Origin of the sequence: uncultured Mobiluncus sp. (assembly GCF_902488535.1) — a bacterium.
Lineage (GTDB): Bacteria > Actinomycetota > Actinomycetes > Actinomycetales > Actinomycetaceae > Mobiluncus.
On record NZ_CABTWO010000011.1, the window covers coordinates 1 to 57,671 of the forward strand.

The 57,671-nt window shown below is 58.2% G+C and carries 54 protein-coding genes (1 of these 54 running past the window's edge); 17 read left to right on the forward strand and 37 right to left on the reverse strand.

Annotated features, from left to right (window positions below):
* Positions 1–126: 126 nt before the first annotated feature.
* The 6 genes from RDL66_RS05075 to coaD are packed head-to-tail and all read right to left on the reverse strand — an operon-like array spanning position 127 to position 4,470.
* A complete protein-coding gene (locus tag RDL66_RS05075; protein ID WP_308535662.1) occupies positions 127–789 on the reverse strand; it encodes a response regulator transcription factor in 663 nt (220 codons plus the stop codon).
* Between the two features lie 12 nt (positions 790–801).
* Entirely contained in the window at positions 802–1,764 is a 963-nt protein-coding gene (gene mutM, locus RDL66_RS05080) for a bifunctional DNA-formamidopyrimidine glycosylase/DNA-(apurinic or apyrimidinic site) lyase (protein WP_308535664.1), read from the reverse strand.
* Entirely contained in the window at positions 1,757–2,521 is a 765-nt protein-coding gene (gene rnc / locus RDL66_RS05085; protein WP_308535665.1) for a ribonuclease III, read from the reverse strand. Before rnc ends, mutM begins: the two co-directional genes overlap by 8 nt.
* A complete protein-coding gene (locus tag RDL66_RS05090; protein WP_308535667.1) occupies positions 2,518–3,159 on the reverse strand; it encodes a YceD family protein in 642 nt (213 codons plus the stop codon). Before RDL66_RS05090 ends, rnc begins: the two co-directional genes overlap by 4 nt.
* Positions 3,152–3,919, reverse strand: coding sequence for a hypothetical protein (locus tag RDL66_RS05095; RefSeq protein ID WP_308535668.1), 768 nt, complete (start codon positions 3,917–3,919; stop codon positions 3,152–3,154). The genes RDL66_RS05090 and RDL66_RS05095 overlap by 8 nt, the downstream gene beginning before the upstream one ends.
* Before the next feature lie 8 nt (positions 3,920–3,927).
* Complete coding sequence (gene coaD, locus RDL66_RS05100) at positions 3,928–4,470, reverse strand: pantetheine-phosphate adenylyltransferase (RefSeq protein WP_308535670.1); 543 nt, start codon at positions 4,468–4,470, stop codon at positions 3,928–3,930.
* Positions 4,471–4,508: 38 nt separating this feature from the next.
* Here coaD and rsmD point away from each other — a divergent pair, with 38 nt between their 5' ends.
* Positions 4,509–5,069: a 16S rRNA (guanine(966)-N(2))-methyltransferase RsmD gene (gene rsmD / locus RDL66_RS05105; RefSeq protein ID WP_308535672.1), complete on the forward strand. Its 561-nt coding sequence runs from the start codon at positions 4,509–4,511 to the stop codon at positions 5,067–5,069.
* Here rsmD and RDL66_RS05110 read toward each other — a convergent pair.
* The 4 genes from RDL66_RS05110 to aspA all read right to left on the reverse strand — a co-directional run bounded on the left by RDL66_RS05110 (position 5,041) and on the right by aspA (position 13,293).
* Entirely contained in the window at positions 5,041–7,476 is a 2,436-nt protein-coding gene (locus RDL66_RS05110; protein WP_308535673.1) for a tellurium resistance protein TerC, read from the reverse strand. The two genes, rsmD and RDL66_RS05110, sit on opposite strands and share 29 nt — an antisense overlap.
* Before the next feature lie 42 nt (positions 7,477–7,518).
* The gene (locus RDL66_RS05115; protein WP_308535675.1) at positions 7,519–9,969 is read right to left on the reverse strand and encodes an ATP-dependent DNA helicase RecG; all 2,451 of its coding nucleotides are present in this window, start codon (positions 9,967–9,969) and stop codon (positions 7,519–7,521) included.
* An 87-nt stretch (positions 9,970–10,056) separates the two neighbouring features.
* Positions 10,057–11,676: a hypothetical protein gene (locus RDL66_RS05120; RefSeq protein WP_308535676.1), complete on the reverse strand. Its 1,620-nt coding sequence runs from the start codon at positions 11,674–11,676 to the stop codon at positions 10,057–10,059.
* 171 nt (positions 11,677–11,847) lie between these two features.
* Positions 11,848–13,293, reverse strand: a complete 1,446-nt coding sequence (gene aspA / locus RDL66_RS05125; protein ID WP_308535677.1) for an aspartate ammonia-lyase — start codon at positions 13,291–13,293, stop codon at positions 11,848–11,850.
* A 269-nt stretch (positions 13,294–13,562) separates the two neighbouring features.
* Here aspA and rpmB point away from each other — a divergent pair, with 269 nt between their 5' ends.
* From rpmB to tpx, 5 genes are all read left to right on the forward strand, one after another.
* Positions 13,563–13,760, forward strand: a complete 198-nt coding sequence (rpmB, locus tag RDL66_RS05130; protein ID WP_036324183.1) for a 50S ribosomal protein L28 — start codon at positions 13,563–13,565, stop codon at positions 13,758–13,760.
* A gap of 456 nt (positions 13,761–14,216) precedes the next feature.
* Complete coding sequence (locus RDL66_RS05135) at positions 14,217–15,515, forward strand: hypothetical protein (protein ID WP_308535680.1); 1,299 nt, start codon at positions 14,217–14,219, stop codon at positions 15,513–15,515.
* Positions 15,516–15,758: 243 nt separating this feature from the next.
* Complete coding sequence (locus RDL66_RS05140; RefSeq protein WP_308535681.1) at positions 15,759–17,246, forward strand: inorganic phosphate transporter; 1,488 nt, start codon at positions 15,759–15,761, stop codon at positions 17,244–17,246.
* Positions 17,247–17,264: 18 nt separating this feature from the next.
* A complete protein-coding gene (locus RDL66_RS05145) occupies positions 17,265–17,552 on the forward strand; it encodes a hypothetical protein (RefSeq protein WP_297721712.1) in 288 nt (95 codons plus the stop codon).
* A gap of 266 nt (positions 17,553–17,818) precedes the next feature.
* Positions 17,819–18,316: a thiol peroxidase gene (gene tpx / locus RDL66_RS05150; RefSeq protein ID WP_308535682.1), complete on the forward strand. Its 498-nt coding sequence runs from the start codon at positions 17,819–17,821 to the stop codon at positions 18,314–18,316.
* 48 nt (positions 18,317–18,364) lie between these two features.
* Here tpx and RDL66_RS05155 read toward each other — a convergent pair whose 3' ends face one another.
* From RDL66_RS05155 to infC, 4 genes are read right to left on the reverse strand one after another with little or no spacing between them, the layout of a single operon-like run.
* The gene (locus RDL66_RS05155) at positions 18,365–19,189 is read right to left on the reverse strand and encodes an RNA methyltransferase (RefSeq protein WP_308535684.1); all 825 of its coding nucleotides are present in this window, start codon (positions 19,187–19,189) and stop codon (positions 18,365–18,367) included.
* A gap of 28 nt (positions 19,190–19,217) precedes the next feature.
* Positions 19,218–19,601 carry a 50S ribosomal protein L20 gene (gene rplT, locus RDL66_RS05160; protein WP_282921720.1) on the reverse strand — a complete coding sequence of 128 codons (384 nt, stop codon included), beginning with the start codon at positions 19,599–19,601 and terminating at the stop codon, positions 19,218–19,220.
* Between the two features lie 19 nt (positions 19,602–19,620).
* The gene (gene rpmI, locus RDL66_RS05165; protein ID WP_004006656.1) at positions 19,621–19,815 is read right to left on the reverse strand and encodes a 50S ribosomal protein L35; all 195 of its coding nucleotides are present in this window, start codon (positions 19,813–19,815) and stop codon (positions 19,621–19,623) included.
* Between the two features lies 1 nt (position 19,816).
* Positions 19,817–20,884 carry a translation initiation factor IF-3 gene (gene infC / locus RDL66_RS05170; protein ID WP_308535756.1) on the reverse strand — a complete coding sequence of 356 codons (1,068 nt, stop codon included), beginning with the start codon at positions 20,882–20,884 and terminating at the stop codon, positions 19,817–19,819.
* A 424-nt stretch (positions 20,885–21,308) separates the two neighbouring features.
* Between infC and RDL66_RS05175 the strand changes: the two genes are divergently transcribed.
* A complete protein-coding gene (locus RDL66_RS05175) occupies positions 21,309–24,011 on the forward strand; it encodes a sodium-translocating pyrophosphatase (protein ID WP_308535687.1) in 2,703 nt (900 codons plus the stop codon).
* A 2-nt stretch (positions 24,012–24,013) separates the two neighbouring features.
* Positions 24,014–25,078: a glycosyltransferase family 1 protein gene (locus RDL66_RS05180; RefSeq protein WP_308535689.1), complete on the forward strand. Its 1,065-nt coding sequence runs from the start codon at positions 24,014–24,016 to the stop codon at positions 25,076–25,078.
* Positions 25,079–25,197: 119 nt separating this feature from the next.
* On the opposite strand, the gene RDL66_RS05185 is transcribed toward RDL66_RS05180, so the two are convergent.
* The 14 genes from RDL66_RS05185 to ftsZ all read right to left on the reverse strand — a co-directional run bounded on the left by RDL66_RS05185 (position 25,198) and on the right by ftsZ (position 40,051).
* A complete protein-coding gene (locus RDL66_RS05185; protein ID WP_308535691.1) occupies positions 25,198–25,917 on the reverse strand; it encodes a glycerophosphodiester phosphodiesterase in 720 nt (239 codons plus the stop codon).
* Between the two features lie 36 nt (positions 25,918–25,953).
* A complete protein-coding gene (locus RDL66_RS05190; RefSeq protein ID WP_308535693.1) occupies positions 25,954–26,688 on the reverse strand; it encodes a HisA/HisF-related TIM barrel protein in 735 nt (244 codons plus the stop codon).
* A 37-nt stretch (positions 26,689–26,725) separates the two neighbouring features.
* Positions 26,726–27,379 carry an imidazole glycerol phosphate synthase subunit HisH gene (hisH, locus tag RDL66_RS05195; RefSeq protein WP_308535694.1) on the reverse strand — a complete coding sequence of 218 codons (654 nt, stop codon included), beginning with the start codon at positions 27,377–27,379 and terminating at the stop codon, positions 26,726–26,728.
* Entirely contained in the window at positions 27,376–28,161 is a 786-nt protein-coding gene (locus RDL66_RS05200) for a hypothetical protein (RefSeq protein ID WP_308535695.1), read from the reverse strand. Before RDL66_RS05200 ends, hisH begins: the two co-directional genes overlap by 4 nt.
* 18 nt (positions 28,162–28,179) lie before the next feature.
* On the reverse strand, positions 28,180–28,794 hold the full coding sequence (gene hisB, locus RDL66_RS05205) for an imidazoleglycerol-phosphate dehydratase HisB (protein WP_308535697.1): 615 nt from the start codon (positions 28,792–28,794) through the stop codon (positions 28,180–28,182).
* Positions 28,791–29,930 (reverse strand): histidinol-phosphate transaminase, encoded by a 1,140-nt coding sequence (locus RDL66_RS05210; protein WP_308535699.1) that lies wholly within the window; start codon positions 29,928–29,930, stop codon positions 28,791–28,793. The genes hisB and RDL66_RS05210 overlap by 4 nt, the downstream gene beginning before the upstream one ends.
* A complete protein-coding gene (gene hisD, locus RDL66_RS05215; protein WP_308535700.1) occupies positions 29,931–31,262 on the reverse strand; it encodes a histidinol dehydrogenase in 1,332 nt (443 codons plus the stop codon).
* Between the two features lie 123 nt (positions 31,263–31,385).
* Positions 31,386–35,060 (reverse strand): DNA polymerase III subunit alpha, encoded by a 3,675-nt coding sequence (gene dnaE, locus RDL66_RS05220; RefSeq protein WP_308535702.1) that lies wholly within the window; start codon positions 35,058–35,060, stop codon positions 31,386–31,388.
* 86 nt (positions 35,061–35,146) lie between these two features.
* A complete protein-coding gene (locus tag RDL66_RS05225) occupies positions 35,147–36,061 on the reverse strand; it encodes an RluA family pseudouridine synthase (RefSeq protein ID WP_308535704.1) in 915 nt (304 codons plus the stop codon).
* A complete protein-coding gene (locus tag RDL66_RS05230; protein ID WP_308535705.1) occupies positions 36,058–36,573 on the reverse strand; it encodes a signal peptidase II in 516 nt (171 codons plus the stop codon). Before RDL66_RS05230 ends, RDL66_RS05225 begins: the two co-directional genes overlap by 4 nt.
* 82 nt (positions 36,574–36,655) lie before the next feature.
* The gene (locus RDL66_RS05235; RefSeq protein ID WP_297721672.1) at positions 36,656–37,321 is read right to left on the reverse strand and encodes a DivIVA domain-containing protein; all 666 of its coding nucleotides are present in this window, start codon (positions 37,319–37,321) and stop codon (positions 36,656–36,658) included.
* A 130-nt stretch (positions 37,322–37,451) separates the two neighbouring features.
* The gene (locus RDL66_RS05240) at positions 37,452–37,751 is read right to left on the reverse strand and encodes a YggT family protein (protein WP_308535758.1); all 300 of its coding nucleotides are present in this window, start codon (positions 37,749–37,751) and stop codon (positions 37,452–37,454) included.
* 103 nt (positions 37,752–37,854) lie between these two features.
* Positions 37,855–38,319, reverse strand: a complete 465-nt coding sequence (locus RDL66_RS05245) for a cell division protein SepF (RefSeq protein WP_299294339.1) — start codon at positions 38,317–38,319, stop codon at positions 37,855–37,857.
* Positions 38,320–38,539: 220 nt separating this feature from the next.
* Positions 38,540–40,051: a cell division protein FtsZ gene (gene ftsZ / locus RDL66_RS05250; protein WP_308535760.1), complete on the reverse strand. Its 1,512-nt coding sequence runs from the start codon at positions 40,049–40,051 to the stop codon at positions 38,540–38,542.
* Positions 40,052–40,265: 214 nt separating this feature from the next.
* On the opposite strand from ftsZ, the gene RDL66_RS05255 reads away from it, so the two are divergent.
* The 3 genes from RDL66_RS05255 to RDL66_RS05265 all read left to right on the forward strand — a co-directional run bounded on the left by RDL66_RS05255 (position 40,266) and on the right by RDL66_RS05265 (position 42,627).
* Positions 40,266–41,093 (forward strand): transporter substrate-binding domain-containing protein, encoded by an 828-nt coding sequence (locus RDL66_RS05255; RefSeq protein WP_308535708.1) that lies wholly within the window; start codon positions 40,266–40,268, stop codon positions 41,091–41,093.
* Between the two features lie 87 nt (positions 41,094–41,180).
* Entirely contained in the window at positions 41,181–41,834 is a 654-nt protein-coding gene (locus tag RDL66_RS05260; RefSeq protein WP_308535710.1) for an amino acid ABC transporter permease, read from the forward strand.
* Positions 41,835–41,859: 25 nt separating this feature from the next.
* Entirely contained in the window at positions 41,860–42,627 is a 768-nt protein-coding gene (locus tag RDL66_RS05265) for an amino acid ABC transporter ATP-binding protein (protein WP_308535712.1), read from the forward strand.
* Positions 42,628–42,655: 28 nt separating this feature from the next.
* Here the strand turns inward: RDL66_RS05265 and RDL66_RS05270 are convergent, their stop codons facing one another.
* The gene (locus RDL66_RS05270) at positions 42,656–44,080 is read right to left on the reverse strand and encodes a hypothetical protein (protein ID WP_308535714.1); all 1,425 of its coding nucleotides are present in this window, start codon (positions 44,078–44,080) and stop codon (positions 42,656–42,658) included.
* A 101-nt stretch (positions 44,081–44,181) separates the two neighbouring features.
* On the opposite strand from RDL66_RS05270, the gene RDL66_RS05275 reads away from it, so the two are divergent.
* The 4 genes from RDL66_RS05275 to RDL66_RS05290 all read left to right on the forward strand — a co-directional run bounded on the left by RDL66_RS05275 (position 44,182) and on the right by RDL66_RS05290 (position 49,322).
* Positions 44,182–45,924: a hypothetical protein gene (locus tag RDL66_RS05275; protein ID WP_308535761.1), complete on the forward strand. Its 1,743-nt coding sequence runs from the start codon at positions 44,182–44,184 to the stop codon at positions 45,922–45,924.
* 9 nt (positions 45,925–45,933) lie between these two features.
* Positions 45,934–47,481 carry a hypothetical protein gene (locus tag RDL66_RS05280; protein WP_308535716.1) on the forward strand — a complete coding sequence of 516 codons (1,548 nt, stop codon included), beginning with the start codon at positions 45,934–45,936 and terminating at the stop codon, positions 47,479–47,481.
* A gap of 11 nt (positions 47,482–47,492) precedes the next feature.
* Positions 47,493–48,782: an exopolyphosphatase gene (locus tag RDL66_RS05285; protein WP_308535717.1), complete on the forward strand. Its 1,290-nt coding sequence runs from the start codon at positions 47,493–47,495 to the stop codon at positions 48,780–48,782.
* 129 nt (positions 48,783–48,911) lie between these two features.
* Entirely contained in the window at positions 48,912–49,322 is a 411-nt protein-coding gene (locus RDL66_RS05290) for a hypothetical protein (protein WP_308535719.1), read from the forward strand.
* 61 nt (positions 49,323–49,383) lie between these two features.
* Here RDL66_RS05290 and RDL66_RS05295 read toward each other — a convergent pair whose 3' ends face one another.
* Positions 49,384–50,106: a PspA/IM30 family protein gene (locus RDL66_RS05295; protein ID WP_308535721.1), complete on the reverse strand. Its 723-nt coding sequence runs from the start codon at positions 50,104–50,106 to the stop codon at positions 49,384–49,386.
* 191 nt (positions 50,107–50,297) lie between these two features.
* On the opposite strand from RDL66_RS05295, the gene RDL66_RS05300 reads away from it, so the two are divergent.
* Together RDL66_RS05300 and RDL66_RS05305 are read left to right on the forward strand one after the other, a co-directional pair.
* Complete coding sequence (locus tag RDL66_RS05300) at positions 50,298–51,908, forward strand: ABC-F family ATP-binding cassette domain-containing protein (protein ID WP_297721641.1); 1,611 nt, start codon at positions 50,298–50,300, stop codon at positions 51,906–51,908.
* 64 nt (positions 51,909–51,972) lie between these two features.
* Positions 51,973–52,740: a hypothetical protein gene (locus tag RDL66_RS05305; RefSeq protein ID WP_308535723.1), complete on the forward strand. Its 768-nt coding sequence runs from the start codon at positions 51,973–51,975 to the stop codon at positions 52,738–52,740.
* Between the two features lie 54 nt (positions 52,741–52,794).
* Here RDL66_RS05305 and RDL66_RS05310 read toward each other — a convergent pair whose 3' ends face one another.
* From RDL66_RS05310 to RDL66_RS05340, 7 genes are all read right to left on the reverse strand, one after another.
* A complete protein-coding gene (locus tag RDL66_RS05310; RefSeq protein ID WP_308535725.1) occupies positions 52,795–53,907 on the reverse strand; it encodes an NADH:flavin oxidoreductase/NADH oxidase in 1,113 nt (370 codons plus the stop codon).
* Between the two features lie 139 nt (positions 53,908–54,046).
* A complete protein-coding gene (locus tag RDL66_RS05315; RefSeq protein ID WP_308535726.1) occupies positions 54,047–54,523 on the reverse strand; it encodes a metal-sulfur cluster assembly factor in 477 nt (158 codons plus the stop codon).
* Positions 54,516–55,070 (reverse strand): Fe-S cluster assembly sulfur transfer protein SufU, encoded by a 555-nt coding sequence (gene sufU / locus RDL66_RS05320; RefSeq protein ID WP_308535727.1) that lies wholly within the window; start codon positions 55,068–55,070, stop codon positions 54,516–54,518. The genes RDL66_RS05315 and sufU overlap by 8 nt, the downstream gene beginning before the upstream one ends.
* 19 nt (positions 55,071–55,089) lie before the next feature.
* A complete protein-coding gene (locus RDL66_RS05325; RefSeq protein WP_308535729.1) occupies positions 55,090–56,394 on the reverse strand; it encodes a SufS family cysteine desulfurase in 1,305 nt (434 codons plus the stop codon).
* Positions 56,395–56,427: 33 nt separating this feature from the next.
* Positions 56,428–57,192 carry a Fe-S cluster assembly ATPase SufC gene (sufC, locus tag RDL66_RS05330; protein ID WP_308535731.1) on the reverse strand — a complete coding sequence of 255 codons (765 nt, stop codon included), beginning with the start codon at positions 57,190–57,192 and terminating at the stop codon, positions 56,428–56,430.
* Between the two features lie 66 nt (positions 57,193–57,258).
* Positions 57,259–57,570, reverse strand: a complete 312-nt coding sequence (locus RDL66_RS05335) for a Rieske 2Fe-2S domain-containing protein (RefSeq protein ID WP_308535733.1) — start codon at positions 57,568–57,570, stop codon at positions 57,259–57,261.
* Positions 57,567–57,671 carry the end of a SufD family Fe-S cluster assembly protein gene (locus RDL66_RS05340; RefSeq protein ID WP_308535734.1) on the reverse strand. The gene runs 1,065 nt beyond the window's last position, so only the last 105 of its 1,170 coding nucleotides appear in the window; its start codon lies off the right edge, out of view; it ends in the stop codon at positions 57,567–57,569. The genes RDL66_RS05335 and RDL66_RS05340 overlap by 4 nt, the downstream gene beginning before the upstream one ends.

Sequence of the window (57,671 nt, forward strand, 5' to 3'; positions counted from 1 at the left end):
CGCGCCACGATTCACCTGGGGATGATGCGCATCGGTAAACGCCCCGACGGCACCAGCGGAACCCTTTTGACGTGGTGTATTCCGCTTAGTTAATTTCGGGATTTTGCTGCCGGTTGCCTGCCGGGCTCACAGTTCCGGACGCGGAGAGTTCTTGCGCCACTCGGCGGAACGCTGGGATGCGACCCACGCCGCCACTTGGGTGCGCCGCTGCAGCCCCATTTTCGACAGCAGTGCCGTAATGTGGTTTTTCACGGTTTTTTCGGCCACGCCTAGGGCATCCCCAATTTCCCGGTTAGATAGGCCATCGCCGATTAATCCCAGGATTTTCTTTTCAGTAGGGGTCAAGTGTTCGGTAGGGTCGCTGCGGTTTGCGCTGGTGCGGGTCACGGTACGCTCATCGAGCAGGGTCCTCCCCGCCGCCACGGCCTTGATGACGTTCGTAATTTCCACCCCGGCGACGGTTTTCAACAGATAAGCCGCCGCCCCCACTTCCAGGGATTCCGCCAGCGCCTCATCATCGTCAAAGGAGGTCAGCACCACCATGCGGGCGTTTGGCGTCATTACTCGTAGCTGACGAATCAAATCGATGCCGGTGCCGTCGGGCAGCTGCAAGTCCACCAAAACCACGTTCGGGTTGGCCAACTCGGCCCTCGACAGGGCTTCGGCAACCGAACCGGCTTCGGCGACGACTCGCAAGTCCGCTGCTCTATCGACAAGCTCGGCGATTCCACGGCGAACAATCTCGTGGTCGTCAACAATCATGACACGAATCTCCGACTGCTCAGTCATCTTTGGTCCTTCCTAACGCTTTCGCTGGCAACGTGGGCAAAACACGCTGGAGCGGCCGTCAATAATCATCTTATCGAGCCGGGTCCCGCAGCAGCGGCAACTTAGACCGCCACGACCGTAAACCTGCAACTCTTTCGCGAATTCACCCGGGTTACCCCAAGAATTCACGTACAGGCGGTCAAATGAAGTACCGCCGAAATCTAAAGCGTGCTCCATCACCTCCGCCACGGCACTCAGTAATTTCCGTAGTTTCCTCTCACTGAGTGACCGGCCGGGGGCAGCGGGATGTATCCGGGCAGCAAACAAGCCCTCATCTGCATAAATATTGCCGATACCGGAGACAATGCTCTGATCTAATAGCTTGGTTTTTATCGCTCTGGCGCTACAGCTGGTTTTTTCCACGAATTTCGTCGTGTCGCGGCATGAGTCCAGCACATCGCGGGCAATATGTTCCACGCCCTGCGGCAGCAGCGGCTCCAGTGCCCCCATCCCTCCGGGCGCACCGTCCGCTGTGGGCCGCAGCGGTCTGAGTTCGACGTGTCCAAAGGTGCGTTGGTCGCAAAACACCAGGTCTTTCCCGTTGTCGAGGGTGAAACGAAGGCGCTCATGGGCGAAGGGACGAGCCTCCCCGAGGCTTTGTCGATCTGGCGGTGGCGGGGCTGAACCGGCACGGTGCAGAGCCGCATCTCCGGATTCGACGCGCAGCTGGCCCGACATGCCCAGGTGCATCACGAGGGCAAGCGAGCCTTCTGCACTTGTGACATCCCCCGCTAGGGGAAACCACAAAAACTTTCCGCGCCGGACTGCTGCGCTCAGACGCATTCCCTCCAGTCCCGCACGTAACGCGGCGATTCCCCCCTGCTGATTGCGCAAGGTACGCTCATGGGTCGGGTCGCTGATGCTCAGGACCCGCGCTCCCACCACGGTTTGTTCCAGATTCCGGCGAATCGTTTCCACTTCGGGAAGCTCAGGCATCAGCCACCTGATCCCCGAAACGGTCTTGTAGCGCCTCGAAAGCAGCCTCGGCAGCGCTGTGTTCGGCGGATTTCTTGGAAGTGCCTTGACCTTCACCCAGGACCTCACCATCCAACCGGATTTCTGCCCTGAACACGCGGGCATGATCCGGCCCACTGCCCTGCACCACATATTCCGGTTCGCCCAGCGAGTTGGCGGCCGCAAACTCGCTGAGATGGGTCTTCCAGTCCATGCCGACCGCCCGGCGCGGCGCGTTGCGCAAGTGTCGCCTCAGGTGACGCTCTATGGTGACCCGTGTCGATTCCAGGCCTGACGTGAGGTAGGACGCGCCGATGAGGGCCTCTAACGTGTCGGACAGAATGGAGTCCTTTTCCCGGCCGCCCTGACGGTCCTCGCCGATTCCCAGCAGGATGTAATCGCCCAGGTGCAGCCGTCTCGCGACTTCTGCCAGCGGGGTTTGGCTGACGGTGGCGGCGCGCATTGGGGCCAACTCACCCTCGGGAACATCGGGAAAGTTACGGAACAGGTACTCGGTGACCACGATTTGTAACACCGCGTCCCCCAGGAATTCCAGCCTTTCATTCGTGCCAGTCGAGCCGGTCTTCCCGTGTTCGTGGGCAAAAGACCGGTGCGTCATCGCGACCACCAAGAGTTCCTTATCGACCGGTTGTCCCCAGTCCGCAAGTAAACGTTCCAAGGTAGCTTTGGGCTGGCCCGGTTCGCCGGTGTCGTCTGTGTTTTGTGGGGATTGGTTCACGAGGCGTCGTCCCCTCCGGCTTCCTGGGCGCGCAGCTCATTGGCTAAATCCCCCAACGCGGCCCAACGCGGGTCCAAGACTTCGTGATGATGCTCGGGGGGCAAATCCGCAAACTTTTCCCCACAATCCGGGCACAATCCCTGGCAGTCGGGCCGGCACAGCGGCAAAGTCTCCATGCCCAGCACCAGGGCGTCTCGTAGCACCGGCTCGAGGTCGACCTCGTCCTCGGCGCTCACCTCGAGGATGTCCTCCCATTCTTCGTCCCCTTCCTGGCGGGCCGCTTCGCGCGCGCCGGGATAGAAAAACATCTGGGTTTCGTTGACTTCTACCGTCCCTGGAACCGGGTCTAAACAGCGCGAACATTGAGCATCAGTCGGTACCGTGCCCCGCAAGGTGACCAAAATCCCCTCGTGCAAGGACTGCAAACTGACCTCGAAACGGCCTTCGGACTCCCGCGGAGTTACGACCCCGTTTGTCCAGGTGTCAGGCAACGGCAACAGGTAATCGTGCAGTTCGAGTGTCTTTCCGGGATTACCCGGCAGGGAGGTTAAGCCGATGAGATAGTCAGATCCAGCCTCCCGGTTGTCTGACCGAGCAGATTTCTTTCCGGCACCATGCGCTTTGGCATTGCTAGTCATGTTTGGCCTCCGGGTTTTCCGACTCCGGCTGGGGCAAATCGTCGGGGTTAAACCGGGCACGTTCGCTCAAGACTCGCCGCCCTGCCGCAGACTGTTCCTTTAGCTTGTCCAAGGTTCCTTCCAGCTCTGTTAGCTTTTCCTCGCAATAGCGGTCGGCTCCCGCAGCCAGGTCGGTCGCCTGACGGGTCGCAGTTTCAATAATCATCTCGGCACGTTCCTTGGCCATGACGACGATGCGTTCTTGGTTGACCAGTTCGTCGGCTCGGGCGTGGGCGTCGGCTTGGATACGTTCAGAAGTGGAATTGGCTTGTGCCAAGGCTGTCTCAGCCTCCTCTTGGGCGCGGGCGATGACCGCATTGGCTCCGGCCACAATCTGGTTCGCGATGCGGATATCAGTCGGCATCGCCTCGCGCGCTGATTCCAGCAGGGAAAGAGCTTGGGCCTTATTGACCAGCACGGACGAGCTCATCGGCAGGGAGCGAGCCTGCGAGATTAACGCTTCCATCTGGGCTAATACATCCATCAGCTCCGAGCCTTTGTAATCCTGAGCGTTCAGCGCAGCCACCATTTGCTCTGAAGTTAGGGCTTCGGGTTCCACAAACTCCGCTTCGCCGGTGTCGCTCGGCTCTGTTGAGTCAGAATTCGAACCGGTGGTCTCAGAGTTGTCCTGCCCGACATCGGATTCATCTGAGCTGTCCTCAGCAGTGGTAGGCAAATCCGCCGATTCCATTATTTGGTCTTCCCTGTTTTCCTCGCTCATTTTTCTCCCTAGCTGTTGTACTTGTCGAAACGGGCTGCTATGACATTATTATCCCGGTTTGGGGGTCTGACTTGGTACGCCTCATACAGAGCCTGCGCGGTGTCGGCACAGACCATCGAATAGACATCGGCTCCGTAACTGGCAACTTCCTTAACCATAGAACTTGAGACGTGAATCAACGCCGGTTTGCAGCCCACAAACACAGTCGGCGGAGCCCCAATCTGGCGATTCATCTGACTCATCGGATTTTCGTAATCAAAGTCCTGGGAAGTGCGCAGCCCTTTCGCAATGACGTCAATATGATGTTCTTTACAGAAATCAGCTAACAATCCATCCACAATTTCCACGTTGACGCGGGTATCGAGTTTCGCTTCCCGGATAGTGGTCTGGGCCAGTTCGATACGTTTCGGTAGCGAAAGCAGCGGGGTTTTCTTTGAATTCTGGGCAATTCCAATCACCACGACGTCGGCAAAGGTCAAGCATTGGCGCACCATATCGAGGTGCCCATAGGTGAATGGGTCAAAAGTTCCGGGGCAAAGCGCTTGAGTCACGTATCCAGATTACCGGCAATTCGGCTAGGCTGTCGTATGTGACACGAATTGTTGCTGGCGAAAAAGGGGGCTTGCGCCTGAATGTGCCGAAGTCGGGGACCCGTCCCACTTCGGAGCGGGTGCGCGAAGCGATGTTCTCTCACCTGCTTTGTTCGGGGTTCCCACAAGGTGCCATGGTTTTGGATTTGTTCGCTGGCTCAGGAGCCCTCGGTTTGGAGGCGCTATCCCGCGGCGGGTCTAGCGCGGTGTTTGTAGATGCCGCCGGGTCGGCAGCAAAAGTGTTGCGTGCGAACATAGATGCCCTGCACTACTGGGACCGCGCCCGTGTCCTGGTGAAAGACGCCGCCAAGTTTGTTTCCGAACTAAAACACGCGGATTGCTTTGACCTGATTTTCTTAGACCCCCCCTACGCTTTGGCGCCTTATGTGCTATCAGAGATTCTGGCAGGTCTGACCGCACACCTCAGCCCGGAGGGCGTCATGGTTATAGAGACGTCGAAAAAGTTTCCCGCTCCTGAGATTCCTTCGGGGCTGCAAGCCTACGCCGCTAAGAGCTACGGCGATACCCTGGTCACTTATTTGCAACAGGCTCAGGACTGAGGTTGAGTTGGGCGGCATGCTGCGCGATGAAGGCACCAAGGGCTGGCAGAACCAGATAGATAGCTTCTTTCACAATCATTACCCCGGAATCGTTGATGGGTACCGCCACCGCCATGCCCAGCAAAATACCTAAAGCCACCACGCGCAGGGCAGGCAGGTCGGTGAGCTGATCCCAGGAGGACGCCCATCGCGGCCAGGACACCTGGCGACGTTTCACAATCACCAAAGCCGCCACTAGCGCCGCTACTACCAGCACCAAAAGTATGACGACCCCAAGGTTGTTCACAAAGGAACGCAGCACGTCACGGACTTTCCCGGCAATCAACTCCTGACTTTCGCTGCTGCCCAGATTGGACCAAAAGTTCCCGATATGACTGTCTGAACCGCGGGAGAACCAGCCGATAGTCCCCATCACCGCCAGTGTGAGCACTACCCAAGCACCGGCGTGCCACCAGCGCGGGCGCACTCCTGACGCCATTAGGGCGACAATGCCGAAAGCCAAGATAATTCCCGGAGGACCCCCAAAATCCGCACCCCAACGGGGCAAAGCATCGGCCAAGAGAACAGCGGCACCGAGCCCCGCGGTAATCCATGCGGCCCGGCGCTGGCCCCAGAAACGTTGCAAAACCGGCAGCAAAGCCAGCAAAGCCCCGGCAATGAGGATGATGTAGGTGCGGTTAGAGATACCGTAGTAACGCCGCGAACTGAGCACCAAGGAACCCATGAATCCGTTGCGTTGATGGGCTGAACCCAAGATGATGTCCAAGGCCAAAATGAAACATGAAATCCCCGCCAGGATGGCCACCGCGTGAGAGCTGCGCCATAGGGAAGCCACCAAAACCGCCGCGATTACCGCGGTCAAGGCTAGAGCGACCCTGATTGCTCCGACCTCCGAGTCAACCACAGGCAAATTCCACCACGGAATCCAGTTCAGAATCAGCGCCGCGGGTAGCATCGCAAAAGCGATGAGGCCCAGGAGTCGTACCACCCACCAACTGTTCGCCAAACGCCGAGAGCCTCGCGACGCGAAAGCCCAGATTAGCAGCGCCCCGATAGCCAGGTATGAAAACAGGTGAAAGACCTGATACCACGGCGAGTTGGCGCGCAGGGCGGAGGTAGCGTGACGTTGCTGCTCGGTGATCAGAGAACAGGCCTCGGCGACGCTAGCGACCGGGGTAACGCTTAGTTCCGGAAGGGTGATATTCGCCGGAGGGACGAGTTTCGGGTTCAGGTAGGTGCGCGCATTAAGAACTAAACCGCGCACGTCGGCAATGGTGGCTAAACCGGCGGCACGTGTCGTGGAAGTGTAGAGCACGCCCGTGATGCCAGCAATTTCATCCCCGGAAGCTGCGGCCGGTTTACCACCCGTCAGCGCTAACCCCGGAGTCTGGGCCGCCAACAGCTGCAGGGACCGAGCCCCTTCAAAATCACCCAACGAAGCGATAATCACCGGCCGAGGGTGCGCCGCCCCCTGATTAGCGCTCAAAATTGCGGACAGTTGCTGTAGGGACAGGGTCTTTGCCGTGTCGTAGGTGTTCTGGTTCAGCACGGCGGTGTCAACCGTATCCAAATCCACCACAACATCGCTGGGTGCAGCGGCGAGAAGGTCTTGCCACGCGGATTCGAGAACCATCCGGTTCTGCAGAGTCTTGCCCAACGGTGAGGCAGGCTGTTGCGCTTTGGCATCGAGGGCGGCTCTGGCGCCAGCCCCGGTTCGCTCGTTATAGAGGGAATCAAGTGCAGAAGGGTTAATCCGCGCCATTTCAGGGATAACCGGCAGCGGCTGCCAATGGGCGACCTGACCGCGCCGATTCGCCAACGGTATTCCCGCATTCCGTCCTACCGCCCACGCGTCTGGAGCGAAAATCCCGTGAGCGGGCCAGGTAATATTTTCGGTACGGCCCTTGAACTGAGCGTAGGTGACGGCTGCGGCTTTGGGCAAGGGCGCGGCGGCAGGACCAACCTGAAACGGAGTTTTCGCGGTCGTACCGTTACTCTTCACCAGCTTCATTCCCAAGCACGGTGCCCCCACAGTTTTAGCCAGTCGGCGCCCTTCTTCGTCAGCAACATCGCCACTGGCACGCAGCTGCATCCACCCTTCGGTGGGGCAGGTATAAATCCGAAACGACCGCGTACTCAGCGCCGAAAACGTAAACGGAACCAGCATTTCCCCCAGCTGATTGCCCTGTAAATCGAGGTCGCTGGGCTTCAGGCCGCTCATCCCCAAGAACAGCACGCCGGGAGCATCGGGGGAAGGCGCTGGGGTCTTCGCGTCCTGCGTCCACAGTCCGGTGGGAGCAAGCGGCTCGCGGGCAGCGACAGGTATCGCGCTGGCCTGAGGAAGTGCCACCAGCGTCACTGTCAGCATCGCGATAAATGCTCCTAGACGCCGCCACCATGAATACACAGGTGGAATTTTACCAAGTTTAAACACACCTACCGTACTCCCCTAGGACTTCGTGAGATTCTGGGCTCCTTCCCCCAGGTCAAACACCAGCCGAGCCAGCTCCGGATGTTCGCTGAGCTGGGGATCTTTCGCCACCACCGCGGCCGCTGCAGCTTTCGCGGCCGTGATGACTTCCACGTCGCTGACTAGGGAAAGCACCTTTAGCCGGGAGCGGCGGCCCGACTGGCTTTGCCCCAGCACATCGCCCTCTCGCCGGATACTCAAATCGGCCTCAGCCAGCGCGAATCCGTCCCGGCTCGCCGCAAAAGCCAGCAGACGCGCTAGAGCCGGAGACAACGTCCCGTCCCCAGCTTGTGCCATCAAATCCGCCAGGTTTTCCGACACAGGCGGGAAATCCAGGGGGGCTATGGCGAGGCAAACGCCGGGGCGGGAACCGCGCCCAATCCGCCCCCGCAGCTGGTGCAGCTGCGAAATTCCGTAACGGTCGGCATCTAAAATAATCATCATGGAGGCTTCGGGCACGTCCATGCCGACTTCCACAACCGTGGTGGACACCAGCAGCGGGGTGCGGCCCGCGGCAAAGTCCGCCACGGCCTGTTGCTTGGCTCCGGAATCCAGGTTGGAGTGTGCCACTCCGATAGGAATATCCCTAAATACGGGCAGAGCAGCCAGTTGCGCCGCGGTCTGGGTGACGGTGTGCAGGACACGGCCGGGCTCTAACTCTTCGAGTTCTCCAAACCCCGCTAAATCGTCGCCCCAGCTGGTTTGTGCCGCAGTTTTTCGCGTTTTCCGCCCGGGTTCCGGCGGATTTTGAGTATCAGTGGAGGCGGCGGGGTCCTGTTCGGAGTCATCCGGCGCTATCTTGGGGCAAAGCACATAAACTCGCCCTCCCCGTTCGATTTCTTCCGCGGCTCGGCTCCAGGCGCGCGTGACCCACCGCACATTTGCCTCGTTGACCAAGAACGTCTGAACCTCGGCACGTCCCGCGGGGAGCTGGCGCAGTACGGAAACATCCAGGTCCCCAAACACGGTCATGGCGACGGTTCGCGGTATCGGGGTAGCTGTCATCGTCAAGAAATGCGGGGCTCGCTCCCCCTTCGCCAGCAGAGCGCCGCGCTGTTCCACCCCAAAACGGTGCTGTTCGTCGACTACAACCAGAGCGAGGCGAGAAAATTGCAACGACTGGGTCAGTAGAGCCTGTGTCCCCACCACCAGCATCGGCTCACCGGCCGCACCCCGCTCGGCAATTTCTCGTTTCTCCGGGGCGGGCGTCGACCCGGTCAGTAAACGCAGCGGGACACAATCCGTGCCGGGCTGTGACCCCGATAGCTCACCCAGAGGATCCGCCAGCGACCCCAGCAGCCGATTCAGGGTCTGAAAATGCTGGTGCGCGAGGACTTCGGTGGGAGCCATGAAAGCCGCTTGAAAACCGTTTTGTACCGCGGCGACACACGCCAAAGCCGACACCACGGTCTTGCCCGACCCGACTTCCCCCTGCAACAGCCGATTCATCGGGACTTCGCGGGCAATGTCCCCGGCGATTTCGTCCCAAACTTGGCGCTGTCCGGCAGTGAGCTGGAAAGGCAGCCCCGCCACGACTCGTGAAACCAAATCGCCAGGCTCCCCGCGCTCCCCCGAATCCGACGGGGAAACGTCCCCCGAAACCGGCAAGGGCCAGGCCGGATGTGATTGGATCTGGTTGCGGGCTTTCGCTAGAGCTGCCCCCAGCGTGAATGCCTCACGAAACCGCAGATAATCCGCCGCAGCCTGGTATTGGGCATCGGTTTCCGGGTGGTGCAAGCCGAGCAAAGCTGTGTAGGCATCAGGTAGGTTCCTCTCGCGGCGCAGCGAGTCGGGTACGGCTTCGGGAATCTCCGCGGGATTTAGCATCAGCAGCTGAGAGTCAATGATTTTCCCGATTTTCCACGAGGGCAGACCCGCGGTGGCGTGATAGAGCGGCTGGGGCCGGGTCGAGAGCGTTTTCACAACTTCCGGGTCATAATCGGCCAGCACCCGGTATTCCGGATGCGCCAGGAAGGCCTCGTTGGCTCGGCTGCCCGGCTTGCCCGAAAGCCGCCCGGCAAAAACCGCTAAAGTCCCTTTTTCCAGGCGATTTGCGTGCATATTCAAGGCATTTGGATGCTTCGCAAAGAAACGCACGGTCAGGCAGTTGGCTCTCCGACCCCACAAGTCCGGACGGAAGCCCCCCTGGTCGGGGGCGCCCGTTTCCAGCTGGTCCTGCAGGGTTACCGTGAGCATGGCTTTGTCGTGGCGGCGGGTCCAGCCCAAGTGAGAATCCATCACCACTGCAAACACTGTGACGTCCGTGCCGGGGGTCAGCGAGTCAAACCGGGTTAGTTCCCCCCATCGATAGGTTCGTCGCGGCGGGTACCACAGCAGGTCACCCAAGGTCAGTACCCCCAGGTGAGCGAACTTGGAGACGACGGATTTCGCCTTCACTATCCGTTCCAGAGGGGTCTGCAAGTTCACCATGGTTTCACCTTATCAGGGAGCCTGTCGGTGAAAATTCGGAAGATTGGGGTAACTCGAATGTTACCGCAGACAAATCCACGCCTGACTTCAAAAGCGAACTCCGATACAGGTGGGGCCGGGTTGTCCTCCGTAGTAGGCGACCAGCTCTATATCGGCATAGTTCGACAAAGCAAGCTGCAGATTCATGCGGTCCGTGGTGACGTTTTCGGAACTGATGACCGCGTGGAGTTCTCGGTTTGGCCCCACGTCATTGGCAAGGTCGCGAATCTGCGTGTCCAGGTCGTGGTCAGACAGGGTTTCAACCCGGATACTGGCTTTCAACTCTCGGCAAGCGGTTTCCAAATCGCGCAGCTGCTCCGCACCTGAACCACGAAACCGTTTTCCCTGCAGAGATTGCACCAGCCACGCAGCGCTCAGTTCGTCTTCGGTATCCGCCACTATTACAGGAGCATCCGAAAATTCGGTATCACCCAAGGAATCGCGCATTGTCAGAGCCAGTTCACGCGATTTGGGGGTGGCGGGAATGATGAGAGCAGCACGGCCTTTCGGGACGGCACGCCAAGCCCAACAAATCTGTTCGGGATTTTCCGTAGCTAAGAGAACCGTGGCTCCCGCTCTGGCATAGGTCTCTACCAGTGCCGGCGCGGCACTGAGGACCAGCAAGCCCGGAGTCACCAGCGGAGCCTGGCGGGCAGCAAAGTCAGACAAAACCACCACGTTGTCAAAATCTGCAGTGAGTCTAGTTAGGGGGTCTTCGTCGCCTTCAAAAGGCTCGGGACGTAAGCCGAGATGATGAATCAGTACAGCTCCGTGCGGGTATGGCAGGGCTGCCAGAGGCGAGGGCGTGTGTACGTGAGCCACGAAACGTCCCACTCCGATCTCATCTAAAATCTTGCAAACCAGCACTTCGGAGCTGGCCGCTCGCAGGCTTTCCCACAGTTTTTCGGTGGGCATATCCAAGGCTTCAAAATGGAAAGTGGCGGCAAATTCACCGCCCGGCACCGTGTGCCGCAGACTTTCCGCAACGATACGCGACCGATCAGCCCAATCGCTCAACATGGCTTGCACCGTGGAAACATTTGTGAGGGCATCGCCTTCGGCTGCGGCGGCCAAATCTGCCAAGGCCGCGAAAATCAAACACGCCCCTGCCAAACCGGCATCCCCCACCCCGCCGTGAGCGTCAGCGGAATCAATGGTGGCTTCCTGCGCGCAAACCAAAGCCGTGTCCACGACTTGAGACAACGTCAACAGTTCCAGTTCCGAAAGCTGTTCGGAAACGGTAGAAATCAATCGAGACAACCCGAATTCACAGGTATCTGAGCCGTTGACTTCCTGAAACGCCCTATCCATGGCATCGATGGACATCAGTAAATCGGCCGGACGCACCACCGGCACATCCCCCCAAGCCTCGGCACAGGCGGCAAAACCGGAAGCGAGGAAAATTCCGACCGAACCATAGGGAAATTTCGCGATTTCCCGGCTCAGCGCCGCCATAAATTCGGCGGGACGTAGGGAAAGGGGCAGGGTCTGAGCCGCACGCGTAGCTGCCGCCCAAGAGTTCGCCAAATTGGCTCCAGTATTAAAATTCGGCACCGGAAAAGTATTGAGGTCGTCCAGCAAATCCCGCGCCTGATTCAGGACTTCCCCCGTGCGCACGCACCATTCTCGAAGGTCTTTAGTCTCCAGCTTTTGTCGCGCGGTATCCAAACTTGTTTCCTCCCTGCTTTCCTCCCAAGTTACCTGTCACCAACCGGTTTTCCCGGTTCCCATTCCGGTAGGGACGGTTTTGCGTCTGGCTACCAGAAATGTTGGTCCCACTGCCGCTACCCGAAGCGACAATGGGACCAACCGAACTTGGGAATTATCCTCACCACGGAATCAACTCTGGGGCAGACCCCGTTCATCGTCGCCCCAAACCTTGCCGGTGTAGTGGGGACTCATGAGGGACTCTACGCTGAGGACTTCGTCGACTTCCGCAGCGCTCATCAAGCCTTTTTCAATGACCAGCTCCTTGACGGATTTGCCCGTCTTGGCGGCTTCCTTACCGATCAAGTCACCGTTGTGGTGACCAATGATGTCATTGAGGTAGGTGACGATACCAATGGAGTTATGCACGTAAGCCTCGCAGACTTCGCGGTTGGCGGTGATACCGTCGATGCACTTGGTACGCAAAGTGTTAATAGCGTTGGTAAGCAGCTCAATGGATTCAAACATGCACTGAGCTGCGGCTGGTTCCATCACGTTCAGCTGCAGCTGACCAGCGGCGGCAGCGTGGGTGAGGGCGACATCGTTGCCCATGACCTTGAAACAAACCTGGTCAACGACCTCGGGAATGACCGGGTTGACTTTGGCGGGCATAATCGAGGAACCCGGCTGCATTTCGGGAAGATTAATTTCGTGCAAGCCGCAGCGCGGTCCCGAGGAAAGCAAACGCAGGTCGTCACAAATTTTCGACAGCTTGGATGCCAGCCGTTTCAGCACCGCGTGGACTGCCAGGTAGGCGCCATTATCCGAAGTGGCCTCCAACAGGTTCGTCGCCGGAACAATGTCGTAGCCGGTCACCTCAGCCAGCTTCTGGCACGCGACTTTCGGATAGCCCTCCGGTGTGTTCACGCCGGTGCCAATAGCGGTCGCTCCCAAGTTCATTTCCAGCAGCAAAGCCCCGGCGACACTCAGGCGCGTCAGTTCCTCGGCGATGTTGACCGAAAAACCGTTGAATTCCTGGCCCAACGTCATGGGGACAGCATCCTGCAGCTGGGTGCGGCCCATCTTAAGAATGTCTTTGAATTCTTCACCTTTGCGAGCAAAAGCGTCGGACAGCTCCTGCACCGCTCGTTCGACTTCTTGGAGCAGGGTGTACACCGCCACGCGAAAACCGGTGGGGTAGGCATCGTTTGTCGATTGGCTCTTGTTCACGTGGTCGTTGGGGTTGATGATGTCGTAGCGGCCTTTTTCGTAGCCCAACAGTTCCAAAGCCAGGTTCGCCACGACTTCGTTAGCGTTCATATTCACCGAGGTGCCCGCCCCGCCTTGGAACACGTCCACGGGGAACTGATCCATGGCTCGGCCCTTCTCTAGTACTTCGTCACAGCCCGCCACAATGGCACGAGCGATGTCGTGGGGAAGCACGTGCAGTTCTTCATTGGCCAGTGCCACCGCTTTCTTAACCTGTACCATGGCTCTGACAAATTCGGGAACGTCTTGGATTTTCTTGCCCGATATATGGAAATTCTCGATTGCCCGCAGGGTTTGCACCCCGTAGTAAGCATCCTCAGGAATTTCACGTTTCCCCAGCAGGTCCTCTTCGATACGCCCAGCCATCATCGCTCCTATCTGTTCCCCGGAAAAAGGATTTGTACACCGTTTTGCCAGAACAACGGCGTCCCGGCAGTCCTATTCTAATCTGCGGGTTCAGCGTCGTGTTTCCGAACGACCGACGTCTTAGGTACACGTGACGAAAGTGTTTTCAAAACAGGGGTTCGATTTGAGAATCGGTCCGGTTTGCCTTATCATAGTGAGGTTGCTCGTTGAGAGCTGCGGGTTCAAAGCCCGTGAACGACTTTGAAGAATTACAGGAAATCAGAGGTAAGAACATGGCTGCGGTATGCGATGTATGTGGAAAAGGTCCCGGTTTCGGGATGAGTGTGTCTCACTCTCACCGGCGTAACAAGCGTCGTTTCAACCCGAACATTCAGCGGGTTCGCGCCATCGTCGAAGGTACTCCCCGGCATTTGAACGTGTGCACCAAGTGCATCAAGTCCAATCGCGTGGTGCGCAACACGGGTCGCTAAACCCAATTCACTTCTTGAATGCCGCGTCAAGGTTTTCCTTGGCGCGGCATTCTTTTTCTCGCATCGTCAGTAAAAACCCGTTTCGGACCGTAGCCCTGAATGATAAATTCTTGTAAATAAATTATGTGTTCTCATACAGTTGTATTCACCTCCTAAAGTGCCTTAAAACTTGGTAAGTCAGCAGGTCAATAAGTATTTTGTGGCCATTTAAGACAATTAGACTCCCCCGCGTTGATTTTTCGCAAAAATCAGATTTTCACCTCGCTCAGACCGCGAATTTTCCGCATTATTTAGCGGTTTACTCGCTCCATCCCGAACATTTAACAGGGAAATTTCTCTGAATTTTTCCTGAGCGTTGCCTGATGATAATCTCTCCGTAAGCTGGGTGCGCGGCGGCAGGGCTTCTCTGACTCTGAACATTCAGTGGTGAATATAGCTACTAAGTATGGAGAAAACATGAAAGCAAAACACATTCTCGCCTCTGTGGCGGGCGCAGCATTATTGGGCGGTGCCTTCTTAGTTCCGGCTCAGGCCGACACTTTCCAGGACTTCACTCCGGAAACAGTTCAGAATAACGACAAGCTACCCGTGGTCAACACCTACCGGGCAAACAACTACCTCAAGGCGAACATTTTGAACGCCTACCCGGTGTGCAACGCCGGCGAGGATCTGCGTACCGTCATCTACAAAGTCTCGACCAACTTCGAGCCTAAAGGTACGATTTCCACCACCAACCGCACCAACGCTTCGGTACCGCTGACCCAGACTCTGTCAAAGACCGAGTCAATTAGCTTCACTTACCACAGTGACCTGAACGCAGGCGTCAGCGCCACCGCTTCGACAAACACACCCGCAGGTCAGGGCCCCAACGCTTCCATCACCGCTTCACTGGCCAAGACTATCGGCTACTCCATCTCGTACTCCCTGTCCTACACCGCTGGTCAACAGATTGGCCCTTACCAGGTTCCTGCCGGCAACACTGGTGAAGCCACCTACGGCTTCCGTACCATCACCATGACCGGCACTCAGCAGGCATGCAAGCCTAACGGGACTTGGGGCCATGCTTTCGCCTGGACCTCCAAAGCCCCGGTTAAGAACGAAGTTGTCGTCAAGATGTACGCCACGCCGGACGGCGCTCTGGGCGGCAACGGCGACACCAACGCTTCTCAGGACGCGGGATACCCCCAACCCACCGAAAAGTTCGTGGCCTCCACCGAGCTGAAGCCCGTTGATCCGGACGCCGTAAACGACGGCAAGCTCGACTTGGCTCCCTTCCTCACGGTTTCAACCGCTAAGGCTGCCGGTTACGCCGGTACTGTAGCTCTGCGTGTCAAGAACGTGGGTACCGAAAACTACTATGGCGAGTTCCCGACGGTGTCTTTCTTGGTGAAGGTTCACCAGGTTTCCGGCCCGCAGGGCGTTGATCGTCGCATCACCACCGGCCGGTTCAAGGGTTCTACCGTTGAGGATTTGGGCTTCGATCGCGCCTCCTCCACGCGCACCTTCCGCGTCACGATGTCTAACCTGATCAAGCCCCAGCAGGAGATGCTGCTCGCTAACTTCAACTTCGGCGACGGCTACATCGGCAGCGCGAATGGCAAGCACAAGCGCTTGCAGAACTGGATTGAGGTTTCTCAGCTGGGTCGCCTGGCGAAAGATGTTTCCATCAGCAATGACCGGTACCTGGATTCCCGCACCTTGGGTGTCACCCTGACTGATGGCCGCAAAGCCAAAGCAAATCTGGGCGTTTTTTAAGCCTGCCTGTATGTAAAAATTTGCTTAGAAAATAATCTTTTTTGGGGGGGTTCGCCACGGCGAGCCTCCCCAAAAGATTTTTAACAGAAATCCCGCCCAGAATTTACACACATTTAACATCCGTGCAATGTTCAGTTAACAGTCAAAAGGTAGAGTTTCTCTGGTTGCCGGGCGCGGGCCGCAGGCCTAATACGACGGCTTGAGCCTCCGACAGTCACACTCACAATCCTAAGGATGCTAATTTTGGAAATAACTGCCACTATTGTGCTTGCAATCGTCATCATCACGGCGCTATCTTTCGATTTCACCAACGGCTTCCACGACACCGCCAACGCTATGGCCACTTCTATCTCGACCGGTGCCCTAAAGCCTTTTCAGGCGGTGGCGATTTCTGCCGGTTTGAACATGGTCGGGGCGTTCCTCTCCGTGAACGTCGCCGCTACGGTCGCCAGCGGCATCGTTGATTTGAGTTCCTATGACCTCACCAACCAAGCCGAGGGTATCAACCTGTTGATGGTGGTGTTTTGCGCCCTGATAGGAGCCATTATCTGGAACCTGTTTACGTGGCTGCTGGGGTTGCCTTCCAGTTCCTCTCACGCTCTGTTCGGCGGCATGATTGGCGCGGCTTTCGCGGCGATGGGTGCCGGGGGCGTGGAATGGGGCTCTATCTTAGGCAAAATTGTGATTCCTGCCGTGGCTTCGCCCCTGATTGCAGCCGGCGTGTCCGCCACCGCGACCGCCCTGGTCTACTGGATTACGAACACGATTCCGAAAGAGCGGAAAGCCTCCCACTTCCGTCACGGCCAAGTCATCACCGCTTGCCTGGTCTCACTGGCGCACGGCGCGGGCGATGCCCAAAAGACTATGGGCGTGATTTTCCTGGCTCTCATCGCGACCGGTAACGCAACCGCGGAGGATCGTATCCCCGTCCTGGTCATCTTGGCGTGCGCCGTAGCTATTGCGGCAGGGACGCTCTCCGGCGGCTGGCGGGTTATCCGCACTTTGGGTAAGGGTCTGGTCGACCTGGAGCCTCCCCAGGGCATGGCTGCAGAAGCGACCTCCGCGGCTATCATTCTGACCTCGGCTGCTGGGGGGATGGCTTTGTCCACTACCCACGTGACCACCGGTGCTATCTTAGGCACCGGATTGGGCAAGAAGGGCGCCACCGTGCGCTGGGGGGTCGCCATGCGTATGGCCTCCGCTTGGGTCATTACCCTGCCCTGCGCCGGTGTAGTCGGCTATGCGACCTGGTGGATTGCCGCTTTGGCGGGTCGAGCACATCCTATCGCCGGCGCGCTGATTGACTTGGCTATTCTGTTGTTTATGGTAGCTCTCATCGTGCTGCGTTCGCGCAAGAATTCCGTGAGTGCCAAGAACGTAAACGAAGAGTGGGATCCGAACGCCGAGTCGATTGATTCTTCGCTGCAAACCGCGGCAAATCGCGAGGTCGACGCGAATCTGCGTGAGGACATCGACGAAATCATGCAACAGGGCCTGGATAAAGCCGCCGAAGCCGCCCTAGTGACCTCGCAGTTGCGAGCCGACAGAATAGTCGAGCTGAGACGTCAGCGCGATGACCTGATTGAGCAACTGCGCGAACTCGATCGCGAACTCGAGGAAGTGCTCTTTTCAGATGAGCATCTGAAGGGCGAACGTAGTGTTCCCGTCGCGGCCGGCGCTGGCGCGAGTAAAACGGTTGCCGCCACTGCTTCGGAATCGCCGGATAAGTAACCTCGGAAAGGACGAAAAATGACTGTCGATATGGCTTGGGCAATCGTTCGAGTGGCCGCTTTGGCCCTCATTTTTGGAGCCGGGATTCCCATGCTCTATGCCCTGGGAATGCGCGCTCATGCCGGGGACCCCATTCGAGATGAAACCGGTGAAATCATTGCCGACACCGAGCCGACGCCGCAGATGCGAGCGCTGGGCTGGGCTGTCTACGGTTCTCTGGTGGTCATCATTGTGGCTGCTATCGTCTGGGTGGCAAAAGACTCCATAGAGTTCTACACTGGATGGGCACCCTTTGGGGCGAAGTAAATACTTTCTGAAAAATTCGACACCAGTTGCCTCGGTTTCCTGCCGAGGCAACTACCTTTTTAGACTCCAGTCGGGGACTGCTGGCTAATGCCTGTATTTTGTGGGTGTTTTGCCGGGCGTGTCGGGAGCGGGAGGTTAGAAATCGGGGATGAAACCGGGGTTGGTGGTTATATAGGCCAGCAACCCCGATTTAATCGCCAATTTCGATCGCTTAGTCTCACTACGGTTTCAACCTGACCGGGAAAAGACGCTGTTAGGATGGGGATATGGCTACAACTCACTTGCAAGGTAATTCCGTAAATACTGTTGGTTCGCTGCCCGCGGTCGGCTCCCCCGCCCCGGACTTCGTGACCGTGAAACAGGATCTGTCCGAAGCGAAACTGTCAGATTTCCGCGGCAAGACTGTGCTCCTCAACATTTTCCCCTCCATTGATACGGGGGTTTGTGCCGCCTCAGTGCGGCGTTTCAACGCCGAAGCTGCCCAGCTCGACGGGGTGGAAGTCGTCTGTGTTTCGCGCGACCTGCCTTTCGCTTTGGGACGTTTTTGCGCCGCAGAAGGCATTGACCACGTCACCACCACTTCGGCGTTCCGTTCCAGTTTTGGCCAGGATTACGGTGTCCAGTTAGCCGACTCCCCCATGGCCGGGTTGTTCGCTCGTTCCATCGTGATTATTGATCCGAACGGTGTGGTGAAATACACCCAGCTGGTCGACGAAATCACCACGGATCCTGACTTTGAATCTGCCCTAAAAGCACTGGGCTAGACTCCCCTTTTTTTGTTGCGTTTCAGCGGCGACCGGGAAAACCACCGGCTACAGCCGCTGCGCCGCCGCGCTCATCCACAGGCACAAGGTTGCCGCGGACGTCACGTTTAGGGACTCGGCACGGCCAAACATGGGAATAGACACCAACACATCGCACCAGGATTCTTCGGTTGGGTCCAGTCCGTGCGCTTCATTGCCCATCACCCAAGCGACTTTCTTGTCGCTCCAGGTCGCGGCCGTAACCGGGGTCAGCATGACGTCGCCGGATAGGGACGTGCCCACAATGGTCCACCCTTCGGCTCGCAGCGCCCCCACTACTGCCTCTAAATCCTGAAAGCGGGGGGTGGGAACATGAAACACGCTGCCCACCGAAGCGCGAATGACTTTCGGACTGGTCGCGTCAGCACAGTCTTGCCCCATAAACACCGTCGACGCCCCACAAGCGTCAGCCAGTCGAATCAGCGTCCCCGCGTTGCCCGGGTCTTGAGTGGCGGGCAAAATCAAAGCCAGCGTCCCCTCTGGCGAGGCCGGCACAGACGGAAAAGCCTCGAAACGCGCCACCGCAATCCACCCTTGTGCGGCCTCACTCAAAGCCTTCTCGACCTGGGGGGAAATCACATGAACGTGCAGCCCCCCTGCGGATGCGGTTGACTGCGCGAGACTCAGCAGCTCCGAGCGGGCCTCGGCTCCCACCTCGGTCACAAATAAATCTGTGACCGCCTGGGGGGCGCTGCGCAACACCTCAGTAACCGCTTGGGGACCTTCCACCCGGGTGAGACCTGAACGTAGGCGTGCGGAACGCCGCGAAAGCCCCGCTACCTTCCGGATGCGTTCGCTTCCGGGGTTGTCGAGGATTTCGCGGCGTTGAACCATAAAATTTTCGATTGCTAAACGCTGGGCTTTAGGCAGCCGCGGGAGCGTTCACATCTTTGGGCAGAGCAGCCTGAGCAGCCTTAACCAATTCGTTGAAAGCCGCAATGTCGCTAACTGCCAGTTCCGCCAGCATCCGACGATCGACCTCAATACCCGCCAAACGCAGACCCTGCATGAAGCGGTTGTAGGTCATGCCCTGGGCGCGGCAAGCCGCATTGATACGGGTAATCCACAGCCGACGGAAGTCGCCCTTGCGCGCCTTGCGGTCGCGGTAGTTATACACAAAACTGTGGGTGACCTGTTCCTTAGCCTTACGGTACAGGCGAGAACGCTGGCCGCGGTAGCCCTCGGCCCGTTCCAGAGTGGTGCGGCGTTTCTTGTGAGCGTTTACTGCGCGCTTGACACGTGCCATGATTGATCTCCTTTTTCCTTTACTTACCCAACAGTTTCTTCATGCGTTTCACGTCAGCGGGAGCCACGACCTGGTCTTGGCTGAGGCGACGAGTGCGCCGAGACGACTTGTGTTCCAGCAGGTGGCGCTTGTTAGTCTGTTCGCGCATCAGCTTGCCAGAGCCAGTAACACGAATCCGCTTTTTAGTCCCAGAATGGGTTTTATTCTTTGGCATATTATTTCTCCTCTTTCTTAAGCGGGGCCTTCTTGGTGGCCGGTTTATCGGTTTTGCCCGCGGTTGTCTTGGGGGCAGCTTTCTTAGTGGTGCCAGTTGTTCTCCGAGCAGGAGCCTTGGCACTGGTGGCAGCAGGCTTGTCGGCCGCCGTGGTAGATTTCGCAGCCGTCTTTGTGGCGGTCTTTGTAGCGGTCTTTGCAGTTGTTTTCCGAGCCGGTGCCTTTCGCGTGGCCGGTTTTGCATCAGCTTCCGGGCTATGGTCGGTATCAGCCGCAGGTTTCGCCGCTGGTGCCGGGGTTTTCGACGCGGTTGCGCTGTCGGGTTTCTTTCGTGCCGGCGATTTGGCGGCCGGCTTCGCGGCGGGAGGCTCAGGAGCCTTCGGGGCCGCGGCGGCCAGGTTGCCCGAACCGAGCTGGTCGAAAGTCAACGGCTTTAAGACCGGGGCGTTCGCCTGCTGAGCCACACGTTGTTGGTTGCGCAAAGCCCGTTCCGCCTTGGCGTCACGCTTCGCTTGACGTTCATCCTCGCGGCGCTTGCGCTGTTGGCTCATGGCGTCAGTCTTTTTCTTAACCGGGCCAATCACCATAGTCATGGAACGGCCGTCCTGCCGGGGAGCAGACTCAACGACACCGTCATCAGCGATATCCTCAGCCAAGCGTTCCAAAAGTTTGGTACCCATTTCGGGGCGGCTCTGTTCCCGTCCCCGGAACTTAATCATGATTTTGACTTTGTCGCCGCCATCAAGGAAACGCAGGATGTGGCCTTTCTTCACTTCATAGTCGTGGTCATCAATCTTAAGCCCCAAGCGGATTTCTTTCAGTTGGGTACTGGCCTGATTCCGGCGCTGATCGCGAGCCTTTTGCGCGGCTTCGTACTTGTATTTGCCGTAATCCATCAGTTTGCACACCGGAGGATGCGCTTCAGGGGCGACTTCCACCAGGTCCAGACCGGCGTCATCGGCCAAGGCGATAGCCTTTAGGGTGGCCACCACTCCGATTTGTTCGCCGTTGACACCAACCAGGCGCACTTCTGGCACCCGAATTTGGTCATTAATCCTTACGTCAGTAATGAGGACTCCTTGCTTGTAACCACGCCGCGAACCGAAACATACACAAAGTTATCCCGCGTCTGTGGCATAAAAAGCACAGTCGAGCGCTTTAGACCGTAACCCAAGACGTGCTTCTTCATAGGAAACTGCACCGGGTGGAGGTGGGAAAACTTTCCGCTTGCTTCGGCATACAGCCGAACAGAGTAGATTCTAGCCTATCCGCGGGATTTTCGCACATTTCGTGTTTCCAAAGCATCTCGAAACCAAAGCAGCAACGGGACCACCCAAGGGTCGCCTAAAAAAACTACGAACACGACCGGGCTTGTGACTGCCCATTTGAGATTGTCCGGTGTAACCCAAGCTAACGCTCTGAATCCCCAAAAATCCCGGAAATGCCGCCTAAAATTACAGGTAAGGTAACGACCTAGGGAAACGAGGCTGACCGATGATTCCTGACCTAAAGGCTCTGGCTGCAAGCTTCGCGGGGGCACTCCCGCAGACTAGCGCGAGACAGGGAGACGGACCCGGCGGCGGCGAGGCAAACCTGATACTTCCCGATTTGTCCCTCGCCAACATACACGGCATAGCTGGTACCAGCTTGCTGATTTTCGGTATGCTTGTGTGCCTCGCCGGTCTGGTGTTTGGCATAGTGACGTTCTTTAAACTCCGCAGCCTGCCGGTACATCAATCCATGCTGGACGTCGCCGAACTCATTTACTCCACCTGCAAAGCCTACTTGGTGAAACAAGGGAAGTTCCTGTTGCTGCTGTGGGCTTTCATCACGGTCATCATCCTGGTCTATTACAAAGTGCTGGTGGGTTTTAGCTGGGGCAAAGTCGGGATTGTCGTGTTGTTCAGCTTGCTGGGGATGGGCGGTTCGTTTGCCGTGGCCTGGTTCGGGATTCGGGTCAACACTTTCGCTAACGCCCGGGCGGCTTTTGCCTCGCTGCGCGGCAAGCCCTACCCCGTCCACCAGATTCCACTGCAGGCCGGGATGTCCATCGGAACCGTGCTGATTTCCCTCGAACTGTTCATGATGCTGGTGATTCTGGTGTTCCTGCCCGCTGACGTGGCCGGTTCGTGTTTCATCGGTTTTGCTATCGGGGAGTCACTAGGGGCGTCCGCGCTGCGTATCGCCGGGGGTATCTTTACCAAGATTGCCGATATCGGTGCGGACCTCATGAAGATCGTGTTCAAAATCGATGAGGACGATCCGCGTAACCCCGGCGTTATCGCCGACTGCACCGGGGACAATGCCGGAGATTCGGTGGGTCCTTCCGCTGACGGTTTTGAAACCTACGGCGTCACCGGCGTGGCTCTGGTGACTTACGTCATTCTGGCAGTGCCAGACCCCTCCATGCAAGCACTGCTGCTGGTGTGGATCTTTACGGTACGCGCGGCAATGATTCTCGGTGCGGCACTGGCCTACGCCATCAACGCCATGTGGGTCAAGGGGCGTTACGGGGACGCGAAACGCATGAACTTTGAAGCCCCGCTGACGACGCTGGTCTGGCTGACTTCGATTCTGTGCATCGTGCTGATTTTCCTGGTGACTTTCTTTGTAGTGGGTGAACAAGGCAACCACCTGTGGCTGAAACTGGCGACCATCGTGACCTGCGGGACCCTCGCGGGAGCTCTGATTCCCGAACTGGTGAAAGTATTTACCTCCACCAAAGCGCGTTTCGTGCGGGAAACCGTGAAATCCTCTCGTGAAGGCGGTGCCTCGCTGAACATTTTGTCCGGCATGGTTGCCGGTAACATGTCCGGATACTGGCTGGGAATTACGATTGTGGGTCTGATGGGAATCGCCTTCCTGATTTCCCTGCTGATACCGGAATCTCTGATGGCTGCTCCGGCAGTATTCGCCTTTGGCCTGGTAGCTTTCGGTTTCTTAGGAATGGGTCCGGTGACTATCGCCGTTGACTCCTACGGTCCGGTCACCGACAATGCCCAATCCGTCTACGAGCTTTCGCGTATCGAATCGGTCGAGAACATCGAAGCCGAGCTGATGGCTGACTACACCATTAAGCCCGCTTGGGACACCGCAAAACTCATGCTGGAGGACAATGACGGGGCCGGCAATACGTTCAAAGCCACGGCAAAGCCGGTTCTCATCGGCACCGCCGTGGTGGGTGCCACCACCATGATTTTCTCTATCATTATGACGCTTACGAATCGTTTACAGGACGCACAAGCGGTGGGCAACCTTTCACTGCTTCACGCTCCGTTCCTGCTGGGATTGATTACCGGGGGCGCCGTCATTTACTGGTTCTCCGGAGCCTCCATTCAGGCCGTAACAACCGGGGCCAACCGCGCTGTGGCCTTCATCAAAGACAATATCCGCCTCGATGCCAGCAGCGAACGAGCCTCCGAAAAGGACAGCCGCGCGGTCGTCGAGATTTGCACGCAGTACGCCCAGCAGGGGATGTTGCTGATCTTCCTGGCGGTGTTCTTTGCCACGCTGTCTTTCGCTTTCGTCGAGCCGTTCTTTTTCATCGGCTACCTGATTTCTATCGCTATTTTTGGCCTGTACCAGGCCATATTCATGGCTAACGCCGGCGGGGCTTGGGACAACGCGAAGAAAGTCGTAGAAGTCGATTTGCACATGAAAGGCACCGAACTGCACGACGCGACCATCGTCGGGGACACTGTCGGCGACCCGTTCAAAGACACGTCCTCGGTGGCCCTGAATCCGATAATCAAATTCACCACCTTGTTCGGCCTGTTGGCTGTGGAATTGGCGGTGAGCTTGACGAACCAGGGTCAGGCACGCTTGGTACACATCCTGGCCGGGGTCTTTTTCGTGGCTTCAGCCTACTTCGTGTGGTGCAGTTTCTATCAGATGCGTATCCGCGGTGCCTCTCGTGACGCCATGCACGACCACGAACCTCCGGTAGACACGGCTTTGAACGGAATCCCCAGTGTGAAAGACCGAGTCACCCGGCCGGCAATAAAGATTGCGCCGCGACCCGGCGGTATCGAAGCCCCCATTGACGCAGCCGCGCTAGACGAGATTCTCGACTCTTCACCGACGGATGTAGGCACCGACCTTCTGAACCAAGTTCCCGACCTAGAACTCACGGAAGAACCATCGCAAAGCAATCCTCCGCAGCCGCCCGACCTGACTGCGGAACGGAAAGGGGAATAACCATGAAACTGGCAATCAAGTGGGACAATGCCAAAGTTGACGAAACCGGTCGAGTGGCTGGCCACTCCGCCGGCGACACCCTGGTGCGACGGATTTTGCGCAACTTCCCCGACTCCATCCTGATTGGCGGCCCCGCCCGCCGCGCCGAAAACTTCAGCGTGGCTCCCATTGAGATGCTCGACCCGAATGACACGGCGGTCATCAACATGGACGTCATCGACTCGCCGCGATTGTGGCAAAAAATGCATAACGCCGGGGCGGAAAAACCGCACATCATGAACTTCATGTGGTGGTCGCCTCGGGAAATGACGACCGTGGAGGGCATCGCCTCAATGGCCCTGTCCTGTGCCCTGTTCCCCACTTTTGCCAACTCGGAACGCACCGCTATGGAAGTCAGAGAGATAGCCGAGAAATGGACCGTGAAACCGCTGCATGAACAGATGCAGCTGGGGTGGGTGAATTTGGGGTTCCGCCTGGCTCACGTCCGGCCGCGAGTCGAGACAGAAGTCCCAGTCGTGCTCTACCCCTCGATTTACCTTTCGGCAAAGAAGCGCCCGGATATTTTCTTGGACGTGGTCAACTGGGTACACCGCCAGATTCCGCTGCGGGTCGAAATGCGTTTGCATGAAACCCACCTGGTCAGCGAAGCCGCCATGAAGTTTTCCCATCGCGACTGGATTTGGGTGGGGCCCTTGACCGCCACGCGCCAATCCTACTGGGAGGCTCTGGCGCATACGACCGCTTTCCTGGCGACCACCGAGGAAGAATCCTACGGCATCGAGTACGTGGAAGCCTTGGGAGCGGGAGTCATCGGCGTCTTTCCTGACCTCGAATGGGCTCACGCCCTGGTGCCGGCGGACTACCCATTTTTCTACCGGTCGGTGGAAGAAGCCAAGAATATGCTGTGGCAGGTTCTGGTTAAACCCGAGGATGCTCGGAAAAAGATGGACGCGGCAGCCGGCGGTTCGATTCAGACATGGATTGGCGAACACCACTCGGACGATGTCTTTGATGAGGCCCTGATTCAACACGTCGTGGACTGGCTGGGCGATATTCCCCACGCCTAGGGTCTTTCACAAGGGCGGTGGGGAGCGCTGGCGCTTGATGTCAGGTTCACTAGCGTTCCCGCTCGCCTCCCCGGTAACGTCACGGTTCCGGGTGCTGGGGTGGATAGCAAGGGCGGGCGTCAGCGCACGGGGAGGAGCTGCACGTAAGTGGCTCGAGGGGGAATTTCTGGCGACCGCAACAGGGATTTATAGAAGCGTTTGACGGCAAGTTTCGCAGCATCACGGTCGCCTGGGGTGCGGACTGTGACGATCAGTCCCCCCGCCGGGCCGGCTGCGATGGTCTCGATTTCGGTGCCCGTATGGGCTGACAGCGAGCTGAGCAGTGTCGCGAGTTCAGCATCATCCCAGGCTGGAAGCCAGTCGTCGCCGCTGGCCAGGGCATTCAAAGCGGGCGGCCCCAACAAGATGCTCGGCGCATAGGCGTGAATCCACTCCGGGTCACGCGCCAAGGGCTTGGCCTCAGTAGCGCTACCCAGTACCACCGGGGCATCCAGCCACAAAAATCCCTCGGTAGCCAAGGCCGCCAAGGCGATTCGCGAGGGATTGACCAGCAGCGGCCGGTCCTCCGGGTTCGTCAGCTCCGCGAAACGCGTTGCGCTGGAATACACCGGCAGGGCAAACCCATAGGGGGAATAAACACCCGCAAAAGTCGGTGACTCACAGCTTCCCGAGACCGCCACGGGAGCCTCCACGATGAGGCGCTCCGTTCGCAGCGCTGAAAACAGCTCAAACTGCGCTGCCCCGACATCTTTAGCCGCGGCCAGTTCCAGGGCGCGCTGGGTTCCGAGCAGTAAATCGCCACGATCCGACGCGTAAGGATTGCTTGCCAGATGTTTCATAGATTTCGCCGCGCTTTCAATCCGAACCCAGAGGCTTCATGCCGAGAGGCTCGCCAAAGCTTCGGCTACCGTAAAGCGCCCCTCATAGATGGCTTTGCCGACGATAACCCCCTCCAGGTTGGGGTGGACCCCCGCCAAGTCCCGCAGGGCTTGCAGGTCGCGCAGGGCGCACACTCCCCCGCTCGCCACGACTTTTGCCGGGCTGGATTGGCACACATGAGCCAGCAGCTCCAGGTTCGGCCCAGTCAAAGTGCCGTCTTTCGATACATCAGTCACCACGTAACGGGCGCAACCCAGGGCGTCCAAATCCCGCACAATCTGGTCCAATAATGGCCCTTCACTGACCCAGCCGCGGCCATAAACCCGCTCGCCGCGCACATCTAAACCGATTGCGATTCGCTGCCCAAACCGCTCAATGACCGTGGCGCACCACTCGGGATTTTCGATTGCAGCGGTGCCCAGGTTCACGCGCGCCGCTCCGGCATCAAGCATTCGGCACAGCGAGTCATCATCACGCAATCCCCCGCTGACCTCAAACTTCAGATCCGGATAGGCCCTCACCAGCGACTCTACCAGGTCAGCGTTGGAACCTCGCCCGAAAGCGGCGTCCAGGTCGACCAGATGCAGCCAGCGCGCCCCGGCGGCCAGGAACTCTGCGGCAACTTGTACAGGCTCACCATAGACTTTTTCGGTTCCGGCTTTACCTTCGGTCAGCCGAGTCGCCTTTCCGTCAACCAGGTCAATTGCTGGTAACAGCACCATTTGTGTCATTGAGAGTCCTTTCCGGGGTCTTTGCGACCCGCTACCTCTAGAGCATCTCTAACCAGTTTGCGAACACGCGTGCCCCGGCCGGTCCAGACTTTTCCGGGTGGAACTGGGTGGCGCACAAGGCCCGGTTTTCCACGGCCGCCACAAAATCGGCTCCGTAATGTGCCCAAGACACCAGCGGGGGGCGGAACAGCCGCCGTGATTCCTCATCCATTCCCAAGGCCTCTGCGGGGTCACTGAGGCAAGCATAAGAGTGCACAAAATAGAACCTCTGTCCGTCAAGCCCCGCCAGCAACTGCGACTGCGCTGGGACATGCACTTTTGACCAGCCCATATGCGGTAAACGCGCCGCCGGCAAAGCCGTCACCATTCCGGGCCACTGATCCAGTCCGGCAGTCACTTCCCCGTTTTCGTCGCCGCTTTCAAACATGACCTGCAGCCCGACGCAAATGCCCAGTACCGGGCGGCCTCCGGCGAGCCGACGCTCAATCATCTGGGGTGCCCGCGAGGCTTGCAGGGAACGCATCACCGCCGCAAACGCTCCCACTCCCGGAACCACCAAACCGTCTGCTTGGGCAACTTCCGTCGCGTCAGCTGAGAGAGACACCCGCGCTCCCGCCCGCTCGAGGGCGTGCGCAACGGAAAGCACATTGCCGTAACCGTGATCCAGAACGACAACTTGAGGGGCGGTCATGAGGCGTCCCCCCGCCCTTCTGAATCCGCACCCCAGGCCGCGTCGTCACCGGAATCAGCCTGACCACGTTGGCGCCGGCGTTCCTCACGGGATTCTATGATGCCTTTACCCAGCATTCGCAGCGCTTTCCAGCGGGGCATATCGACGGTATCTACCGCCCCGTCCACGTCCGCCGGATTAACCCGCCCCAGCACTAGGTCTTCAATCACGATAGGCATCTGCGCGATGACCAGTCCGGCCGGCAAATCCGTCTCAAAAGCCTGATTGGACCAGCGACCCGCCAGAACCTGACCGGTCACTCCGGGCTCCTGTTCGGTACCGGGAGCCAGCAGAGCAGAAAACACCACCACCGGCATCCGAATAATCTCGGTGAGCGTGGACGCGACCGTATCCAAATCCGAGTCCAGCTCATTGAGGCTTTCCACCAGCAGCGCCATTCCCCACTGTTCTTCGGTCAGCTCCAAGTTTTGCACCACCAGCGCCCCGGCATCCGTCGGCACCACCACTGCTGAGATGCCGCTCAACGCACACAGCGCCCCCAAGGCTTCCGCCGAGGCGACCGGGGTCAGGAAACATGCGGTGGCACGCCTGTCCACCAGCGGAGGCTCGGGCTCTTCCGGTAAATCCAGCGTTTCGTCCGAACCTGTCACCGGGGATTCGGGCTCAAAGTCAACATCTCCGAGTTTGGCGATGAGGTCGGCAAACTCGGCATCGTAGGCTTGCTGATCGCCAGGTTTGTCCCCTCTGTCCTCGGGATTTCGGGGTTCTTGCGGTTCACTCATCACTAGCCTTCCCCGACGTTACAGAGTTCCTTTGGTGGAGGGGACGCCCACCACCCGCGGATCGTATTCCACCGCGGCCTTTAACGCCCGCGCCAAGGCTTTGAATTGGGCCTCCACGATGTGATGCGGATCGCGTCCCGCCAACAGGCGCAGGTGCAGGCATATCCCGGCATTCAGCGCCAGGGACTCAAACACGTGATAAGTCAACGAACCGGTAAAGTGCCCGCCGATGAGGTGATACTGCTGGCCTTCCGGTTCCCCTTCACAGACGACGTGGGGCCGTCCCGCCAAATCCACCACGGCGTGAGCCAAAGCCTCGTCCAGCGGCACGCACGCGTCGCCGAAACGGCGGATACCGGCCTTGTCCCCCAACGCTTCGCGCAGAGCCTGCCCCAAAACAATAGCCGTATCCTCCACCGTGTGATGGACATCAATGTCGGTGTCTCCCGAGGCTGCAATGTCCAAATCAATCAGGGAGTGACGCGCCAAAGCGGTGAGCATGTGGTCATAGAACGGAACCGTAGTGTGTATGTTGGCCTGGCCGGTTCCGTCCAGGTTCACCCGCACCTTTACCTGAGATTCCGACGTTTCCCGCGTGACCTGCGCCACCCGGGGGGTTCGAGTTTCGTTCATTGCAATACCTCCTTTAGGGCGGAAAGAAACAGCTCAGTTTCCTCCTCGGTGCCCACGCTGGCTCGTAGCCAGCCATCGGGTCCGACTACGCGAATCAACACGCCGCGGTCAAGCAAATCTTGCCAGACTTTTTGGCGGTCGCTGAACTTTCCAAAGAAAACAAAGTTCGTATCCGATTCTGCCACGCTCAACCCCATTTCTCGCAGGGTTTGCACCATCAGGTCGCGAGTGTGGCGCATTTTGTCCACCTGGGCTTGCAGCAAATCTGACTGGGACAGCGCCGCCAGAGCTGCCGCCTGAGTCAGAGCCGACAGATGATAAGGCAATCGCACCAGCATGAGCTGGGAAATAATCTGGGGACGAGCCGCCAAGTACCCCAACCGCAATCCGGCCATCGCGAAAGCCTTGGACATAGTTCTGGACACCACCAGGTGCGGGTGCGCCGCCAACAGTTCCAAAGCGGAAGGCACCCCGTCACGGCGAAACTCGCCGTAGGCCTCGTCAATGACCACCAGGGTCGCGCTCCCCTGCGGTCCGCTGGTGCGAGTAAAACTCAGGATTTCAGCCACGTCCGCGGAGCTCAGGTGGGTTCCCGTGGGATTGTTGGGGGAAGCCAGCACCAGCAGCGCCGGGTGTGCGCGGTCTACGGCTTGCTTCAACGCAGCCACGTCCACGGAGAAATCCTCTCGCCGCGGCACGTCCAGCAACTCGGTCAAGGTGTTGCGGGCATATTCGGGATACATCGAGTACGTGGGCGAGGACGACAGCGCCGGATGTCCCGGTCCCCCAAAAGCGCTGAACAGATGATGCATGACCTCGTTGGAGCCATTGGCGGCCCACAACCATTCCGGAGCCACCCGCACTCCGGATTCCCGCTCCAGATAATCGCTCAGGGCAAGGCGTAGAGCCGGAAAATCCCGGTCGGGATAACGATTCAAGCTGCCCGCCGCCTCGTGCACCGCCGCGGTAATTGCCTCTACCACCGGAGCCGGCACCGGATAGGGGTTTTCATTCACATTGATGGCCACCGGCACCTGCAGCTGCGGCGCCCCGTAGGGTTCGAGCCCCGCCAAGTCCTCCCGCAAGGGCAGTTGCATGGCGTCATCGGGCGTGACGAGGGCGTCTGTTGCGCTCATCTACTTGCCTTCCCGACGTGCCAGCAGGGACGCCCCGTGGCCTTCCAGGTCCTCCGCATGGCTGAATACGATTAGGCGGTCGGTCAGCGCGTCTGCGGCCTGTTGGGTGTATTCAATCTGTTGCACGGACTTCAGAAAAGCCATCACGTTCAGGCCCGAAGCGTGGGAGGCCGTGCCTCCGGTGGGCAAGACGTGGTTGGAGCCTGCCAGGTAGTCCCCCAGCGGCACCGGGGTGTAGTCGCCGACAAAGATTGCCCCCGCATTGTGAATTTTTGCTGCCACTTCGCGGGCATCAGCAGTTTGAATTTCGAGGTGTTCGGCTCCGTAAGCGTTCGCCACGGCGATGGATTGTTCGATATCCCGAGTGAGGATGGCGCCCGACTGCGGTCCGGATAGGGCGGTGGTGATACGTTCGTGGTGGTCACGTTGGGGCACAAGGCGCTCCAGTTCCGCTCTCACCTGGGTCACAAGTTCGGTTGAGTCGGTAATCAGGACCGAGGCGGCTGCCGGGTCGTGTTCGGCTTGGCTGATTAAATCCGCAGCGACAAATTTCGGCGTGGCGCTGCTATCAGCAATGATGGCAATCTCGGTGGTGCCGGCTTCCGCGTCGATACCGCAGACACTGGACACCACGCGTTTCGCGGCCGCGACGTAGATATTGCCCGGACCGGTAACGACGTCCACAGGCTCCACCAAAACCTGACCATCGTCTGGCGTTTCGCCCTTTGCCCCGTAGGCAAACGCACCAATCGCTCCGGCCCCGCCCATGGCATAGACTTCGGTCACACCCAATAAGGCGCAGGTCGCCAGCACGGTGGGGTGTACCGAGCCGTCGAAAGCCCGCTGCGCCGGGGAGGCCAGAGCAATCTGGTCCACCCCCGCCACTTGTGCCGCCACCACGTTCATGATGACCGAGCTGGGATAGACCGCGAGCCCGCCCGGCACGTACAGACCCACGCGCCGCACCGGAATCCAGCGTTGCGTAACGGTGCCGCCGGGAATAATCTCGGTGACGACCGGGCGAGGCAGCTGCGCCTCGTGACCCTTCCGGTTATTGGCGATGGAAGTTTCAATCGCTTCGCGCAGCCCCGGATCCAGTTCCTGTAAAGCTCGCTCAATTTCAGCCGCCGGGACCCGCAACAGGCGGGGACGCACCTGGTCGAACTGCTCGGCTTGGTCGCGCAGGGCTTTCGCCCCTTCGCGGCGCACCTCCTCGATTAGGGGCGCCACCGCCTCCACCGCCCGCTCGACATTGAGGGCCGCCCGGGGAAGCCGCTCGCGCAGCACCGCGGCATCCACGTTTTCTTTTGAAAAATCCAATACGTTGAACACGGTATTTATATTAACAGCTAACTGACCAGCCCCGAAAACCCCGCAAACCCGGTGCGTCAAGACGACCCGCCTGGTGAAAAACCGCGAGGAACTACCGGGACAACCCGCAGCGTGGAAACCCAGCTAGCTGCCGGTGTCGAACAGGGTGTCCGCCGGGGGATCTTGAGACTGGTCGGGATTCGGATCCAGTTCGGCCAGTTCGGCGGCCGCTGTGGATTCTAAGGGGTTAGTTCCCGGAGTGATAATCGAGTCATACCCCAGCATGGCGCGCAGCTCACCTAAGAAATCCGGACCGGCGTTCACCAGGCGTTCGGGACCCAAGTCCAGGACTTGCAGCTCCCCTTGCTCCAAAATATGCAGACGCACGGGAGCCTGGCCGGGGAAACGATCCAGCAGAGCCCCAAAGGCGCGCATATTTTCTGGGGTGCAGCGCTCGGCAGGCAGCAATAGATCGACTTCGTCCAAGTGATCCAGATGCAACGATAATTTCGGCACGCTCAGGTCGCTGCCATAGATCGAAACGGATTCATCCTCGCGACGCAGCCGTCCGCCGACCACCACGATATTGTCTTGGACCAGGTCAGCGGCAATGTTTTCGTAGGTTTTCGCAAAGAACAGCACTTCCACAGAGCCGGTCATGTCTTCGATTTTCGCGATCGCCCACTGCTGGCCGGAACTTTTGGAAATTTTTACGTTCACCGCTGTTACCAGACCGGCAATTTTTACTCGGGAATCATTGCCTTTGCCCTCGTCCGAGGTCAAATCCACGATACGGTCCTCAGCTAGGCCTTCCAACACCCGTTTCATTCCCGAAAGGGGGTGGTCCGAGACGTACATCCCCAACATTTCACGTTCAAACGCGAGCAGTTTATTCTTGGGCCACTCCGGGATATCGGGTATATCGATATTGGCCGAGCCCAGTAAATTGTCTGGGGAATCTGCTCCATCCATCTCTAAGGCAGTAAACAGGTCGAACTGTCCGTTGGACTCTTGGCGTTTCGTGGATACCACCGCTTCCACTGCCTGCTCATGAATCGCGGTGAGCGCGCGGCGCGAGGCTCCGAACGTGTCAAAAGCCCCGGCCTTAATCAGCGAACCGATGGTGCGTTTGTTGCAAACCTCCGCCGGAACTTTCTTCAGAAAATCGGAAAAGGAAGTGTAGGCGCCTTTTTCTTGGCGCGCCTTGATGATTTCCGCCACCACGTTTTCTCCGACGTTACGAATCGAGGCCAAGCCAAAACGAATGTCGTTGCCGTCAGGTGCAAAAGCCCCGTAGGACTGGTTCACGTCAGGAGGCAAAACCTTAATCCCCATGCGGCGCACCTCGTTCAAATACATTCCCAGCTTGTCTTTATCTGTCTGGGTGGTCAGCACGGCCGCCATATACTCAGTCGGGAAGTTCGCCTTAAGATAAGCGGTCCAGTAGGCAATTAGCCCGTAAGCCGCCGAGTGAGATTTGTTGAACGCGTAGTCGGCGAAAGGTACCAGGATATCCCACAGGGTTTTACAGCAATCCTCCGAGTAGTGGTTAGCAATCATCCCGTCGTGGAACTTCACGTACTGTTCGGCCAGGACGTCTTTCTTCTTTTTCCCCATGGCCTTACGCAAAATATCGGCCTGCCCCAGGGTAAATCCGGCGACTTTCTGGGCGATAGCCATGACCTGTTCCTGGTAGATAATCAGGCCGTAGGTGTAGCCGAGGATATCTTTCAGCGGTTCCTCCAGCTCACGATGAATCGGCTCAATCTTTTGCAACCCGTTCTTGCGAAATGCGTAATTCGTGTGGGAATTCGCTCCCATCGGCCCGGGCCGATAGAGTGCCACAAGAGCGGAAATATCGTCGAACTCGGTAGGCCGCAACTGCTTCAGCAAGGTGCGCATCCCCCCACCATCGAGCTGGAACACTCCCAAGGTCTCGCCCGTGGACAACAGTTCGTAAGTCGCCTCATCGTCAACATCCAAACGTTCCAGGTCGGGCGGGGTTTTCCCGTTAATCTTGATGTTGTCCAAGGCATCGGAAATAATGGTCAGGTTCTTTAGCCCCAGGAAGTCCATCTTTAGCAGGCCCAGGTGTTCACAAGTTGGGTAGTCAAACTGGGTAATCATGGCTCCGTCTTGCGGGCGTTTCATCATCGGAATGACGTCAGTCAAGGTTTCCCGCGACATGATGACCGCACACGCGTGTACCCCCCACTGGCGCACCATGCCTTCCACCCCAGCTGCCAGGTCAAAAATTTGGCGATTAAACTGGTCCTCGGCCACGACTTTGCGGAATTCCTCAGCTTCCTTGTATCGGGAATGCTGCGAATCGTATATGCCGGACAACGGTATGTCCTTACCCATGACCGCCGGCGGCATCGCCTTGGTGAGCTTTTCCCCTTTAGAGAAATCCGCGCCAGAAATGCGCGCTGCGTCCTTAAGGGCTTGCTTTGATTTAATCGTGCCGTAGGTCACGACCTGGGACACTTTGTCCTTGCCGTATTTGCGGGTCACGTAGTCAATCACGTCCTGACGGCGGCGATCGTCGAAGTCCACGTCGATATCCGGCATGGACACCCGCTCCGGGTTGAGGAAACGTTCAAACAGCAGCCCGTGCTTGATGGGGTCCAAATCCGTGATACGCATGGCGTAGGCGACCATGGAACCAGCACCGGAGCCGCGCCCCGGCCCGACCCGAATCCCGTTGTCTTTCGCCCACTGGATGTAATCCGAAACAATCAGGAAGTACGAGGGGAATCCCATCTGGATAATAATCTCAACCTCGTAGTCGGCGCGTTTGCGGACTTCCTCAGATATCCCGTTCGGGAACCGGTACTGTAAGCCACGTTCGACTTCCTTAATAAACCAAGACACCTCGTCCTCTCCGGCTGGCACCGGGAAAACTGGCATGAAGGTGCCTTCCTTCACATCCGGGAATTCGACGTCGCACTGCTCGGCAATCAACAGGGTATTGTCCAGAGCCTCAGGGATTTCCGCAAACAGTTCGTGCATTTCCCCGCTGGGTCGCAGATAGTAGTCCGTGCCATCAAAGCGGAACCGATCCGGGTTAGACAGCCGATCCCCGGAGTTAATGCACAGCATCGCGTCTTGGATTTCCCGGTCTTCCTTATAGACATAGTGTGAATCGTTGGTAGCGATGACAGGTGCGTTGATTTCCCGCGCTAAGCGCAGCAGGTCCTTACGCACGCGGTTTTCGATGGACAGACCGTGATCCATCAGCTCCACATAAAAATTGTCTTTGCCGAAGATGTCCTGTAGTTCCCCGGCAGCACGCCGAGCCTCCTGGTACTGTCCCAACCGCAGCCGGGTCTGGACTTCCCCGGAGGGACAGCCTGCCGTGCCAATCAGCCCCTCGTGGTAGCGTTCCAACAGTTCCCGGTCAGCCCGCGGCCATTTGCCCATCTGTCCGTCCAGAGAGGCGTACGAGCCCAGCCGGAACAGATTGTGCATCCCCTCTGTGGTCCGGGACAGCAGCGTCATATGCGTGTAAGCGCCGCGGGCGGACACGTCGTCACCGGCCTTTTGCTGTTCCAAAGTGCCCCACTGGACTCGAGTGGTGTCAAAGCGTGAAGTCCCCGGAGTGACATAGGCTTCCAATCCGATAATGGGTTTAATCCCGGCCTCACGACATTCTTTATAAAACTCAAAAGCCCCGAACAAATAACCGTGATCGGTAATCGCCACGGCCTTTTGCTGGTTTTCTACCGCTTTTGCAACCAGCCGCTTAATCTTTGCCGCCCCATCCAAAATCGAGTAGTCGGTATGGACGTGGAGGTGAACAAAATCGGAACTTGGCATGGGTCAATCCTAGTCGTTTTTTCCGCGGCGAGCCCGCCAGGTTCCAGTCCCGCAGGTGGGGCCGCGAGTCGCGAATTTCGGCCTGATTATTGGCGCAAAAGCTCTAAAGCTGCCGCTAAATCTGCAGGTAGCGGCGCCTGCACCGCGACCTCCAGCCCGGTCCGCGGATGTTTGAACGCCAGCCGACTGGCGTGCAGCCATTGACGTTCCAGCCCCAGCCGAGCCGCCGTTTTTCGATCCGCTCCGTATTCCGTATCTCCCATCAGGGGGTGCCCGATAGCCGCGAGATGTACGCGAATCTGGTGGGTTCGCCCGGTCTCCAACTGAACTTTCAACAAGGTCGCCCCCCGCAGCTCCTCAATGACGTCGTAGTGCGTCACCGCGGGCTTGCCCCCGGACACGACCGCCATCTTAAACTCCCGTCCCGGAGCCCTACCGATGGGGGCGTCAATGGTCCCTACCGGGGGTTTCACCTTTCCTGTGGCAAGGGCGGTGTAAATTTTTTCGACCCGATGGTAGCGAAACGCGTTCTTCAGTTTGCCGTAGGCGAGTTCGGATTTCGCAACCACCATCGCCCCCGACGTTCCCGCGTCCAGACGGTGCACAATGCCTTCGCGTTCCACCGGTCCGGACGTTGACACGCGAATCCCGGCAGCCCTAAGCGCCCCAACTACCGTGGGTCCCTCCCAACCGGGGCCGGTGTGCGCAGCGACTCCAGCCGGCTTATCCACCACCACCAAATCGTCATCGGCATATAAAATTCCTAAGTTCTCTACGCGGGTAACTTCCGGAACATAGCCGACAGGTTCAGGAATTTCGATTTCCAGCAGACTTCCCGGGGTCAGTTCATCAGACTTTTTGAGGATCTCACCGTTTTGCGTGACCGCTCCGGATTCCAGCAGGGCTCCTGCTTTTGCTCGGGACAGCCCCAGCAGCCGTGACAGCCCCACGTCAGCGCGAAGTCCCGAGAGTCCTTCCGGTACCGGCAACAAACGACTCACGAATCTTTATCCTTTACGGAACAATCCGGATCTGCACCCGCCTCGGCGCGCCTTGAGGCAGATTCAGGCTGCGGAGGGGCGAACAGCGGCACACCTCGAAGCAGCAAAACGAAAATCACCGCCACCCCGACAACTACGAAAATGTCAGCCACATTGCCGACAAACCACCCGAAGTAATCGATAAAGTCCACGACCTTTCCGGTACCCCAGGTCGGGCCTTGGAACCTGTCGACCAGGTTCGCCATCCCCCCTCCGGACACGACCGCCAAAACGTAAGCCCACGTCCTGGTGCGCGTCAGAAAGGACAACACGGTCAAAACAAACACCAACACCAGACTAAAGACGGTGACGACCAGGGTCTGCCCCTGGCCGATAGACAAAGCGGCGCCAGGGTTGTGCGTGAGGTGCAGGGTCACCCACGAGCCCAGCAGAGGCTGCGGTGCGGTATCGGCGGCCAGGAAGCGCAAGGCGAGGCGTTTCGTTATCTGGTCGATGCCCCCCACCGCCGCCATGATTAAAAGCACCGTCAGCCAGCGAGAGAATCGGTGGGGATCTCCCGTCGGCTGACGGTTAGAGATGGATTTGAACGACAACTTAGTTGGTCGGTGCGGAATCCGCCAAGTCTGAAAGAATGCCCTCTAGGAACGAACTCATCTTGGCGCGATACTCGGATTCGAAAGTCTTGAGCTCTTCGATCTTGCGCTCCAACATACCGCGTTCCTGCTCCAACTGAGCCAGTACGCGGGAATGCTCCTGCTCTGCATCAGCAATAATGCGGTCGGCTTCGACACGAGCGTTGGCAATGATTTCTTCGCTCTTCTTTTGACCGTCTTGCACGTATTCGTCGTGCAGACGCTGCGCCATATCCAGCATGGAAACTGCGGAAGTTGACGCCGGAACCTCCCCCGCACCCGGTGCGGGTTCCACCATAGCAGCCGGTTCGGGTGTGACCGGTTCGGCAACCGGTTCCACCGCCGGAGCTTCAGGCGTAGTCGGCGCTGCGCCACTGGACAGCTCGGCAATCTTGCGGTTCGCTTCCTCCAGCTCGGCCCGGAGCGAGTCACGCTCTTTGGTCAGGGTATCGAGGGTATTCACCACCTCGTCCAAGAAATCGTCCACTTCATCCTGGTCATAGCCTTCGCGGAATTTCGTGGGCTGAAACTTCTTGTTGACGATGTCATCTGTGGTGAGCAACGCCATATTCGTCACCTCGTCCGTATCAGGGGGCTTGCGCCCCGACTTCCAAAACCTTTTGGGCATTCGCACGTTTTGTACAAAAGATATTGTTACACATTTTTTGTTACTTGTGTGAATACTGAGGTTTAAAACTTACTCCGAAAGGGGGAAATTTTACTAATCGCGGAGCGTGATGAAAACGAAAACGCGGCGGCTAAACCATAAAAGTCAGCCTGACCACCAACCATTGCAACAAGAACAGGAGTATAAAAAGCACTAAAAAACCCATGTCAAGGGCCAATCCACCGATACGCAGCGGAGGTATCAAACGCCCAAAGAACCGCACCGGTGGATCTGTCAGGGCATAGATCAAGTTAGCAAACACCAAGATAATCCCCTTGGGGCGCCAATCCCTGGCCAAAAGCTGCACCCAGTCCAGAACTACCCGCAAGATCAGGATGAAAACATAGACGTTTATCGCATAGTAAATAACTAGGCCAATCAGTTGCACCATACTCACGCAGTCCATCCTACCTGACGCCAGCCGGCTAGACAGACCAAGGTTCCCCCACCGCTACGTGCGACGGGGGAACCTCAGGATGGAAGGAGGTTAGCAGTTACAAAGTCTGCAGTAAGGAAGACGACGGTTTCGGGGTCGCCTCGATAGTCTTAAGGTGCTGCGGGGAAAGCAGGAACACCCGGGTTCCGACTTCCTCGAAAGAACCGCGCAGACCGTAAGTCAAGCCGGAAGCAAAGTCGACCATACGCTGCGCCTCCTTGGCGGAAAGGTAGGCCAGGTTGAGGATGACTGGCACGTTATCGCGCAGGTAGTCGCCAATTTCTTTGGCATCAGAATATGTGGTGGGCTTGGCCGTCTTAATCCGGTCAATCGTGCCAATCGGAGTCTCAGCCGGAGTTTCCGGGGTGTGATGAGAGGCAGTTTCCGATTCGGTGGAACCGGGAAATTCGCGAACCTCACCCAAAGGAGTTTCATCTTCGATGAATTCCTCGTCGTCGTAATCGTCGATTTCGGGTTCCCGCAAGCCGACTTTCTCTAGAACGTTACGCAGCGCCAGACCCATAATTTCTCCCCTAGGTTTCAGTGTGAATTGGACAACTGGAATGAGATTACGTGATAACAGGTGTTTTAGTGGAGAATTGTTGCGGAGTGTCGCTAATCAGAGCGAAAATCGCGAAAGCCGCCCCGTCGATGACTGGAGGTCAACGACGGGAACGGTTTTCTTTTGGGAGATGCGAAGAAAGTTTCGGGTGAAACAGCCTCGCTATCTGGAGGCGGCGGACTTATTTTAAGAAGTCCGGGATGTCGAGTTCATCGTCCCCCGCGATGTCATCGAAAACCTGTTCCAAGCGCAGTGCCGGGGCGTGCTGTTCCCGCGAGGAATCCACGTAGTCCGGCACGCTCGCCGCATCGGGAGACACCGGCCGAATCCCGGAAGTAACAGCCAGCGGCTCGCGTTTCGCGTCAGGAATTCCGCTCAGCCCGGTGAGTTTGATTTCCGGTTGGTGCGGCTCAGGCTTGGGCTTCAACGTGCCCATTGCCTCGGTGCCGGCGGGAAACTTCGGAGCTTTCAGCTCGGGAACTTTCGCGGAGGATTCGTGGCGGTGTTGAGCCAGTCGGGCTTCGATTCCGTCGAGAATTTCTTCCTTTTCAGAAGCGGTTTCAGCAGGTGCCGGGGCAGGTTTCGCTGCCGCGGGAGCTTCCGCGCTCGACTGCGGTACCGTCCGCTTTTCGCTCGGTTCACTAGCCCGGGTCGCAGTGGCCGGCTTGGCGCTCGGAGCGGCCGGGGCGGGATGTGCCGCCGAGCGGGCGGCAGAGGCGGTCTGGGTGGCTCGGGCGGAGGATGTGTTCCCATCTTCGCGTTCGAAACCCGCAGCGATAACCGTGACTTTAATCTCATCGGCAAATTCTTCGTTCGGAGCGTAACCGATGATGACGTTTGCCTCCGGATCGGCCAGTTCGCGAACCATCTGGGCCGCGTCGTTCATCTCTTGCATCCCCAAGTCCGTTCCACCTTGGAAGAAGATGAGGACTCGGTCGGCACCGTCCATGGAGCTTTCCAGCAATGGCGAAGAAATCGCCATCTCCACCGCAATGAGGGCTCGATCCGGGCCGGTGGCTGTCCCAATCCCCATCAGTGCGGTCTTGGCGTCTTTCAAGGTGGTGGTCACGTCTGCGAAGTCGACGTTGATGGTACCGGGGATGGTGATAATTTCGGTGATACCCTGCACGGAGGATTGCAGGACCTGGTCAGCGGCACGGAAAGCATCCAAAACTGAGAGATTTGTGTCCGTGGATTCCAGCAGGCGCTGGTTAGGGATCACGATGAGGGCATCGACTTGTTCGCGCAGCGCTTCGATACCGCGGTCGGCCTGCTGCTCGCGCCGGCGACCTTCAAATTGGAAGGGACGAGTGACCACACCGATGGTCAGAGCGCCGAGCTCGCGGGCGATACCGGCCACAACCGGAGCTCCACCTGTACCGGTGCCACCGCCTTCTCCAGCAGTCACAAAGACCATATTGGAATCGCGCAGTACCTCGCGGATATCGTCCTCGTGAGCGGTCGCGGCCGCCTTGCCAACTTCCGGATCGGCTCCTGCGCCCAAACCGTGGGTAGACTCCCTGCCAATCTCCAGTTTGACGTCCGCATCCGACATCAACAGCGCTTGCGCATCGGTGTTAATCGCGATGAACTCGACACCGCGCAGATTCGACTCAATCATCCGGTTTACCGCGTTAACACCGCCGCCTCCGACGCCTACGACACGGATGACCGCCAGTGGTGCTGGTTCCATCATGATTTTCCCCTTCCAACCTTAACCTTGAACTTAAGGGTTAAAGTAATGTCGGCTTTTTGACGCCAAAAATTTAGTGAGTGTTGCGCAATATACCGGGATGCGCCTCGGCGTGTTTTGAAATTGCTCGGATTTCTGACGAGGTTTAATTCCCGACGGCCGCGCTGTTAGACTGCAAAGACAAAAGCAATTTTCACTATCTAAAGGAAAGACAATGGTTTTGAAAAAAATTGTCAGCTTGGCGGCAGGTCTCGCCGTGGCTTTTTCTTTGACTGCTTGCGGCGGAGCCTCTTCGCAAAACGCCGGTGCCGCAGGGGACAACTCCACGAAAAGTACCGGCGACAAGTTCGTGGTCGGCTTTGACGCGAACTTCCCGCCTTACGGTTACAAGGATGAAAAGACTGGGGAATACACAGGTTTCGACTTGGATTTGGCCGCTGAGGTGGCGAAGCGCAACAAATGGACCCTGGAAAAGAAACCCATCGACTGGGACTCCAAAGATATGCAGCTCGATTCGGGGTCTGTGGATTGCTTGTGGAACGGTTTCACCATGAACGGCCGCGAGGACAAGTACACCTGGTCAAAACCTTATGTAGATAACTCCATTGTTTTTGTGACCCGCAGCGCCGACAACCTGAAAGACGCCGCGGCTCTGGCGGGCAAAACCGTCATAGTGCAGGCTGATTCTTCCGGCTTGGCAGCCCTAGAGGACGAAGCCAACAAGGATTTGCTTGCTTCATTCAAAACCCTCAGCAAAGTTCCCGACTACAACAATGCGTTCATGAGTTTGGAAGCGGGGGCTGCCGACGCGGTTGCCGTGGACATCGGTGTCGCCAACTACCAGCTGGAGACGCGCAAAAAGGGACTGTTCACCATCATGGAAAAGCCGGTGCAGACCGAACAGTACGGCGTGGGCTTCAAACTCGGCAACGAAGCTCTGCGTGACCAGGTGCAAGCCACCCTGGACGAGATGGTTGCGGACGGCAAATTCATGGAACTCGCCAAGAAATACGGCTTGGAAAACGCCGTCATCACCAAGTAAACGTAGCCAAAGTTGAGTTTTCGGTGTTGCTTTCAGCGCGGGACAGCACTAAGCGGCACCGAAAACTCCTCAGTTTAAGAATGCAACATGAACGAGTGGACTTTCCTTCCTGAACTGGCCCTGGGCTTTGGCCGCACCGTGATTTTGTTCGCACTGACGCTGGTCATTTCCCTCCCCCTGGGACTACTGGTGTACGCCGGGCGGGTGGCTCCGTTTAAACCCCTGAACTGGGTAGTCCAGTTCTATATCTCGATTATGCGCGGGACTCCCCTGATGCTGCAGCTCATGGTCGTGTATTTTGGGCCGTATTACCTGTTCAAAGTGCCTATCAGTGCCTCTTACAATTTCTGGGCTGCCATCATTGCTTTTTCTATCAACTACGCCGCCTATTTCGCCGAAATCTATCGCGGCGGTTTCCAAGCTATCCCCCAGGGACAAACTGAAGCGGCGTTTGTTCTGGGCTATTCCCAGCAGCGCACTTTCTATACCATCAAGCTGCCCCAGATGTTTCGCACGGTGCTGCCTTCCATCACTAACGAAGTCATCACCCTAGTCAAGGACACGTCCCTAGCCCAGGTTATTTCTTTCCTGGAAATGTTTTCCATCGCCAGGGAATACGCCTCCACCACCGCTTCGATGGCGCCTTTCGTCGCTGCCGGCATTTTCTATTACGTCTTTAACATGGTGGTGGCCATGACCATGAACAAGTTGGAAAAACGCGTCAGCAAATACCAAATCTGAGATGTCACCAGCAAAGTAGGGAATCATGAGCACCGCACTATTCATCAAAGATATGTACAAGAGTTTCGGCGACCTAGCCGTCCTGAAAGGGGTCTGCGTACAGGTCGAGCAGGGCGAGGTCCTGGCGATTCTGGGCCCTTCCGGTTCGGGAAAGTCCACCTTGCTGCGCTGTGCCACTTTCCTGGACCGCATGGATTCCGGGAGCATCGAATACTTCGGGGAAACCGCCCTATCCATGAAAAATGGTGAAAAAACCTCGAGCGGCGACGAAAAACGATTTCGGCACGACTACGGACTGGTGTTCCAGAACTTCAACCTGTTCCCCCACTGGAACGTCATGCGCAACCTCACCGATGCCCCGATTAAAGTGCAACATCGTCACCCGACCGAAGTCCGCGCCGAAGCCCAACAGCTCCTGGAACGCATGAACCTAGCAGACAAAGGCAATGCCTACCCTTCCGAGCTGAGCGGGGGGCAAAAGCAGCGGGTAGCCATCGCCCGGGCACTCGCGTTGAAACCGCGGATGCTGTATTTTGACGAGCCGACTTCCGCGCTGGACCCCGAGCTGACCGGCGAAATCCTGGCCATTATCCGCTCTCTGGCCGACGAACGCATGACGATGGTTATCGTCACTCACGAGATGGAGTTCGCCGCCCAAGTCGCGGATCGTGCCGTTTTCATGGACGGCGGCACCGTACTGGAAGAAGGCCCCGCGGAACAGCTCATTCACCACCCCACTCAGGAACGCACTCGCCAGTTCCTGCACAAGCTGCAGGGCGAACAGCCCCGCTAACGCCGCTTTTGGGAGGGCAGCGGCAAAGCTAGGCAGATTGCGTTTCCGGGTTGGATTCGGCGGTCGATGATTCCGCGGCACTGGCGGAGTCGTGAGACATCTGCATCCGCGCTAGTGAAGTCAGCATCCGAATCTCGGGACCGAGACGCCGCACGGAAGGGAAGTTCGTCTGTTCCAACCCTCCCAGCAGCAACAAAGCATCAAACCCTTGGTCGCATTCCAACAGTGCCCGCGCCCGCAGCAGCCGAGCCATAAACCGCGCGTCCCCCTCATTGCCTTGCAACAACAGACCGTCAGGGAGGGGATGCGAATCCAGCAGACCCAAAGACGACGACACCTCAACATTGCCGTTGCGCTCGTCATAGCGAGCCGCCAGGGTCGCGGCTGCCTGCCCCAGCAAATCGCGAGCCTGCGCCACACTCGGGTGTACCAGAGCCGGAATCTCGTGGAAACGTGAGGCCGGAGCCAGAGATACTTTCAAGGAATAATTCCCGTATCCCGCCCAGTCCAAAGCCTCCAGCGACCCGACGATAGCCCGCAGACCGACCAACAAATCCCATGGGTCGTGAGCCTGGCGAATGAGACCCAGGTGCCGTTCCAGCAACAGGAGCAGGCGTGGCCACATTCCCGCCACCGCCAAGAAACGGAAGTGCTCACAAATCTCAGACAGTCGGGATTCCTCACGATCATATTCATAAGCCACCAAGTGTGCTTCCCAGGCAACCTGCCAAGCATCGGTAGTGACCAGCCCGGGTAGCATCACCCGCAGCAGCCGCGCCTTTTGCGGGCCGGGAACCTCGTGAGTCAGCATCCGCCACGACACCTGCAACGCCTGTTCCGGGTGGCGATCCCAGGCCAGTTCCACCTGAGAAATATCGACCGCGCGTCCCAGCGCCGGATGATCCGCGGGAGTAATTCGGTCGATGGCACGATCCAAGAAGTATCGGTCACTAGCGGGGTTTCCCAAGGCTTCGCGCATCCGGTAGCGCAGGTAGTCTCCGGCGGCCGGCGAGGGTCCGAGGCTGACTTGTAGAGCTTGCAGACCGGCCAATAAATGATTCAGCAGCGACAGGGGAACGTCGGGGTGGGTACAGGCGCTTTCGATGACCTCGGGATAGTACCGGGAGAGCTGCTCCAGCTGACGGGAGTCGTAGAGTTCCGGGCGATGCAGCAAGCGCGTCAAAGTGGAGGAAAATGCTTCCAGCGCCTTGCCGGGGTTGCGTCCTTCCAGATAGCAGCCAATTAGCTCCAGTTCGGCCCCGGCCAACAAGTCGTCGTAACCCGCGTCACGAGCCGCACTGACCACGTCCAAGGTCGCTTTCGTGCGCGGTAGCCCCGGGGGAATCGAAGCCGCATTCATTAACTGCGTGGCCAACACCGCCGCGCTGTAGGGGGCGGAATCATCCGGCGCGGAGTCGAAAGAGTAAGCATCATCTGAAAACGTTATGCTCAACAGGCTCCCCCTTACCTATCCCGGTTAAACTCACCATACCGGGGCTCACCGCCCGGGCACGTGTGACACACCGGGAAACCGGACTGGGGAAACTCGTGAATATGCAAGAATGGGTGCTGATGAGCATTTTTGAGTCCGACGGTTTCGTTCCGGGAGTGGATCCAGAGATTCTCGCCACGCAGATTGGCGATGATCTGGAAACTGCCCTGGGTGACCCCTTGGGTCCAGAGCGCCTGCACCGCCTGGAGGAACTGGCGTCTTTGGCTCACAAACACGGCCTAGACGAAACGGAAATCACCGTCCGCTTGGAACTCGTGTGGGATGCCCTCGAGTCCGGCGACACCGAATATGCTTTGGCCACTCTGTCGTGGGTGCTCCAGCAGGTCGCGCACGGTCAGATGGTTCCCACCAAGACTCAAAACCAGGTTATCGCCCAACAGCTGCTCCAAATCCCCACCCTGGCGGCCCGGCACCCCGGCGTGAGTGCGAAACTCATCGAACACCTGACCTTCTGGATGGAATATTTCACGGCGCAAGCGGGCATTTCCTTGCGTTCCCGCTGGATTACCCGCCACCAGGTGGAGCTGGGGCGAGGCCACCGCGAAGCCGCCCGCGAAGCCCTCGAAATCATTTCTGCCCTCGAGGAGATACCCCGCGAGGTTCGCGACGAGGCGGACTGTCCCCTGCATCATTACCGTTCCCGCATCGCCTGGGCCGTCAACTCCTCGGAGTTTGCCCAAGCGCTTTCTCTGTACCGAGACGCTTTGGAACGTAGCGCCGAGGCGGACTGGCAGTGCATTCAACCGGACGACCTCAACCCCCTCCTGATGCTGCCGCTGTCTTGGGCAGGAGAAGGTGACGCGGCGTGGCGCGCCCACGAACGCTCTTACCGTCACCAAACCGAAACGTCGCAATACCTCGGAGACATTGCCTCCCACCTGCGTTTTTGCGCGGCCACTTGGAATATCCCCGAGGGCTTGGAGCTGCTGGAAACTCACGCGCAGTGGTTCTCTAACCCCGAGGACCCTTGGGATTTGCTGGTGGCGACCCGTTCGGCGGCAACTTTCCTGTCCCGAGCCGTGGGGGCTTTCATCGGGACGGGCATAAAAGTGCCGCACCTCGGCTTTGCAATCAACGGGTCGAATCGTTGGCTTCCGTTCGAGAGCCTCAGTCCGGCCGATACTTTGGCGCTGGCACAAGCCCGGCTCGAGTCGGTTGCCATGAAACTTGCTCTGGCTTTTGACTCCCGTAACGCTAACAACACCATGTCCACGCGGGTCATCCAGAGCCTGCACGAAGCCCCGCTGTGTTCTTTCGCTTCGGTAAAAGACCTTTTGAGCGCCCGTTTCGGGGTGAAAAATCTGTTGGCCGAACAGGGTTTGAGCGAAACCAGTCCGGAATGGGTGCTGCCTGACCTAAACGACCCATCCTGGCTGCGACAACCCGTTCCCGAATTTCGACTGCTGGACGTTCAACAGGTTGCCGAGGTTGAGAAACAGTTGCGAACTTTCGAGGACTCGGTCGATTTCTCGGCGCTGCCGGCCGCGATTTCTGCCGATAAGGAACGCTTGGTACTGGGGGCTAACCGGGTGACGTTCCTGGCCGCGGCCGGAAAATGGAACGAAGTTATCGACACGGGCGAACTGTTGCTGGAAATCGGGGAGAGACTCGACGATCACCGCCAGTCGCTGCGTTTAGCGTGTTACCTGGTGCAAGCCTATTGGCAGTTAGACGATTTAAGCGCGGCACGCAACTGGCTGGTGCGAGCGGACGAGTTCGTGGATGCTACTATTTCGGGCAAACCTCGCGCGCTATTGGACGATTTGTCTCTGTTGGCGGGATAAACTTTCCTCATGCAGCGTTTCATTCTTCCTCCCGTTCCAGATACTCTGGATGAGCTGTGTGAAGCGTACACGGATGCCACCGGCTCTTATGCGTGGCGTCTCGCCGACCGAATGCTGCAAGCTTTTCCCAACGCTCCATTGAGTGCGGTGGCTCCCCACCACGCTATTTCGTTCCTGCGGCTCCGGGCCACCATTTTGGACGCTTTGGGAGACGTCAGCGCCTGCCGCGCCATCTTTAAGTTCGCCGCCACCCAAGCCGCGGGGGCTGGCGATATTGTGTCTCAAGCGGCGGCACTCGCGCAGCTGCACGTGGACCGGTCTTTCCGTCTCGATGACGACACCGAACACGGTTCGCCTTTCGTGGGGGCGATTCGTCAGGATTTGCGTGACATCGTGGATCTGCTGTTGGATAATCCCACCGCTATGGCGCAAAACCCGGATTTGACCACCGCTACCCTCGCCCACCTGGTTCACGGTTTCGCCCTCATCGGTGCCAACGCCGATGGGCGGGAAACTCTGGATCAAGCTCGGGTCATCTGTCCCGAAAAAGAATCTTTAAAGGCACGGTTGGATTTGGCTGACGCGGTGTTGTTGGCCTGCAGCGGGCAGATTGATGAGGCCTTGGAGTTCGGTGAGCTTATCTTAGGACGCGATTCCGAGGATCCCCTGGCTCTGCAAGTCGAGGTGCGCGAGTTCCTGGGGACCTGGTATCGAGCCATTGGCCGTCACGTGGACGCCGCCAACCACCTGCGGATTGTCACCGACCTGTGCCGCGACTATGACCTGCCCTATATGGCAGTGGTCGCGGCGATGGAACAGATTTCTTCCCTAGTGGAACTGAACAAACCGGAAATCGTGGTTGACTTGGCTTCGTGGGCTCTGGACGTAGCCCACGATATCGGCATCAACAACGAGGTGGTGCGGACCTTGGACATTGTCTTGGTGCAAGGGTTGGCTGGTTTGGGGCGTCATATCCAGGCAGTCAACTGTGCCGAAATCGCCGGCACTCGAGCGCGGGAGCACGGGGATGTGGATACCGCCATTGTGCTTTATGAGATGGGAGCGAAATCCGCCAGAATCAGCGGGGACCAAGCTCGCGCCGCGAACCTTTACGGTTTTTGCGCCGAGCTGACCGGCGGCGAAATATCGTTGCAAGCCCGTTTCCTCCGTAAAGAGTCCGCAGCCATTTTGGCCACCGTCGGACTGAAACCTCCCCGCGAAAAGCTCCCCGAGGAACCTTGTGCAGTCCCCCCCGCGACAGACACCCCCGCCGCGAAACTGGAAGCTGAAACCCTGAAACACTTAGAGATGGCTCCGGATGCCAATTCCATCGAAGTGCGTACCGCGCTATCCTTAGCGAAAGACCTGATGGATGAGGCCCTCTCGCTGCTGATGTCCACCCCGGAGGGGGAACGTAGCCTCGCCGCCCCGGAACTCGCCAAGTGGAATGAGCTGCGCACTTGGATGGCCGGAGTCGAGGATGGCACCCAGCCGTCGGTCATGTCTGACGAAAGCACGCAGCTGTCGTCAGATTTGCCTCAGGAGGACGATGCGTAATGGTCAATCGGATGGATTCCACACTGCTGCTGCCGGATTTGGCCAGCCAGTACGCCACCGCGTCCCATTCCGTCAGTTTGCGCCTACTCGCCTACGCTCTGCAGTCTTTCCCCTTAGCCGAACCTTTCGCCCCCAGCCCCAATCGCAGCGAGACAGAAAATCTGAATATTTTGCGTCTTTGGGCAGACATGCTGGTGGCCCGCGGTGAAAACGGCGCGGCGGCCTCCACCTGGAAGCAAGTCGCGGTGTGGTGCCACCACCTAGACGACTTGCAGGGCGCCACCTATGCTCTGGTACAAGCCCATGCCCTGCTGTTGCCTCAGATTCCCCCGGTGGAAGCTTCCGAGACCGCGGCGCAGCTGATTAAATTCCTCACCAGGGTCCCCGATTCGTTGGAAAAATCCGAATCGATGATTGTTTTGGCAGCCAGCCTGCTGGAACTAGGGGATTTACGAGCTGCCCAAATCCTTCGTGGCGAAGCGGCCAGCAGCACCGCTCGAATTCGCCTGGATTCCGCGCTGTTACAAGCAAAAATCTTTCTGGCTCAGGGACACGAGGAACAGGCGCAATTTTTCCTTGACGATTTGGAAAGCAACCTGGGGATATTTTCCGATGTGCAAGGTGCGCGCATGACCATCGGAATGTTTCGCCTGAACCTAGATCAGGACAGCGGAAACCTCGCCGCGGCCCTGGAGCGGGCGAAAAAGCTATACCAGCAGGCCAAATCGGAGGGTCTGTTGCTCCAACGAGCCCTGCTGAGCGCCACTCGCACCGAGCTCAGCGCCGAAATGCACCTGGACCAGGACGTCATCGCCTACGGCATCGAAACCCTCCAACTCTTTGACCAGCTGAATCTGGGAGAGACCCGCCGTATCGGCATCAAAGCGATACTGGCACGTTCGCTGGCGCGGATGGGACGCGCCAAGAAAGGCATTGAATACGCCGAGGAAGTGGCGGCTTGGGCACAAAGCCACGATCAACTGGAACTGGAGCAAGAATTTACGGTCATCGCCGCGGACTTGGCAGCGCGCGACCTCCAGGGTATCCGCGCCGCCGGGCTCTATGGCTGCGCCGCGGATTTATACAGCGAACAACCTCTCTTGCGGGCTCGCTACCTGCGAAAATGCGCTGTTCAACTGGTTTATTCCGCCGGGTCGGATCGGGAAACCACTATCCGCTGGGCGCTTTCGCTGCTGCGCGAAGCCGGGGATTTGCTCCACGGCATGGAACGCAACGGCGAAGTCGCCGCGGAACTCTCCGCTTGGGAATTCGACCGCCTGTGGATACGCACCCGGAAATAGCCCCCCGCCCTGCAAGCCAATGACAGGCGCGGTTTGTGTCCCCGGAAAGACGGCCGCACCCCTGGTTTTAATATGAACCGTAAGATAAAATATTACTAAGTTGTCGGTGTTTTGGAAGGCGGTGCAACGATGAAAGCAAATTTGGTTATTCAACGAATTGTTGCCATATTTCTCAGTCTCGCAGTCGTAGCTCACTCCGGGTTCGCGCTATGGCAGATGTACCTGAGCGGCAAAACATTTTACCCCTCTGAACACACCACTATTTACTATCCGTCGGTGCCCCTTCCCTCTCAGCTGGCCGTGATAGTCCTGGCGCTGGCTTCGTTTGGTTTCGTCGCGGTTTCCATTAAGCACAGTTTTTCTGTAGGGTGGCTCCTCCCGGCGCTGATCCTTTCCACGCTTTGCATTGTGGCGACCGGAACCGTGGGGCTGATTATGGCAACGCTGACCCTCGTCACCGCCGCGGCCTACAGCTTGGCACGGTTCGCGCCCAAACTGGCTCGTGGCAAAACCCCGAGTCTGAGTCAGCTTAATTCCTAGGATATAAAAACAGCGCGGGGCCGGTTGGTAACCCAACCAGCCCCACAACTTTGTCAGCTCCCTAGCCGTTATTCTTCAAAGCGTTGAGTCGCGCTGCCACTTCCGCGTCTGCCGCAGACACATCCAGGGCGGCGAACTGTTCCTCCAGGGATTCGCCCTCTCCTGCCAGCTCGGCCTGACCGGCCGCCATGGCCTCGGCCCGGCGGACCTTTTCCTCAAAACGCCCCAGCTCGGAAGTCGGATCCATAATGTTAATCTTGGACACGGCCTGCTGCACCTGGGTTTGCGTGGCCGCGGTCTTAGAGCGAGCCACCAACGAGTCCCGCTTCGATTTCAAGTCCTCCAGCTGCATCTTCATCGTGTTCAGCCCGGACTTGAGCTTATCCACCGTGGCGGTCTGGGAAGCAATAATCGGAGCCGCTTCCTCGACCTCCTTTTCAAAGCTAATCTGTTTCGTGATGGCAACCTTCGCCAGGTTGTCCATCTTGTCAGCTTCGGCCGCGTTACCGGCAGCTCGCAGTTCATCGGCTTTTTGGGAAGCCGCCGCGGCTTTCGCCCCCCACTCGGTGGCGGCCTGCTGATCCTCATCGCGGTCGCGTTCCGCTAAACGCAGATTCCCAATCGTTTGCGCCACCGCCTGTTCAGCCTCCGCGATTTCATTGGTGTAATCACGTACCAGCTGGTCAAGTAGCTTTTCGGGGTCCTCTGCCTTGTCCAGCAGCGCGTTGATATTAGCCTTGGTAATTTGGGCAATACGCCCCAAAATAGATTGCTTTTCAGCCATTTTCTGTCCTTCCAGTCGAGCGGCTTGTGCGTTTTAACGCTATCGCACCAGCCGACATCAGCACTCACCCTTTGGGGTGATTTTTCGTCCCGAGAATAGTTCCCCAGACGGATTTTGGTGGTTGTATCTCACGTCACAAGGCCGGGTGGGCAGGTTTTCGGTTCTGGCAGTTTTCCGACTAAACTCTTGGGGTGATTACTGCCACTGACCTCACCTTGCGTATTGCGGATCGTGTCCTGATGGAACACGCTTCGTTCCAGGTAAACAAGGGTATGCGGGTCGGCTTGGTGGGACGCAATGGCGCCGGTAAAACCACCCTGATGAGACTGCTGAGCGGTACTGGGCTGCCCGACGCGATTCAGGTTGAGGGAACCGTGTCCCGGTCGACCACACCGGGTTACCTTCCCCAAGATCCTCGGGAAGTCGATCCTGACCAGATCGTGCGCGACCACATCTTGAGCGTGCGCGGACTCGATGTCATCGAAGCCCGAATCCGCAAAGCAGAAGAGGCGATGAGCCGTGAGACCGGCGAAAAACAGCAAAAGGCCATGGAAAAATATGTGCGCCTGGATCAGGAGTTTCATATGTCCGGCGGCTACGCGGCAGCTTCCGAGGCCGCACAAATCGCCGCTAACTTAGGGATTTCCAACGAAACGTTACGTCAGTCTTTGGGGACGCTCTCCGGGGGGCAACGCCGTCGGGTCGAGCTGGCGCGCGTGCTGTTTTCCGGGGCGGACACCCTGCTGCTGGACGAGCCCACCAACCACTTAGACCACGACTCCATAGTGTGGCTGCGCAGTTACCTGCGTTCGTTTCCCGGCGGGGTACTGATTATCTCGCACAACGTGAAACTTTTGGACGAAACCCTGAATCAGGTTTTGTACCTCGATGCGATGCGCGGCGCGTTGGACGTGTACCACATGGGCTGGAAAGCCTATCTGCAAGCCCGCGCGGACGACGAGGCGCGGCGGAAACGGGAACGGGCGGTAGCGGAAAAGAAAGCCGCGGCCCTGCAAGCCCAAGGCGAACGTCTGCATGCGAAAGCCACCAAGGCCGTGGCGGCCCAACAGATGTTGCGCCGCGCCGCGCAGCTGCTGGAAAATACCCAGGCGGAGGGCCCGAAAGAAAAAGTCGCCAAACTCGATTTCCCGCAGCCCCAGCCTTGTGGGAAAGTTCCCTTAGCTGCTGAGGGGATTTCCAAAACCTACGGTTCCCTGGAAGTTTTTACCGACCTGACGTTGGCTATCGACCGCGGCTCAAAAGTGGTGGTGTTAGGGTTCAACGGCGCGGGAAAAACGACCATGTTGCGTATCTTGGCTGGTCTGGAGACCAGCGACACCGGACGGGTGGTTGCCGGTCACGGACTGAAGCTCGGCTATTACGCCCAGGAACACGAGACCCTGGACGATTCCCTGTCCGTGGTTGAGAATCTGCGCCAAGCCGCTCCGGAACTTGACGATACTCAGGTGCGTTCCTTGCTGGGACAGTTCCTGTTCTCCGGGGCGGACGCCGACAAGCCCACCGCGGTGCTGTCCGGTGGCGAAAAGACGCGCCTAGCTTTGGCGACGTTGGTGGTGAGCGGGGCGAACGTGCTGCTGCTGGACGAACCGACCAATAACCTGGACCCCGCCTCACGGGAGGAAATCCTGAATTCCTTGGCCACTTATGAGGGCGCGGTTATCCTGGTCACCCACGATCCGGGCGCGGTGAAAGCGCTGGACCCGCAACGGGTCCTGCTGCTGCCCGATGGTGATGAGGACCTGTGGGACGAAACTTATCTGGAACTCGTTGAGGTCGATTGAGCCGTGGTCTCTCAACGCCACACGAAACGGTAAACTGTTTGAGACACACTTGGGAGGAAAACTGATGCGTTACCAAAAGACAGTCGCCAGCGTACTGGGGGCGGCGCTGCTTGTCGCGGCGTTGAGCGGATGTGCTGGCACGAAACAGACTCTGGACAACCCCGACAGTGCTTACCTCAAGCAAAAAGATTCCCTTCCAACGATGGTGAAACAGTTTTCTGGCCCGAACCTAGCCATTATTTTGGGTGGACTAAAGATTAAGGGCGACAGCCTGAAAGTCTATGACGAAGAAACGACCGCTTCGATGCGCTCCGCGGATCATCAAGCGTTGGATTTGCTGCGGGAGACCGAGTTCAAACCCGCGATGTGCCAGCAAAAACTCATGGACTCCTATACTGACAAACCGGAAATCCCCGCGGCTTTTTCCCAAGCCAACCTCAACAATCACGCTACGGTAGTGCGCTCTCAACTGCGGGCCTACCCGTCTGTGGCGCAGGCTGAGAAAGCCATTAAAGTCCAGCGGGATTTGGCTCAAGCCTGCCCCACCTATGCGGTGACGGCTCCCGGAGGCGCCAGCTCGAATCAAACCACCGCGGCGGCGGATTATCCTCTTGACGGAGCCCGAGATGGCTTGATGATGACTTACGGAACGGACCGCGGTGAAGGCCAGATTGCCCCTACCGAAGTCGGGGTGTTTCAGCGGGTCGGTAACTTGGAGATTCGGGTATATTTTGACGGCAAAAACCCCGTCAAGGACGCCAACGAGGCTCGCGCCGAATTGCAGAAATTTGTGACGTACCTGGGTCAAGCTCTGATTGCGAAAGCAAAGTAACTCCCCAGGAAATGCCAAAAGGATTTGGCGGCGGCCTGCCTGAAGCTAGCGGCGTTAGCTGCGCGGAGTGCCGTTGATGTAAGGCTCAGGAATGGGGGCTTCGTCACCCAAGCGCGCCGCCCAGGCTAGGGGCAGCGACGGGTCAGTCAGCAGCGGCCGGCCGACCTGAACCACGGAGGCTTGACCGTTGACCAAAATCTGTTCAGCTTGTGCCGGTTCAGTAATCATGCCGACAGCCGAAACGGGCAGGGGCCCACGGTCTTGAATCTCGGTGGCAAATTTGACCTGATAACCCGGCGCTTGCGGAATCGTCACCCCGTCAATCAGTCCGCCGGTGGACACGTCAATAAAGTCAACCCCGAAAGCCGCCAGATCCTGGACGATCCGACCCCAGTCCTCGATAGTCACGTCACGTTGCAGCCCGAAAGCTCCGCTGGGAACCCAGTTCGTCGCCGAAATCCGCATCAAGAGCGGGAAGTTTCCCCCCAGCTCCTCGCGAATCGCCATGACCAGTTCACGCCAAAAACGGAAACGTCCCTGCAAATCCCCGCCGTATGCATCGGTGCGTTGGTTAGTCAGCGGGGAAATGAACTGGCTCAACAGGTAACCGTGGGCGCCGTGAAGTTCCACAAAATCGAAACCGGCCGCCAAAGCGCGGCGAATGGCGGAAACGAAGTCCGCTTGCGTCTTGTGAATATCCGCGACACTCATTTCGCGGGGAATCTCATGGCGGGAGGTAAACGGAATGGGGCTGGGCGCAATCGTATGCCAGCCGATGCCTCCCAGGTCGGAGTCTTCGGGAGCCAGGGGCGTGCCGGAAGGAGACGTGGAGGCCTTCCTGCCGGCGTGAGAAATCTGGATGCCCGCAGCCGCGCCGCCTTCCTTGATGAGGGTGGCCAACCGGGCAAAAGCCGGGATTTTTTCGTCCCGATCCAGCATTAAGTCGAAAGGGCTGATGCGTCCTTCCGGGCTCACCGCGGTCGCTTCCACGATGACGGCACCCACCCCGCCTGATGCCCTGGCTCCGTAGTGAACTTCGTGCCAATCGTTAGGCCAACCCGCGGATGGTCCCTCGGAAGAGGCGGTAAATTGACACATCGGCGGCATCCACAAACGGTTCCGGGTCTCGAGGTTTTTCAGCCGAAACGGCGTAAAAAGGTGGGACATAGGGTAATTCTAACAAGAGCCGGGACATCTTTTTGGGCAAGTTATCTCGGTAGCTGTACCAAAATCGTCAAATACGATGTGTACTGCACAGATTTGCACTACTAACCAGATAACGACAAGTTAGGTGCCTGTGTATAAATCACACGTTGAAACCGAGGGCCCGCAGCTGCTCGCGGCCGTCTTCGGTGATTTTGTCCGGGCCCCACGGCGGCAGCCACACCCAGTTGATAGACACGGTTTTCACCAAATCTTCCAGCACGAAACGGCACTGGCGCTCAATCATATCTGTCAATGGGCAGCCGGCGGAGGTCAGGGTCATATCAATAACCAGGTCGTCTCCGTCCAAGTGCAGCCCGTAAAGCAACCCCAAATCCACGATGTTAATGCCCAGTTCCGGGTCAATAACGTCCTTCAGTAACTCCACGATTTCTTCCACCAAGGCACGCTGCTGTTCAGAAAGTTCCGCTCCCGGTTCCGCCACGGCATCTGCCGCTATCCCGTCAACCACGGTTGCCGACCCTGCTGGTGTGGTACTGACCTCGGATTCCACCGCCGCACTGGTCTTCGGTGTACCCAACTCGTCCAATAGCTCTTTGCTCAAGGGTTCTTCACTCATGGGTTTGTCCTTTGTTGTTTAGAGGGTTTTCAGGGTCACAAGTCCGGTTCATCACTTTCGGGTCACAGTGCGGCGCCGCCTGGGTACCGCCGCCGGTTCCATCCGTCGCTGCCGCTTGGGCCAGCGCATCTTTCAAAGCCATCCACCCCAGCAGGGCGCATTTCACACGGTTGACATAACGGGATACCCCTTCCAAGCTGGAGGCATCACCCAGGCGATCGAGCAAGTCTTCGTCCACTCCCCGGCCTCGCGAATGCATCATCTCGTTGAAATCCTTTTCCAGCCCGTGCACAGTTTCCAAGTCTTGGCCCTGCACCAGCTCCCACATCATCGACAGGGAAGCCTGCGAAATCGAGCAACCGTGCCCGTCCCACACCAGGTTGCGCAGCTTTCCGTCAGCCACTTCCACCTGCAGCGTAACCTCATCACCGCAGGTCGGATTGACCTGGTGGGAGCTGGCAGCCCAGCCGGGCAGGGTGCCAGCGCCATGCCGAGCCTTAGACTGCTCCAAGATGAGCTGTTGATACAGGTTTTCCAGTTCGTTCACTTGTGTTCCTTCTGTGTATTCAACTATCCGCCGGCGTGACGCCAAAGAACTTCGCGGCCTGGGGAAGTGCTTGCAGCCAACGGTCAATCTCGTCAATAGTCGTGGTGGGGCTAAACGTGGCTCGCGTGGAAGCGTTCACCCCAAAGAACCGATGCAGCGGAATGGCGCAGTGATGGCCGACCCGCACCGCTACCCCTTGCGAATCCAAGTATTGTCCCAGGTCATGAGGGTGAATTCCCTTCATCTCAAAGGACAACACCCCCGCGCGGTGCGTCATGTCGGTGGGACCGAGCAACTTTACGCCGGGAATCTCCACCAACCTCGGCAGGGCGTAAGCGGTGAGGGCCTGTTCGTGGGCAGCGACCCGTTCCATTCCCAGCTCCTGCAAGTATTTGCACGCGGCGGCCCACCCCACAATCTGGGCGACCGGTTGCGTGCCGGCTTCAAAGCGGTAGGGAGCCGGCATGAAAGTCGTTTCCTCCACCGTTACATTTTCAATCATGGAACCACCGCTGAGGAATACCGGCAGCTGTTCGAGCAGCTCACGGCGCCCCCACAGGGCTCCCACCCCGGTGGGGCCGAGCATCTTGTGCGCGGAAAAACACGCGAAATCGACCCCGAGCCCATCGACATCGAGCGGCAGGTGCGCGCTGGATTGGCAGGTATCCATGACGACGATGGCCCCTACTGCCCGGGCGGCGGCAATAATTGGCGCAATATCCGTCACCGCCCCCGTCACGTTGGACAGGTGCGTGAAGGCAACGACCCGCGTGCGCGGCGTAATGACATCCTCCAGGCGGCTCACGTCCAGGCGCCCGTCGGGAGTCAGCTCGATGACTTTCGTGACGGCTCCGGTGCGTTTGGCCACCAGCTGCCACGGCACCAGGTTAGCGTGATGTTCCGCCCTGGTGAACACGATTTCATCGCCTGGTTGCAAGGCAAAAGGTCCGCCCGCGCGTTCCCAAGTGGCGGCGGCAAACCCGTAAGCCACCAGGTTCAGCGCTGCGGTCGCTCCTGAGGTCCACACGATTTCTTCGGGGTCGCTCACGCCCAAGAAGTCCGCCACGTCCTGGCGGGCATCTTCGAACAAGGCCGTGGCTTCGTCGCCGAGCTGGTGAGTGCCCCGGTGCACCGCCCCGTTGTGGCGGCGGTAAAAGTTGTCAAGAGCGTCCAACACGACCGCCGGCTTTTGCGAGGTTGCCCCCGAGTCCAGGTAGTCGATGGGCTGACCGTCACGTCCCAAAACACTGAGAATCGGGAAATCCGCACGAATCCGAACAAGCTCCCCCGCGCTGAAATCTGTCGCCGCCGGGCCTGTTACCATGACAACTCCTTCCCTTCGCCGCTCGCGCCGCCCTTAGGCAGCCGTCGGAGCCCCCAGGTACTTGTCGTAGCCCTCAGCTTCGAGTTCGTCTGCCAGTTCGGGTCCGCCTTCTTTGCTGATGCGCCCGTCCACGAAAACATGAACAAAATCGGGGTGGACGTAACGCAAAATCCGGGAATAGTGGGTAATCAGCAGGATTCCGGTATTGGCGGCCTCATGCACCCGGTTGATGCCCTCGGAAACAACCTTAAGAGCGTCAATGTCCAAACCGGAATCTGTTTCGTCCAAAATCGCGAACTGCGGTGCCAACAGCTGCATCTGCAGGATTTCCAGGCGTTTCTTTTCCCCGCCGGAAAAGCCCGCATTCAGATCTCGGCTGGCAAATTCTTTCTCCATCTTAAAGTCGTCAAAAGCACCGTTGACTTCTTTCATCCATTTGCGCAGCGCCGGAGCTTGCCCCGCCACCGCGGTTTTGGCAGTACGCAAGAAGTTCGACACGCTTACCCCGGGGACCTCGACCGGGTACTGCATCGCCAGGAACAGTCCCGCCCGAGCGCGCTCGTCCACACCCATCTCCAGGATATTCTTGCCGTCCAGCAGGGCTTCGCCGCCGGTGACCTCATACTTCGGGTGCCCCGCTAGGACATAGCTCAAAGTCGATTTGCCTGAACCGTTAGGCCCCATAATGGCGTGTACTTCCCCGGAGTTGATGGTCAGGTTTACGCCTTTCAAAATCTTTTTCGGCCCCTCCGGGGTCTCCACCTGGGCTTTGAGATCCTTTACTTCCAACACTGACACTGTTTTCTCCTGTTTCCTTTTTCCATTCCCAGCCGTTCGGCACGCTTCGTGCTCAGACGGGCTTTGTTATGCTTTCAAATCCACCGCTACGAAACCGTCAGCAATTTGGACGGGGTAAATCTTAAGGGGGTCGTGCGCCGGCGACTGCGGCTCACCGGTTTCCAAATCGAACTGCGCCCCGTGCGCGACACACTCCACGCAGCCATCCTCAATAATGCCGTCCACCATGGAGAACCCGGCGTGCGGACATTCCTTCGCCATGGCATGGAAATCTCCCTCATCGCTGCGTAAAACCACGATTTCGGTGTCTCCCACAGTAACTTCTTTACCGGTTCCCGGCTCGATTTCATCGATACTGGCAACATTGATAAAACTCATTGCAAACTCCCTACACTCAGGTGACTATCCACGGTTTCCAATACGTATTCAGTCAGTTCCGGTATTTCTAACATATTCAATAGTTCCGCATAGAACGCGCG

What these genes read in the sequence shown, in the direction of transcription:
- hisB (WP_308535697.1), bottom strand. Translation starts at nt 28,794, where the DNA reads ATGAACGAAACTCGAACCCCCCGGGTGGCGCAGGTCACGCGGGAAACG.
- RDL66_RS05245 (WP_299294339.1), bottom strand. Translation starts at nt 38,319, where the DNA reads ATGGGTCTGGCGCTGCGTAACGTTCTAGAGAAAGTCGGCTTGCGGGAA.
- RDL66_RS05265 (WP_308535712.1), top strand. Translation starts at nt 41,860, where the DNA reads ATGAGCACCGCACTATTCATCAAAGATATGTACAAGAGTTTCGGCGAC.
- RDL66_RS05295 (WP_308535721.1), bottom strand. Translation starts at nt 50,106, where the DNA reads ATGGCTGAAAAGCAATCTATTTTGGGGCGTATTGCCCAAATTACCAAG.
- RDL66_RS05230 (WP_308535705.1), bottom strand. Translation starts at nt 36,573, where the DNA reads ATGGCGGCGGTGGGGGGCATCGACCAGATAACGAAACGCCTCGCCTTG.
- RDL66_RS05335 (WP_308535733.1), bottom strand. Translation starts at nt 57,570, where the DNA reads ATGAGTTTTATCAATGTTGCCAGTATCGATGAAATCGAGCCGGGAACC.
- rpmI (WP_004006656.1), bottom strand. Translation starts at nt 19,815, where the DNA reads ATGCCAAAGAATAAAACCCATTCTGGGACTAAAAAGCGGATTCGTGTT.
- RDL66_RS05315 (WP_308535726.1), bottom strand. Translation starts at nt 54,523, where the DNA reads ATGAGTGAAGAACCCTTGAGCAAAGAGCTATTGGACGAGTTGGGTACA.
- RDL66_RS05275 (WP_308535761.1), top strand. Translation starts at nt 44,182, where the DNA reads ATGCAAGAATGGGTGCTGATGAGCATTTTTGAGTCCGACGGTTTCGTT.
- rplT (WP_282921720.1), bottom strand. Translation starts at nt 19,601, where the DNA reads ATGGCACGTGTCAAGCGCGCAGTAAACGCTCACAAGAAACGCCGCACC.
- ftsZ (WP_308535760.1), bottom strand. Translation starts at nt 40,051, where the DNA reads ATGGAACCAGCACCACTGGCGGTCATCCGTGTCGTAGGCGTCGGAGGC.
- dnaE (WP_308535702.1), bottom strand. Translation starts at nt 35,060, where the DNA reads ATGCCAAGTTCCGATTTTGTTCACCTCCACGTCCATACCGACTACTCG.
- RDL66_RS05135 (WP_308535680.1), top strand. Translation starts at nt 14,217, where the DNA reads ATGAAAGCAAAACACATTCTCGCCTCTGTGGCGGGCGCAGCATTATTG.
- RDL66_RS05175 (WP_308535687.1), top strand. Translation starts at nt 21,309, where the DNA reads ATGATTCCTGACCTAAAGGCTCTGGCTGCAAGCTTCGCGGGGGCACTC.
- RDL66_RS05285 (WP_308535717.1), top strand. Translation starts at nt 47,493, where the DNA reads ATGGATTCCACACTGCTGCTGCCGGATTTGGCCAGCCAGTACGCCACC.
- RDL66_RS05310 (WP_308535725.1), bottom strand. Translation starts at nt 53,907, where the DNA reads ATGTCCCACCTTTTTACGCCGTTTCGGCTGAAAAACCTCGAGACCCGG.
- aspA (WP_308535677.1), bottom strand. Translation starts at nt 13,293, where the DNA reads ATGATGGCTGGGCGTATCGAAGAGGACCTGCTGGGGAAACGTGAAATT.
- RDL66_RS05155 (WP_308535684.1), bottom strand. Translation starts at nt 19,189, where the DNA reads ATGGTTCAACGCCGCGAAATCCTCGACAACCCCGGAAGCGAACGCATC.
- tpx (WP_308535682.1), top strand. Translation starts at nt 17,819, where the DNA reads ATGGCTACAACTCACTTGCAAGGTAATTCCGTAAATACTGTTGGTTCG.
- hisH (WP_308535694.1), bottom strand. Translation starts at nt 27,379, where the DNA reads ATGACCGCCCCTCAAGTTGTCGTTCTGGATCACGGTTACGGCAATGTG.
- RDL66_RS05305 (WP_308535723.1), top strand. Translation starts at nt 51,973, where the DNA reads ATGCGTTACCAAAAGACAGTCGCCAGCGTACTGGGGGCGGCGCTGCTT.
- RDL66_RS05235 (WP_297721672.1), bottom strand. Translation starts at nt 37,321, where the DNA reads ATGCCCAAAAGGTTTTGGAAGTCGGGGCGCAAGCCCCCTGATACGGAC.
- RDL66_RS05255 (WP_308535708.1), top strand. Translation starts at nt 40,266, where the DNA reads ATGGTTTTGAAAAAAATTGTCAGCTTGGCGGCAGGTCTCGCCGTGGCT.
- RDL66_RS05095 (WP_308535668.1), bottom strand. Translation starts at nt 3,919, where the DNA reads ATGAGCGAGGAAAACAGGGAAGACCAAATAATGGAATCGGCGGATTTG.
- RDL66_RS05280 (WP_308535716.1), top strand. Translation starts at nt 45,934, where the DNA reads ATGCAGCGTTTCATTCTTCCTCCCGTTCCAGATACTCTGGATGAGCTG.
- RDL66_RS05240 (WP_308535758.1), bottom strand. Translation starts at nt 37,751, where the DNA reads ATGGTGCAACTGATTGGCCTAGTTATTTACTATGCGATAAACGTCTAT.
- mutM (WP_308535664.1), bottom strand. Translation starts at nt 1,764, where the DNA reads ATGCCTGAGCTTCCCGAAGTGGAAACGATTCGCCGGAATCTGGAACAA.
- RDL66_RS05200 (WP_308535695.1), bottom strand. Translation starts at nt 28,161, where the DNA reads ATGAGTGAACCGCAAGAACCCCGAAATCCCGAGGACAGAGGGGACAAA.
- RDL66_RS05290 (WP_308535719.1), top strand. Translation starts at nt 48,912, where the DNA reads ATGAAAGCAAATTTGGTTATTCAACGAATTGTTGCCATATTTCTCAGT.
- RDL66_RS05260 (WP_308535710.1), top strand. Translation starts at nt 41,181, where the DNA reads ATGAACGAGTGGACTTTCCTTCCTGAACTGGCCCTGGGCTTTGGCCGC.
- RDL66_RS05210 (WP_308535699.1), bottom strand. Translation starts at nt 29,930, where the DNA reads ATGAGCGCAACAGACGCCCTCGTCACGCCCGATGACGCCATGCAACTG.
- RDL66_RS05180 (WP_308535689.1), top strand. Translation starts at nt 24,014, where the DNA reads ATGAAACTGGCAATCAAGTGGGACAATGCCAAAGTTGACGAAACCGGT.
- RDL66_RS05090 (WP_308535667.1), bottom strand. Translation starts at nt 3,159, where the DNA reads ATGACTAGCAATGCCAAAGCGCATGGTGCCGGAAAGAAATCTGCTCGG.
- RDL66_RS05145 (WP_297721712.1), top strand. Translation starts at nt 17,265, where the DNA reads ATGACTGTCGATATGGCTTGGGCAATCGTTCGAGTGGCCGCTTTGGCC.
- RDL66_RS05325 (WP_308535729.1), bottom strand. Translation starts at nt 56,394, where the DNA reads ATGGTAACAGGCCCGGCGGCGACAGATTTCAGCGCGGGGGAGCTTGTT.
- RDL66_RS05075 (WP_308535662.1), bottom strand. Translation starts at nt 789, where the DNA reads ATGACTGAGCAGTCGGAGATTCGTGTCATGATTGTTGACGACCACGAG.
- RDL66_RS05115 (WP_308535675.1), bottom strand. Translation starts at nt 9,969, where the DNA reads ATGGTGAACTTGCAGACCCCTCTGGAACGGATAGTGAAGGCGAAATCC.
- RDL66_RS05185 (WP_308535691.1), bottom strand. Translation starts at nt 25,917, where the DNA reads ATGAAACATCTGGCAAGCAATCCTTACGCGTCGGATCGTGGCGATTTA.
- rpmB (WP_036324183.1), top strand. Translation starts at nt 13,563, where the DNA reads ATGGCTGCGGTATGCGATGTATGTGGAAAAGGTCCCGGTTTCGGGATG.
- RDL66_RS05190 (WP_308535693.1), bottom strand. Translation starts at nt 26,688, where the DNA reads ATGACACAAATGGTGCTGTTACCAGCAATTGACCTGGTTGACGGAAAG.